Source organism: Roseibium sp. (assembly GCF_048260565.1).
Lineage (GTDB): Bacteria > Pseudomonadota > Alphaproteobacteria > Rhizobiales > Stappiaceae > Roseibium.
Map to the genome: position 1 here is coordinate 56,210 of NZ_JBLXGP010000014.1, position 54,895 is coordinate 111,104.

The window sequence follows — 54,895 nt, forward strand, 5'->3', positions numbered from 1 at the left end:
TTACCGCTTCGCGCTTTTATGAAGACCCGTAAGACGAATCCACATCATCAGTGCAAGGGGCCCCGCAGGCACAGCCGGGCGAGCCCCGGACTGGCGCTTATGCGCCGTCCGGCGAAATCTCAAAAAAGATGACGGCGGGCCGAAGCGCCCTATTCCAGCCCGATCTTCGACTTCAGCAGGTCGTTGACCGCCTGCGGATTGGCCTTGCCCTTGGAGGCTTTCATGACCTGGCCGACGAACCAGCCGAGCAGGCCCGGCTTTTCCTTGGCCTGTTCCACCTTCTCCGGGTTGGCGGCGATGATTTCGTCGACGATCGCCTCAATGGCGCCGAGATCCGTGACCTGCTTCATTCCGCGGGTCTCGACGATTTCCGCCGGGTCGCCGCCCTCGCTCCAGACGATCTCGAACAGATCCTTGGCGATCTTGCCCGAGATGGTGCCGGCCTTGATCAGATCGATGATCGCGCCGAGCTGGGCGGCAGAAACCGGGCTGTCATCAAGGTCGTGGCCTTCCTTGTTCAAGCGGCCGAACAGCTCGTTGATCACCCAGTTGGCGGCAAGCTTGGCATCACGCCCCTTGGCGACTTCCTCGAAGAAGTCGGCGGAGGCCTTTTCGACCACGAGAATGTCGGCGTCATAGGCGGACAGACCGTAATCGTTGACGAACCGGTCCTTCTTCTCATCGGGAAGTTCCGGAAGATCCTTGGCGAGGTCGTCCACATAGGCTTGCGTGAATTCCAGCGGCAGCAGGTCCGGGTCCGGGAAATAGCGGTAGTCATGCGCTTCTTCCTTGGAGCGCATGGAACGGGTCTCGCCCTTCACAGCGTCGAACAGGCGGGTTTCCTGATCTATCGAACCGCCGTCCTCCAGGATCGCCATCTGTCGGCGGGCCTCATATTCGATGGCCTGGCCAACGAAGCGGATGGAGTTGACGTTCTTGATTTCGCAGCGCGTGCCGAAGCCCTCGCCCGGACGGCGCACGGAGACGTTGACGTCTGCGCGCATGGAGCCCTGGTCCATGTTGCCGTCGCAGGTGCCCAGATAGCGCAGGATGGTGCGCAGCTTGGTCAGATAGGCCTTGGCCTCGTCCGACGACCGCAGGTCCGGCTTGGAGACGATCTCCATCAGCGCGACGCCGGAGCGGTTCAGGTCGACGAAGGACATGGTCGGGTGCTGGTCGTGCAGTGACTTGCCCGCGTCCTGTTCCAGGTGCAGGCGCTCCACGCCGATTTCCACCTGCTCGTCCGGCATGTCGAGCAGGATCCTGCCCTCGCCGACGATCGGCTGCTTGAACTGGGAAATCTGGTAGCCCTGCGGCAGGTCCGGATAGAAATAGTTTTTGCGGTCGAACACGGATTTCAGGTTGATCACAGCCTTGAGACCAACGCCGGTACGTATCGCCTGGCGCACGCATTCCTCGTTGATCACCGGCAGCATGCCCGGCATGGCCGCGTCCACGAGGCTCACATTGTCGTTCGGATCCTTGCCGAATTCGGTGGAAGCGCCGGAAAACAGCTTGGCCTCGGAGGTCACCTGGGCATGGACTTCCATGCCGATCACGATCTCCCAGTCGCCGGTGGCGCCCTTGAGGAATTTCTTGGGATCGGGTGTGCGTGCCTCGACAATCGTCATTGCGTGTCAAATCCTGTGTTTATCCTGCGCGGAACACGGCCGGGAGAAATACCGGCGGTCGCGCTGCAATCGTCGGAACCGATGCCTAATCGCGAATTGCCCTGCCCGCAAGGCCTTCCTGCCCACATGCGGCAATTCCCGGCATGAAAATGAGCCAGAAATGTTCGAAAACGGAGACGGCAATACAGTGCCTACCCGCGGAATACGAAAGCCGCACCGAGCGCGATCAGCGAAAATCCGATGGCATGGTTCCACGTGAGGCTTTCCTTCAGCCAGAAGACTGAAAAGCCGGCAAACACCAGGAGCGTGATCACCTCTTGGATGGTCTTCAACTGCGCGGTGGAGTAGACCGCGCTGCCCAGCCGGTTGGCGGGCACCGCAAGACAATATTCGAAGAAGGCGATACCCCAGCTCAGCGTAACAGCCAGGGCAATGGCCGTCCCCTTGTGCTTGAGATGCCCATACCAGGCGAAAGTCATGAAAATGTTGGAGGCGACCAGCATCAGGGGCGGCAGGACAAAGCTTATCGTCGTCGGCATGGAATTCTCCGGGATGGAAAAGGCGGATACGGTAGAGCCTTCCGCCGGCAGGAGAGAAATACGCCGTAAAGGCTCATTCGCCATACACCGGGTCCGCGCCGCCGCCAAGCCGTTCGAAGCCCAGCCAAACGCAGGACGACAACCGCAAATACCGCTCCCCCTACTCCGGCGGATTCTGGGCCTTGCCGTTGCGGATTATGTAGCCGATGAGGACGGCGACGGCCTGATAGAGTTCGGTGGGGATTTCCTGGTCGAGTTCGATCTGCGACAGGGCTTCGGCCATCATCGGATTATGCTCGATGGGCACGCCGCTTTCCCGCGCGATCTCCTCGATGCGTTCGGCGACATTGCCGGTTCCCTTGGCGGCAACGACGGGCGCGGAGCCGTCCTCGTAGGTGAGCGCGACAGCGACCTTTTCTCCCGGACGGACCGGCCTTTGCGGTTTGGATTTCTTCATATCCGTCTTCTCATGCCCGCCCCGTCCTCAAGACTGGCGATCCACCACGGCTCCGAACCGCGCTTCGGTCCTTTGCGGCAAGCCGCGCAGGAATCGCAGTTCCTTCAGGTCGATCCCCGCATGGGCGAAGCTTGCCTCCAGCGTGTCCTTGTCGGCTTTCAGCCTTTCCAGCGTCTCGCCCCGATCGACCCACAGGCTCACATAAGTGCCACCGCCGCGCAGACTGACGGCCGCTTCCATGGGGCCTGTTTCGGTCAGGTCGAGCGCGAAACGCAGCCGCCAGCCCGGTCCGTCTTCTTCATCGCCTTGCGTTCCTTCCGGATCCCGACCCACCTGCATCTGCACGATCGCCGTCTGACCGTTGACGGCAATCGGCAGATCCATGGTCATGTCCATGGCCCGGCCATGGTGAACATGTTCATCGCCTCCGAGCCCGCGGCTCACCATCTGCGACATTCGGATCCGCGCCAGGGCCGCATCGGTATCCCGCATCAGCCGGTTGAGTAAGGACTTCTCGTCACCGTCGGAAACCGCGGAGGATATGCTTGAAGGCCTGTCGCCCTGGGGCGAACGGCGCAGCGATGGCGCGGCAGGCTGAGTGAAGGGCCGGCCGGGTGCGGCCTGCGCACCGAGCCCCTGAAGCAGCGAGCGCAGGTTGACCAATAGCGATTTCAGGTCGCCGCCCAAAGCCCCCTGGCTCGCGCCTTGTAATATGCCCTGTGCCCCGGCCTGACCCGTTTGCCCTCCGCCAAGCGCCGCTTCACGGAACAGGCCGGAATTCTTGACCGCCGCCTCGACCGTTTTGCCGGAAAAGCCCGCCGCCTCCGGCTGCAGACGAAGCCCGAGGATCTGTTCCATCACCTGTTTGACCGACTGGGGTACGTTCGCCGCCGTCTTTCCGCCCGCCACCGCACTCAGCTGGGCGTAAAGCCCCGACAGGCTCGCCTGCTGCTCTGCGAGCTTCGGCAGAACGGTCTCGGATGCCTGCTTCAGTTCGGGCGTTACCGGCCGGTTCTGCGGTGACACCTGCGCCTGTCCCGCAGGCGAACGTCCGGATCCGGCATAGGCATTGCCCGGCAGTGTCGCATGGGCGCTTCCCGAACCTTCGGGAAGGGTATTCACGAAATGGGCGGTCGCACCGGACGTGGACACCGGCGTGAAGGACGCCTGAGAAGTAGCAGACGCCGGAGCACCGGGGCGCGGCGTCGAACCCGGCGGTGTTGCCGCCTGCGCGGTCGCTGCCGGGTTCACAGGCGTTGGAGTTGCCTGCGTCGCAGCGGCGGGCTGAGGACTTGCGGGACCCGTTTGAGGGAGCGTCGCCTGAGCACCTTGCGCCAGCGCCGGCTGTCCACCTGCCGGGGCTGGCGGCAAAACGGCCTGCCCGGCGCCGGACGACGCGGAGGCGGCCGCGCCTTGCCCGCCGGCAGGCACCGTTGCCGGGCCCTGAGCCGACGGATTGACCGGTTGCTGAACGGTCTGTGTGGCAGGTTGCCCCGCAGGAGACACGACGGCTGGAGCAACCGGCGCCTGTCCCGACCCGGGGACCGGGGCTTGAGGCTGCACCTGTGTCGTCGTGGGCGCTTGTGGATTGGAAACGATCTGAAGCTGCAGGTTCCCCGGAAGCGTGGGCGCCTGCGCACTGAGCGGAGAACCCGGCGGATTGCCTACCGACACCGAGGCCTGAACCGCGGCTTGCCCGCTGGCACCCACCGATAGCGGCGGCGCTGCATTTACCGCCTGCCCCGCAGGAGCACCCGTCGTCTGGGTCGCGGCCGGGCCGCCACCCGTCGTTGGCGCCGAGGTCAGTGTCTGAGTCCCTGTCTGGGCCGTCTGAGGGACGGTCTGGGTCACCGTCTGGCTTACGGTTTGTCTCACCGCCTGCGCGGCCGCATCGCTTGCCGCCTGCGACGAGGTGGCAGAGGTCGCGGGCGTACCGCTGGCCTGTCCTGCACCAGTCTGTCCCGCACCAGTTTGTCCCGGACCAGTCTGGCCCGTGTTCGCCTGACCTGTATTCGCCTGGGACCCGGTCGGTTGGGACCCGGTCGATTGGGCGGAACCTTGCGAGGCCTGCGTCTGCCCGGTCTGCACTTGCGTCGTTTGGGCTTGCGTTGTCTGGGCCTGCACCGCCTGGGCCTTGCCCGTCGCCGCGGCAGTCACCGCATCGGCCAGGGCGGATGTGGCGGACGATGAGGATGACGTGGCGGGAGCAGCCGGCAAGGCCGGCTTGGCCGCCACATGCACCAGCTTCTGCGCCGTCGCAGCGTCGGTGGAAGGCCCTTGCCCGGCAGATGCCTGCGTACCCCCTTTCCCGTCGGGAACAAGCTGGATCTGAGGTTTGCCCGGATCGCCGCTGACCTTGAGCGTCAGTTCCGTACCCGCGGGCAGCGCTGCGTTTGCGCGCACCTCAATGGTGGATTTGCCCACGGAAAGCCGCAGCACATTCCCGGGCAGGCTCGCTTCCACGCGCGCACGCGTCTCCGTTCCCGGTTCGAGGCGAACCTGGTTGGACGAAGTCCCGGAGGATAGCGACGCCTGCAGCGCCGCGATCGCACTCACCATTCAAAACGTCTCCGCTTGGGGCGTGAGTCTGTTTCCAAAAGCTTAGCAGAAAAGCATCGGAAGTGACCTTTCCCCTCTATTGACTCTGATCAAGGTGAAAACTTCGTGTCTTGCCTAGAGTCGTTTTCAGAGGGGCACGGTTACGTGCAAGGAGAGACTGAATGCGTTGGGTGGAAGAAATGAACGGGCGTGCGGGCCTGATGCGCCGCATGCTGGAAACAATCGGAGCCATGGACCAGATCCCGGAGGGCACATGTGTCGGCCAGGATATTCGGCAGGCCGTCGACCGCTGTATCTGCTGCGAAAAGGCGGAAAGCTGCCAACAGTGGCTTCAGGACCAATCAGGCAAGGGCATCGTTCGTCCGCCGGACATGTGCCCGAATGCGGGATTGTTCAACAAATGGCTGGACAACGCACCACAGGACGCAGACGCCTGAGGCAATGATCAAAAGAGGCGCAAACAGCCGAAAGGCCTCGCATCCGTGCGGGGCCTTTCTTGTTACTGGAAACGACTTTGGAAATCGGGCTGCCCATCCTCTATGCGCTCACTTCTCGTTCCCTGATGCCATTCCAGACAAGTGAGGCGAAGCCGAACGCCGATCTGGAAACCAGATATCAGCACGAGCGCCAGCAAGTTCTTCTCGAGAAGGAAGTTAGACGCGCTCCGCGCGGGTGAAGTCTGGATTCCGGATCAGCACGCAGCTTCACTGCGCTTGTCCGGAATGACGGGAAAGTCTTCCCTCAGGCCTTCTTCATCCGCTTTGCGATCATGAAAACAATCGCCGACGCCACCAGCCCACCCGCAAAGCGGAAGGGGAACATGGCGAGCGGGCCGGCATTGTGCTGGGACCAGACCGGCATGCCGGTAAAGCTGAGTGCGGTCTCGACCATGAGCGACAGGGCCGCGGCCGCAAAGGCGGCGATCCAGAGTTTCTTCGCCCGGTCTGCATACCAGCCCAGCGCGCCGCCGATGATCAGGGCGGTCGGATTGAGGAGCCCGGAAAGCCCGAACAGATCCATCCATGTGTCGGAAAGCGTCAACATGGCTTCGTCTTTAGCGGCAAGCGACGGGAAATGCGAGCCCCGTTTGAAAAATGCCGCACCCGGCATGCAACCCAAGCCTGCTTTCTCCCCGGCTGAATTCCCCCTAGGATGCATCTGCCTGATTTTTTATCAATTTGAGAGAAGCGACCGCGCAGGTGACCTTTTCCAGTAACGACGACACGCTGACCATCGAAAACTTACGAACCAAAGGCATGCGCCTCGGCGTCGTCTGCGGCCACTGCCACCGCTTCCGCTATCTGAACGAAAACCGCTTTGCGGATACCGATACCCTCGGCGATATCGCCAAAAAACTCACCTGCAACCGCTGCCGTTCCACCGATGTCGAGGCCGTCGCTGTCTCGAGAGACCCCAAGAACGGCTACTGGCCGGCGGAACGCAGTTAAGGCACCTGACCGGCCTTCCCGAAAACACGCTGCTGATGCCCCTCAAGATTAACCCAGAAACAGCGCATTCCTTCCCCGTAATCGGGCCTTTGGCAACCTTATCGTATCAATCCGGCGAGCCCCCGGCGAAGGTCGGTCATCGGTGAGTTCAATCGTCATCGGGCTTTCATTGTCGGGATCGATCCAACCGACCGCGGACAAGCCATCCGTTTCGATATCGACGCCTTCATTTGACATAAGGCATGAATAGTTTCGGTGGTGGAACCGTACGGACTGCCCCTTTGCCGATGCCCAGTCCGCAACAGAGGCCATCATGAGAAACGGTTCGGCGGGAGCGCCGAAGGTCACACCACCACGGGGCCCCCATTTATCCGACAAGTGGATCACGGCTTCGGCCATCATGAAAGGACATACGCCAGCAATACCGAATTCCGGGTGTTTGCGAGGACACAACTCGGCAATACTGCGGCCATTCACGAGAGCGAGATAGACGACCAGTTTCATCACTCCGCGCTGGAATCGTTCTTCCAGCCAGAACGCGGACCAAAGGCCGATCTCGGTATACGTTCTGCGGTAGCCAACCTCTCTCATCGTTTTTTTCAGGATGGCTTCGGCTTGCCGGCGCGGGAACTCAACGTCGTTCAAAACGCGCCCCATTCGTCTTCGTCTTCGTCTTGAAGTCCGACATCAGTATCCACGCAATCACGCAATAGGCTCCGACCAGAACCACAAGGCGAAGCAGTGACGGGGCCGCCATTTCACCTGCGAAATACCAGGATGCGAGCTTCAAAGCGCAAACATCGATCAACATGGCAAGAAAAGCGAAGCCGACGGTGATAACCGGCCGGCTCTCCGCTAATAACAACCGGAAGGTGATTGGCCCAGGTGCACCACCCAGACGGTCGTGAACGCGCCGCGAAAGGGCAACGCCAATCGCAAGAGCAAAAGCTATCATGTTCAATGCAAAGCCCGTTTGCTTCACGATTTTCTGAAATGACGCATCCCAACCGGCCAAGCGTATCGCAATAATGAACGTCACAACGCCAGCGCCTAATATAACGGCGTAGGATATGCCGAATATCGCAATTGTTTTCGCTCGCATTGCACATCCTCCATCCTACAGAGTGTCTAGTAGACAACCACTAACTCCCCATTAAACCCGCTCATCGCGCGCGCATTGGTACTGAAAGTAACCAACCCGCCCCTAGCCACATCTCAGGCCCGTTTCCGCTCCAGCAGCATCACGCCGGAAACCGCCAGCAGAAACGCGACACCGGATGTGATCGTCCGTATCTGGTTCCAGAACTGCCAGGGGTCCGAGTAGTCCTGCCAGATCGCGCGGGCGCTTTCCACGTCATCGGGCACGGTGATCAGCGCCAGCGCTTCGTTCATCGGTACGTTGATCCGCATCGTCAGCAGCAGCCCGAGGGCGAAATAGACGCCCGCGGCAAGGGCGAAGGCCGCGGCGCTGCGCCCATTGCCCTCTCTCATGAGCAGAAATGCCGTCAGCGCCAGTGCGACCGGCGTACCGAAAAAGGCCGGCGCGAAGACGAAGTTCCGGACAGAGGCGTTCATCGCCTGCATGGCCTGGATCGCGACCCGCGGATCGGCCGCATCCAGCCCCCACATGGTCGAACAGACCCAGGCGTAGAAAAAGCCGAAAATCGCCGCGCTCAGCGTCAATGAAACAAGGATCATGGCCTTCGTAGGATATCTCATTCTCGCCTCCAATAAACCGTACACATCTTTACGCCTTTACATAGGCGTATCAATCTGTACGGATCAAGTAAAGCGATTTCAGAGGGCTGAATGAACGAAGACGAAAGACAGGAACGCCACAGCGCGATCTCCCGGGCGGCCTATGCGCTGCTCGCCGAACATGGCTATGTCGGCGCCTCGATGCTGCGCATCGCCCGCGCGGCAAAGGCCTCGAACGAAACGCTTTACCGCTGGTACGGCAACAAGGACGGCCTGTTCCGCGCAATGGTGGAAGACAATGCCGCCGAAACCCGGCGCCTGCTCGAAGAAGCGCTCGAAGGGCAGGACGATCCGCGCACCACGCTGGAAAGGATCGCGCCCGTCTTTCTCGCCATGTTGCTCGGGGACAAGGCGGTCCTGCTCAACCGGGCGGCTGCGGCCGACCCGACCGGAAAACTGGGTGCCGCCATATCGGCCGGCGGACGCGGGCAGGTGATGCCTCTGCTGGACCGGCTCATGCAACACATCTGCGCCGGTTCAGACATCCCGCCCAGTGAAGCCACCGGCTGGTTCCTCGGCCTCCTCGTGGGCGACCTTCAGGTCAGGCGGATCATCCACGACTGCCCGGCACCTTCGCGGGAGGATATCAACGCCCGCTGCCGGAAGGCGCTTCAGGCCTTTGACCGGCTGATAGACGACAGAGCGCGGTGAGAGCGGGCATAGTTTCGCACTTTTGCGTTCACGACGGAAACCGGCCCTGTTCGTCAGGCTCGGTCCACAACTGATCGTCGGCACGAATGGCATCGACGACGGCTTGCGCCCGTTCGCGGGCGTCGTCACTATCCCTCAACGCCATATGAACCGTTTCGACCCGGACGAGTTCGGCCACAACATCGGCATCCGACGCATCCCGGCGCAACTGGCTGGCCGCGCCGATCAGATAGCGGTCGTATTCATCGGCAAAGGACCGACAGTCTTCGTCGTCCCAGCGCTGGTCCGGCCCGAGCAGGCCGATCGGATCCCACAGCGACCAGCCGATATCGCGCAATCTCGACAACTTGATCCTGAGCGGCGGCGTCAGCGGGGCCATGTCTGTTTTCCCGGATTTAAGATTTCGCTTTAGCCTACCCAAGAACTTGTTCCTCGCACAGTATCAGGCAACACCCACTATCCGGCTGGCGCTGTATCCCCTCACCCTACCCCTCTCCCCATGGGAGAGGGAATTTGGCAGTGCCGGGGAGTACCCTGCTACCTCTTCTCCAACACCGCCAGAATATCCTCAAGAACCGATTCCGTGTTCAGAAGCACATCAGAATTCCAGTAGCGAACAACCCGGTAGCCACAAGTTTCCAGTAAAAGAGTTCTGTGCTCGTCGTCTTCGCTGTGTTGCATATGCTGACTACCGTCCAGTTCGACAATAAGTCGCGCGTCCTCACAGACGAAATCCGCAATGAAGCGGTCAACCGGCACCTGCCTGCGAAACTTCCAGCCGTTGAGCTGCCGATTGCGCAGCCTATGCCAGAGGCGAAGTTCCGCATCCGTTGATGAGCGGCGCAGCTTCCGGGCTAACGCAATCCGCCGTTTCATCTTCGCCCCCAGGAGTTGCCCCCAAATAACCTCTCCCATTGGGAGAGGTCGGGCCAACGGCCCGGGTGAGGGGTTGCAAACGCTCCGTATCACTCTGACGCTCGCCCCCTACCCCTTCTGCTCCGCCACCGCTGCGTGGTAACGCTGGCGGATCGTGTCGATGTCGACGGTGGGCGGCGGAGCCTTGATGTGCATGTCGCTTAAGGTATCGCGGATGATGGAGGCGGCGGCCAGGTTTCGGAACCATTTGCGGTTGGACGGGATCACGTACCAGGGCGCATGCTTGGTGGAACACTTGGAAAGCATGTCTTCATAAGCCTCCGTATAAGCGTCCCAGTGCTCGCGCTCCGCATAGTCCGACATGCTGATCTTCCACTGCCGGTCCTTGTCCTCCAGCCGCTTGGCGAAGCGTTCCAGCTGTTCCTCCTTGGAGATGTAGAGGAAGAACTTGATGATATGGACGCCGTTGTTGGCCAGCAGTTCCTCGAACATGTTGATCGCCTCGTAGCGGCGGAACCAGACCTTCTTCGGCACCAGGTCGTGGACCCGAACCACCAGCACGTCCTCATAGTGGGACCGGTTGAAGACGGCCACGTGGCCCCTGCCCGGCGTTTTGGCGTGCACCCGCCACAGGAAATCGTGGGCAAGCTCCTCCGTCGAGGGCTGCTTGAAGCTGGAAACCGTGCAACCTTGCGGGTTCATGCCCGTGATCACGTGCCAGCAGATGCCGTCCTTGCCCGCGGAATCGATCCCCTGCAGCACGATCAGCAGCCCGTGCTTCTTTTCCGCATAAAGCTCCTCCTGCATCCGCGAAATATCGTCGAGGATCAGCTGCAGCTCCGGCTTGGATCGCGCCTTGTTCAGGTCCTTGTCATGATAGTCCGGATCGATATCGGCGAGCTTCACCTTGCTTCCCGGCTTGATGAGCAATTGGTCGCGATAGGACATAGAATTTCTCTCCCCAGGTCGTGAACTCATAAACAGGTGACCAGCGGCGGCGTCATATAGATGCCCCGCTGCGCTCGAACTTCCAATCTGCACCGAAACACTCGAAGGTTTCATCACGAAGATAGAAGAGGAAATGCCGCAGCCCTGATGTCAATGGCCCCAGCTTATGCCAATCGGCAGGCACGAGCCTCCGGTCATCTTCGCCCAGCAACTCGTAAAACTCACCCCACGCAGGAGCGGAAATGCTGTATCGGCACTGCCCAGCATACCACCCTTCGTCATTGGTTGGACCAAGGCGCCATAACGAGCAGTCCCGAAAAGCGAGCGTCCCTTTCTCGTTCTCGCGCGCCTCATAGGCCCAATGATTGAGATAAAAAGTCAATCTAACCTCAGCGCCGTTGACCACCACTTCCGGTTCGGGAACATTCGGGTCGGCATTCCAGCCATAGTTCAACTGCTTGAAATTTGGGTTCGACATAGCCGCATCATGATCAGGCGTTTCATCTCTTAAAATATGTAGTTCGCCTGCACGGGTTAGCGGGATTGCAGGCCGGCGTTGACGAGCCGCAGCGCGCGCGCCCATTTGCCCGTGCGGTGATCCAGGAACCGTTCCGTCAGAACGCGGACGACGCCGAGCACCACGAGCCAGGCGAGAAGATAGACCCAGACCCATGCAATCAGCGTCCAGGAAATCGCCGGCACGATCCAGCCGAAGCCGCACATGAGCACGGCAAGCAGCTGGGTCGCCACGATGGCGACAAACAACGGCGTGGCCGGGTACGGCGGCTTGAAGAACCAGTCCCGGGTGCGGGTGACCAGCAGAAGCAGGTGACCGCCGGCCACGAGCTGCAGGAACATCACCGTCTGCAGATGGGACTTGTCGGTCAACTGGAAGTACGCAGCCTCGGCCGGGTCGCTCAAGACTTCCATACCGATCAGCAACAGCCCGAAGGACTGCACCACAGAGGCAAGCCCCAGCACGGCGGACACACCGAGAAGCCTCGGCATCTGCCAGCGGATCGGCTTTTCCGCCACCGCCGTGTTGTCATAGGCAATCGTCATGATCGGCAGGTCGTCAAGCAGCGACATGATCACGATCATCACGGCGGTAAGCGGCTGGAACTCCAGGAACACGGTCGACAGCACCACCAGGAACATGATGTCCATGGTCAGCGCGATCCGGTAGACCGTGTAGGAGGTGATCCGCCCGAAGATGCGCCGCGCCTCGTCGATGGCGGCATTGATCACCGACAGGCCGGGCGCGGTCAGGATCAGGTCGGCCGCTCCGCGCGCCGCATCCGTCGCACCCGAAACCGCTGTACCGCAATCGGCCTGCTTCAGCGCCGGGGCATCGTTGACCCCGTCGCCGGTCATCGCCACCAGATGCCCGCGCTCCTGCAGCGCCTTGACGATGGCGTATTTATGCTCCGGAAACACCCGGGCGAACCCGTCGGCCCGCTCGATGGCGTCGGCGATGTGGTCCGGCACGTTGTCCGGATCCATGTCCTTGGGAAACGCATCGGCGGCGGCAACGATGTTGGTGCCTAGGCCGAGCTGGCGCGCGGTTTCGCGGGCAATCGCCGTGTCGTCGCCGGTGATCATCTTCACCGAAACGCCCTTGGCCTGCGCCAGGTCGATGGTCGCCTTGGAATCGTCCCGTGGCGGATCGAACATGGGCAGGATGCCGAGCAGGCTCCAGCTCTTGCCGCCGTCCTCGGAACGCGCCACCCCGAGCGCCCGGTAGCCCTTGGCGCCGAGATCGGCGACCGTCTGCGTGACCTTCTCGGCAATCTCCGCAGGCGGCTGCGCCAGATCGACAATCGCCTGGGGCGCACCCTTGGCGACGGTGATCTCCTTCTCAGAGCCGTCCACGAGTGTTGCCTGCGTACGCTTCGACACCGGGTCGAACGGCACGAATTTCTTCAACCTGTAGGCTTTCGGCGCATCGCGGTCTTTCAGGGCAGCAATGACCGCACTGTCGATGACGTCGTGGTCCTCCTCCTTGGAGGCAAGGACCGCAGCCAGCACCACCTCTTGGCCGTCCGTCGCCGCCAGCAGGATCGAATCGCCGATGGTCAACTGGTTCTTGGTCAGCGTACCGGTCTTGTCGGAACACAGGATATCGACGCCCGCCATCTCCTCGATCGCCGCCAGCCGTGAAACGATCGCCTTTTCCTTCGACAGCGCCAGCGCGCCGAGCGCCATGGTGATGGAAAACACCGCCGGCATAGCGACGGGGATCGAGGCGACCAGCAGGATCAGCACGAATTGCAGGATGTCGAGCGCATCCGCCACGCCCCAGGTGTCGGACAACACGATGTCGCGGTAGACCTGCACCGCCACCATGATCAGCGCCAGCACCACGGCGACGGCGATCAGGAAGTTGCCGATCTGGAACATGGCGCGCTGGGCATGGCCGACCGAGCCGGCCCCGGCCACCAGCTTGGCCGTGCGGCCGAAGAAGGTGTTGGACCCGGTGGCGATGACGACCCCAGTCATCTCGCCCTGTTTCACCACACTGCCGGAATAGGCCTCGTCGCCGGCCTTCTTGGTGGCCGGCAGGGATTCGCCGGTCAAGGCCGCCTGATCGATGGAAGCGAAATCGCCCGAGACCAGCCTCAAGTCCGCCGGCACGATGGCCCCGAGACGGATCTGCACCATGTCGCCGGGCACGAGCTCCGCCGCATCCACGGTCCGGAACGCCCCGCCCCTGAGCACGGTCGCCTGGGGAGCCAGGCTTTGCTTCAGGGCCGCCAGCGCGCTCGACGCCTTGCGGTCCTGCCACAGCTCCAGCGCGGCATTGAAGATCAGTAGCCCGAAGATAATGGCGAAATCGTCCCAGCGGCCGAGAAAGGCGGAGACGAGGGCCGCCGCCTCGATCATGAAGGCGATCGGGCCGATGAAATAATTCAGAACCTTGCGGGCGAAGGACTCGTGCTTTTCCGGCAGGGCATTCGGACCATAGGTGGCAAGCCGTGCCCTCGCCTCATCGTCGGATAGCCCCTTGTCCGGGTCCGTCTTCAGGCTGGAGAGAACCTCTTCAACCGGGAGTGTTTCGAGATCGGAGCCCACTGGGCCCCCATTTCCATTCCGCTTCGCCGCATCCGCCATGCCAGCCTCCGGGAATCGGTTGCATCATCCAAATCGTCATCCGCTTGAATTGTATAAAGAACGACACGTCCTAAAACCAGATTAAGACCGGCGCCGCAGTGCCGCAGGGGGTGAAAACGTCTGACCTTGCATCCCGTTGCATAGTATTGATGCCATTTCGGGCAATCTCCCCGCGCTCCTGTTGTCATCCCCGCGAAAGCGGGGACCCAGTATTCCGCGAGGATTGTTGGTTGAGCCGAAAGGACACGGGGTACTGGGTTCCCGATCGCGCTTCGCTTGTCGGGGATGACAATCCGGAGTTCTGGCAATCGCCCTGGCATACACGAAGCCAGTGGCAATCTGTCCGGGAAGTGCGTCGCGAACACCCCTTGCACTCCCCCCACCCACCTCCTAAATCAGCACCGAACATTTTGATGGAGACTTCATGTACGGACGCCGAGAGGCCCGTTAAGGCCCGGTCTCCCCGACCGGGCATCAGTGAGTAACACCGCTGCAAGCGACAGGCTGCGGCGCGTGATCGCTGATTTGCGCCTAACCGCGCATGACATGAAGACTTGAAAATCAATGGATATTTCAAAACCTGAGCAACGGGTCCTGCACCTGCTCGCTCAAGGCGGCCGCATTGTCGTGGAAAAGGACGACCATGGCCGCATCACCGACACCCGGACCATCACCCGCGACGGCTGGGCCTGGTCCGGCTGCCCGCTGGCGCTGTTTAAAAAACTCAAACGCCGCCGCTACATCGCCTCCAAGTCCGGAGGCCCCTACCTGATCACCCGCCTGGGCCTCCTGCGCGTCCGCGCGCAGCCCGACAACAGGTGATTGGAAAACGACCGCCGCCGGAAACCCGGCGGCGGTAATATAAAAGGCGAGCCCGCGAAGAAACCGGTTCTGATCAGCAGATTGCCGGAATTCAGTTTTCGGCCAATACACGGAAACCGACATCATCGTATTTGCCGGTAGTCACAGAACTAAGGCCAGTTAGTCCCTTGTTATCCCAACTAATTTCTTTGAAAGACCCCCCGATGAGGATCCGGCCGTCACAGTTGAGATTCTTCCCGCTGGAACAATCGGTGGTCCATTCGCTGACATTCCCGATCGTATCATGGAGATTGAAGCGATTGGGATCGAATTGTCCCACCTTGGCAAGTCCGGCTAACCCGTCTCGGCATTTGAGATAACCGCGATCGGTCAGCTGTTCGCCCATCGCACGGTCAGGAACGTTCCCGTAGTCACATGAACCCAGTATCCCGTCACCATAGAAATATTCGTCCGGAGAACCAGCCATATGGGCGAAATTCCATTCCTTTTTCGACGGCAGACGATAGGTACGTCCGGTAAATTCGGACAACCAGGATGTGTAAGCGTCCGCGCCTATCCACGACACATACGTCACCGGAAAGTCTTCGAAACCGGAAACCACCCTGTAGGCCCCGTCCTTAAAGATAATCTTGCTTTCGTTGTCTTTGCTCTGCTTATCGAACCAGTTGTCCTTGCCCTTTTTCGCAAGCCCTGAATTGTTCAAAAAGAAAACAAACTCAGCGTTCTTTATTTCATACTTCCCCATGGAAAAGCTGAACACTTCCCGCGATACGTTCGTCGCCCTGTTGCCAACCAGCAGCTGATACTTCGGACCTTCGATCTCAACCATTTCAGGGCAGTCATCACAGTCCCTGAACTCCCCGAGAACGCTGTGATTGGGGATCCCGATGCTGGTGCCCGCCAGAAAAATTCGTTGAATATCGAAAAACAGAACAGAGAAGAGAAGTGCGGAGGCCAGTCCGACCAGAAACACGGCAAACACATATGGAGATATTCTCTCGAGAATACCCTCTTTTTTCGGGATCCGCTCTGATTTCGTCGCCGCGACCTCGCGCAGGAAAATTTCTGAGTCCAGATGAAAGGACTTCGTGCTCAGCGCGGTCGTTTCACCTTTCGGAGACCAAGCCCAAATTTCGACCGGTTCCTCTATGTTTTTCAGTTCTCGAAGCCCAACGCATTCGAATGTGGAAGGAATTTTACCCTGAACCTGGCCATGGACGATTTGGGACACTGCCAGCCCACCTTTTGGCGATAGTCCTTCAAGCCGCGCAGCTACATTGACACCGTCCCCGAAAATGTCGCCATCTTCGACAATGATGTCCCCGATATTGATACCAATGCGAAGGCGAAAATCAGAAGCCGGATACCGTGCGATCATTCCGAGCTGCACAGCCAGCGCACATTTGACGGCTTCGACCGCGCTGGGAAACACGACCAAGGCACCGTCCCCCAGCCGTTTCGCGATATCTCCGGAATGAAATTTCACTGCCGGGTCGAACACATCCGCCCACATCGAGCGCATGAGGTCCATCGTTTCCTGTTCGTTTTCCCGCATCATCCGGCTGTAACCGACCACATCTGCCACAAGAACAGCCGCCAGTCTTCTTGAATATTCGGGAGTGTTCATTTTCTCTTTGGACGTTCGAATTGGAAACTTGGATCAAAAGTTATAAGCGTTGGAAATCAATTGCCACCGGTCGTTGAAATGATTCCTGAAAAAATTAGGCACAAAAATCTGCATCATTTCAATGACTGACAATGACATTTACAGACGCTGCGGCAAATCCGTCTGAAAATCCATGACAGACGTCAACGGAAACTGGCCGAAAGAGCCCGTCATTTGGGACATGTCTTGTCAGAATGGAAAGTAAATTTTCGGCAATTGATTGAAGCGATATTCGACGGATCGGTTACTGTCGCTGCATGTCGAAATTCGCAAGCAGGACCAGCCGGTTTGTACCAGATAATTCTGATCGTCTACCTTGTCGCCGGCATATCCGCCTGCGTGTTCATGAAAGCCCGACGAAGGCTTTTCTACGCGCTCTATTTCATTCTTCCCCTTGCCGGCTTCGCCTTTCTCGCAATGGCTCCCTTGGCCAGCCCCTCAATTTCCTACTCCACCCCAGCGGATGTCTTAAAGCTTGTCATCGGCATGTCGTTTTACGTGTCGGTCTTCCCGCTCCAGCTCGCGGCGGGCGTCTTTACGTTCCTGGTGATCGGTCCGAACAATATCGGCAAACCGTCCCGAACCACTCTTGGCGTCCTATGGACGGCCCTCTTCGTGTTCGGGTCCATTCTTGTCTTTCTCACCGGTGGTCAGTGACCAGGACATCAAACCTCGGAAACCTCATAGGTCCACACCCGGAACGCGTTCAGGATATGCGGACCGAAGGAGTTGATGAGCGGGATGTCGGCGGCGTCGCGGCCGCGGGCGATGACGATCCGGCCGATGCGCGGCATGTTGTTGCGCGGGTCGAACGTGTACCACCTGCCGCCGAGATAGACCTCCATCCATGCGGAGAAGTCCATCGGATCGACAACGGGCACGCCGATATCGCCGAGATGACCGTTGACGTAGCGGGCGGGAATATTGAGACAGCGGCACAGCGCCACCGCCAGATGGGCATAATCGCGGCAGACGCCGACCTGTTCGTTCAAGGCTTCGAAAGCACTGCGCGTCGCCCGCGCCTGCATGTAATCGAACCGGATGTGATCATGCACAAAGTCGCAAATCGCCTGGACCCGGTTCCAGCCCGGCGCCAGATTGCCGAACTTGTCCCACGCGAACTGGCTTAACCGGTCGGTTTCGCAGTAGCGGCTGCCCAGGAGATAGACGAGACAGTCGTCCGGCAGATCCTGAACGGGCACTTCCGCCGCATCGGGGACCACCGGGTCCGGGGCTTCGCTTTCCTCGATCGTCGCATCGCCCCAAAGCTTCAACTCACCGGCCGGAGCCACAAAGCGCCGGCAGCGGTTTCCGTAGATATCGTGGTAGGTGGTGCTCGGGATGTCCGGCATGAAATGAAGGTTTTCAGGTGCGCGGAGATCCGCCTTGCGGTCTTCATGCACCTCCAGCAGGCTCACCATGGCGGTGGGCTGGGTACATGCAAGCGTGATTTCGTAACCGTATCTGATCAGCATGGCGTGGGTGGTCCTTCACCTGTAATCGGTTTAGCTGGGCAATCAGTGCGCTCGGAGCACTTGCTGCGTTTCCAACGGGCCGCACGCTGGAGAGCAGCGATCCTGAACGGTCATTCCTGGACGATGCCGCTTCCCTGACAATACGCACAAAAAACCGCACGGCCGAATTTAATTCAGGCCACCGCCCCGGATCGCGCCCGTGGCACTTCTTGTCAGCGCTCGCTCAACGCCACCCGCATGTCCCTAATCAGCCGCACCCGCTCCACCTCGTAAGGCGTCAGCAGCAGTCCGGCCTGGCGGCTGAGCCGGCCGATTTCCGGCAGTGCCGTGACGTAGAGCAGGCCCGGCGCCAGTACCAGCGGCACCGAGACCGGGACGAGCCACCAGAACAGGTCCGGGGTCATTTCCCACGCAAAAACCAGCGCGGCAGCGCCTGCGAGGGCCATCCACCACGTGGCCTTGAGGCAGGCGATGAAGGGGAGCGAACCGTCGTCGCGGTCGGCGGCGGGCCAGCCGGAATCGCCGCCGGTCAGCACCTGGAACACGGACCGGCTCTGGAACATCATGTGCACCGGCGCCAGAACCGAGGTCATCAGAAGTTCCAGAACGACGCTCGCAACGAGGCGAGATCTGCCGCCGTAACGGCGGGCGTCGCCGTTGAGAAGCGCGCGAACAAGCAGCATCGCCTTGGGCAGGATCAGGAGGGCGCCGACGCCGAAGAGAAGCGCCAGCGCCACCGTCGTCTCCGGATGGGGAAAGACGGGAAAGAGCGACCGCCCGTCGAAATAGACCGGTTCGGGCGCAAACAGGGGCGCGGCAAGACTGGCGATCAGGAACAGGAGCCACACCGGCGAGGACAGATAGGCGAACAGCCCCTGAACGATGGCGATCCGGCTCCAGGCCTTGAGCCGCGGCGCGCCGAGCACGCGCGTGTGCTGCAGGTTGCCCTGGCACCAGCGCCGGTCGCGCTTGGCATAGTCGATCAGGTTCGCCGGCCCCTCCTCGAACGAGCCCTGCAGGTCCGGATCGACGCGCACCTGCCAGCCGTCGCGGGCAAGGAGCGCCGCTTCGATGGTGTCGTGGCTGAGGATATGCCCGCCGAAGGGCGGCTTGCCCTCCAGCGCCGCCATGCCGCAGGACTGGGCAAAGGCGCGCACGCGGATCAGCGCGTTGTGGCCCCAGAACGGGCCTTCCGCCCCCTGGAGCGCGGCCACGCCCCTGGTGAAGACGGGCGAGAAAAAGCCGGCGGAAAACTGCAGCATGCGGCCGAACAGGCTGGTGAGGCCGATCATCTGCGGCAGGGTCTGCAGCAGACCCAGCGTGGGAGCCGCTTCCATCCGGCGCACCATTTCCACGATCGTTTCGCCGTCCATCAGGCTGTCGGCGTCAAGCACCAGCATGAAGTCATAAGACCCGCCGGAACTGCGGATGAAATCGGCGATATTGCCCGCCTTGCGGCCGGTGTTCTTCTCCCGGTGGCGATAGTAAAGCCGCCCGCCGGCCTGCAGCCGGACAAGGCTCTGACGCCAGGCGCCGCCTTCGGCCTCGGCAATTGCCGCGTTGGTCGTATCCGACAGCACATGGAAATCGAACAGGGCCAGGTAGCCGGTGCGTTCCAGCGAGCGGTACATTGCCTCGATACGGGCAAATACGGCCGCGGTGTTTTCATTGTAAACCGGGATCAGCACCGCCGTTTTCGACCACGGGCCTTCCGCGTTTCGAGGAACCGCCGGCTGATCGAACAGAACCCCGAGGAGCGCCGTGCAGGCGCCCCAGGCGAGCCAGAAGCCGGAAACGGCGATCAGCAGGATCCGGATCACGTCGACCCAGTCGAACCCGTCCGCCTGGGCGACGGTGCCGAACATGGAGGCCGCGCCCAGGGTCAACGCGGCCGCCAGCAGGAACGCCCCGACCCTCCGGACAGGAACCGCCTGACGGTCCAACCTGACCAATGCGCCTTTCAGAACCGAGTTCAGGGCCGGCGATCCGGACATCTTAGCGTTTTCTCAAGAGCAGCGGCAGCAAGGCCGGACGCTTCTTCCAAAAGGCGACTGCGGTCCGGCCGGATTTTTCCGGAACGAGATCGTGTTCGGGCATGGCCATCGGATGGCGCGGCTGGGGCAGCGCCAGGCAGGCAACGGCAAGACGCAAGTCCGCATCTTCCGCCGGTCTTGCCAACAGGTCCTCCGCGCTGGCGGTCAGGCCGAGCCGTTCCACCGACTCGTCGAGGCAAGCAACCAGTTCCGCGTCGCTCAGGTCCGGCCGGTCCAGCCGGTTGCGGATGTCATCGAGTTTTTGTTCGGTATCGGTCATATCCATCGCTCCCCGTTTTGAACGCATACCGGATACGAAAGTTCCATTTTGACTTACATTCCCTTCGGATTCAGACCGTCCGGGCCCACTGGTACAGCCAGGTTTCCGTTACGGTCTTTCCGTCGTGTTTCAATGTCAGCGCCAGTTCCACCGGATTGCCGCTGTCATCCTGCTTGACGTCGAAGATCTGCCGCCAGACGCCGTTCTCCAGCGTTGCAAGCTGATGCGCCATCAATGTGGCATTGTTCACCTTCAGGTCGGCTTCCAGTTTCGCCTCGCTGCCCAGCTTGGCGAGCGGCCCGCCGGCGAACTCCACGGCGAACTTGCGCTTGCGCGGATCGGGTTCGGACGCCGCGGTGCCGCCCTGGCCGGTGCGCGTGGTGCGCACCTGGGCGAGCCCGGTGCCCGGCTCCGGCTGGCCGCCCCAGTGCATCCGGTAGCGGAACCGGTGTTCGGACCCGGCTTCCGCCTTTTTCTCCGGAACCCAGAAGGCGACGATGTTGTCGTGGATCTCCTTGTCGGACGGGATCTCCGCCAGCATGATCTGGCCCTTGCCCCATTCTCCGATCGGTTCGATCCACAGGGACGGCCGCTTCTCGTAATGGGCTTCCGTATCCTGGTAGCTATCGAAATGCCTGTCCCGCTGGATCAGGCCGAAGCCTTTCGGGCTGTCCTCGCCGAAGAAGGACAGCGCCAGTTGGTTCGGGTTGCGCAACGGCCGCCACAGGAGCTCACCGTCCTTGCGCAGGGTCAGCAGCCCGTCGCTGTCATGCACCTCCGGCCGGTAATCGTCGAAGCCGGTACGGTCGTTCTCTCCGTAAAGATACATGGAGGTCAGCGGCGCGACACCAAGGCGTTCCACGTCGCCGCGCAGATAGATGTTGGCATCCACATCCACTTCCGTGTTGATGCCGGGCGTGATGGTGAAGGCATAGGCCCCGGTCACCCGCGGGCTTTCCAGTTCCGCCCAGATGCGCATCCGGTTCTGCCCCGGCACCGGCCGCTCCAAATAGAACCGGGTGAAGTTCGGAAACTCCTCGTCCCGCCCGGCCGCGGTATCCACCGCAAGCCCCCTGGCGGACAGGCCATAGAGATTGTCCTTGCCCAATGCTCGGAAATAGCTGGCGCCCAGGAAGGTGATCAGCTCGTCGCGGTAGTCGGGCCGGTTCAGCGGATAATGCAGACGGAACCCGGCAATGCCGGGCAGTTCCATTCCGGTGAATTCCTCTGCCTTGAGAGGCTCCCGGTATTCGAAATCGGCACCGGTGAAATGCAGTTGCCAGGACCGGTCGCCGATCACCTCGTGCAGATCCACCGGATGCTTGAACAGCCAGCCGGGATGAAACGCCTGCAGCTCGAAATTCGACCCGCCGTCCTTCCACAGCGCGTGATCGGGCCGGAAGCGGATCGCCCGGTGCTGGTCATAGGTCAGATTAGCGAGTTTTTCCGGCAGATCGCCTGCGGGTTCCACGTAAGGCGTCTTCGCCTTCTCCCGCATCTTCGCCTTCAGGCTATCGAAGGAAAAATCCTCTGCCTCCCCGGCCGCATGCGCGCCGGAAACAAGAGCAACAGGCAGGCCGCAGGCACAACCCAATCCAAGAGACGCATTGAGAAGAAACGTCCGTCGATCAATCACTTAGAGACCCCACGCTTGCAGAGACGGTGCAGTGCAATACTACTTCCGCAATAAAAAGCAAGCTATGCGGCAACAATAAGAAAACACCGGGCCAATCCCGTGGCGGCGAAAGGCACGGAATCCGCCCGGTTTCATTGTGCAGCGCGTCAGAAAGCCTCGCTCATCGCGGCGGAATTGTGGCGGATGGAGAGCAATAGAAAGCTCCCATCCGTCATTCCAGACAAGTGAGGCGCAGCCGAACGCTGATCTGGAATGACGGGGAGAAGCAACGAGAGGTCGCTTGCGCCCTTCAAACCAACCGCTCCGCCACGAGCTCTCCGATAGCAAGCGACGAGGTGAGCCCCGGGGACTCTATGCCATAAAGCGCCACCAGGCCGGAGATGGCATGGGCCTCCGGCCCGTCGATACGGAAATCGGGAGCCGGTTCGCCGGGCGCGTGGATCTTCGGACGGATGCCGGAATAGTCGGCCTCCAGGGCGCCGTCCGGAAGCGTCGGCCAATACTGGCGGATGGCGTCGTAGAAGACCTCGGCGCGGGCCGGATCGACCCGGTAATCGATCTCCTCGACCCATTCCATATCCGGACCGAAGCGCACCCGGCCCTGCAGGTCGATGGTCACATGCACCCCGAGCGCGCCGGTCTTCGTCATCGGAACCGGATAGATCAGCCGGGAGAACGGCGCCTTGCCGTTGAGCTTGAAATAGCTGCCCTTTGCCAGATAGCCCTTCGGAGGATTGGCTTGCGGAAAGGCGGTCATCAATTCGGGCGCACAGCGACCCGCTGAGACGATCAATTCCTTCGCGGTGATGGTGTAACCGTCCTCGCCGTCGATGGTGACTGAAAAAAACCCGTCTGCCGTCCGGCCGATGGATCCCACGGCCGTATTCAGCACCACCTGCCCGCCATGGGCTTCCAGCTCGCCCTGCAGCGCAAGCATATAGCCGTGGCTGTCGATGATGCCGGTCGAAGGTGAAAGCAGCGCGCCTTCGCAGGCGAGTTCCGGCTCCATCTCCCGCGCCTCGTTCGCCGTCAGCCGGATCAGATCATCGACCCCGTTCGCCGCCGCCCGCTGGCGGATGTCTTCCAGCTTGTCCGCCTGTTCCGTATCCGCGGCGACGATCAGCTTGCCGGTGCGCTTGTGAGCCACGCCGTGGCTTGAGCAAAACGCATAGAGCAGGTGCTTGCCGTCCACGCAGCAACGCGCCTTCAGGCTGTCTTTCGGGTAATAAATCCCGGCGTGGATGACCTCCGAATTGCGCGAGCTCGTCTCCGACCCGATCAGCCCATGCCGCTCCAGCACCATGACCTCCCGGCCCGAAACCGCCAACGCCCGCGCAATCGCCAGCCCGACGGCACCTGCTCCGATGACGATGGTTTCAACGTCGGTCATTCCCTTGCCTTTCTGACAGTCGGTGCGCTCATCTCCCTCTTCGGGCCTCTGGCACATGATCCCAGCCCCAAGGTTCCCTCTCCCGTTGGGAGAGGGCTAGGGTGAGGGGTTACAACGCCTGTGGGATACGGACAGTTCGAAACCCCTCACCCGGACCTGCGGTCCGACCTCTCCCAATGGGAGAGGTAAGTTGAAGCCCTGCCCTCTTCCGCAATCCCGGATCCACAATGAGGTGAATTGCATCAACCGGGCGGCACCCGGTGACAATACCGTCCGGGAAAAGCCCTTACTTCCACCAGGTCTCCGCCTCGAACGATCCGGCAGCCTCTTCGATCACCGAGCCCACCTGGAACAGGGTCGCCTCGTCGAACGGCTTGCCGATGAGCTGGAGGCCGAGCGGCAGGCCGGACTTGTTGAGGCCGGCGGGGACGGAGATGCCCGGCAGGCCGGCCATGTTCACGGTCACGGTGAAGATGTCGTTCAGGTACATGGTCACCGGATCGGTGATCTCGCCCGGCGCGAAGGCGGCGTCCGGCGTGGTCGGGGTCAGAATGGCGTCGACGCCGTTTTCCCAGGCCAGATCGAAGTCGCGCTTGATCAGGGTGCGCACCTTCTGCGCCTTCAGGTAATAGGCATCGTAATAGCCGGCCGACAGCACATAGGTGCCGATCAGGATGCGTCGCTGCACCTCCGCGCCGAAGCCTTCCGCACGGGTGTTCTCATACATCTCCACGATGTCCTTGCCCGGCACGCGCAGGCCGTAGCGCACGCCGTCGTAGCGGGCGAGGTTGGACGAGGCTTCCGCGGGTGCGACGATGTAATAGGCCGGCAGGGCGTATTTGGTATGCGGCAGGGAAATGTCGACGATCTCCGCGCCCGCATCCTTCAGCCACTGGATGCCCTTCTGCCACAGCTCCTCGATCTCCGCCGGCATGCCGTCGACCCGGTATTCCTTCGGAATGCCGATCTTCAGGCCCTTCACCGACTTGCCGATGGCGGCTTCATAGTCCGGCACGTCGATTTCCACCGACGTGGTGTCCTTGGCGTCCACGGAGGCCATGGATTTCAGGAGGATGGCGCTGTCGCGCACGGTGTGGGCGATCGGGCCGGCCTGGTCGAGGGACGAGGCGAAGGCGACAATGCCCCAGCGCGAACAGCGGCCGTAGGTCGGCTTGATGCCGACGGTACCGGTCAGTGCGGCCGGCTGGCGGATCGAGCCGCCGGTGTCGGTGGCGGTCGCCCCCATGCACAGGCGCGCGGCGACGGCCGCAGCCGAGCCGCCGGACGAGCCGCCCGGCACCAGGGCCGCGTTGGACCCTTCCTTGCGCCAGGGGTTGACCACATTACCGTAATAGGAGGTCTCGTTGGACGAACCCATGGCGAACTCGTCCATGTTGAGCTTGCCCAGCATCACCGCGCCGTCGGCCCACAGGTTCGAGGTGACGGTGGATTCATAGACCGGCTTGAAACCGTCGAGAATGTGGCTGCAGGCCTGGGTATGCACGCCCTTGGTGGCGAACAAGTCCTTGATGCCGAGCGGAATGCCTTCCAGCGCCCCGCCCTCGCCCTTGGCGAGCTTCTCGTCGGACGCTTTCGCCATCTCGCGCGCCTTGTCGGCGGTGACCGCCACATAGGCGTTGAGCGACGGGTTCGCCGCTTCGATGTTCGTCAGGAACGCCTCGGTCAGCTCGCTCGAGGTGTAATCCTTGTTCTTCAGCCCTTCCCGGGCCTCGGCAATGGTCAGTCTGGTCAGGTCGGTCATGCAAATATCTTTGATTGGGCCTGATACGGCCTTGAACGGAAAACGGAAGCAGGCGGACGTTCGTCCTTACTCGACGACTTTCGGCACCATGAAGAAATTGTCTTCCGAGGCCGGCGCGTTGGCGATGATGTCATTGGCGTAGCCGCCGTCGGTGACCCCGTCCTGACGCTTCTTCATGGTCTGCTCGACCACGGAGGTCAGCGGCTCCACGCCGTCGATATTCACCTCGTCGAGCTGCTCCACGAAGCCCAGAATGGCGTTCAGTTCACCGGTCATGCGCTCCGCGTCCGCGTCGCTCACCTTGATCCGCGCCAGCCGCGCGACCTTTTTCACCGTTTGGGTATCGACGGACATGTCGTCTCCGTTCCTGTTGGATTGTTTTGAAGTCGAGCCCGGCCAAAAGGCCGGTGTTGGCTATGTCTTTCGGCAAAAAATCTGCTGACGGCAAGAGCCGGACTTGCTTTCGACATAAAAAATCCGATATTCCGGTACCAATAGTAACCGTAATTGAGAATCCCATGTCAAACCCGCTTCCCATGATGGCCATTGTCTATCTCGCCATCGAGCCAGCCTGGCTCGCCCTCACCCGTCCGGAACGGCGCGAATACGCCGCGGAAATCGGCGCCATTGTCGACAGGCACGAGAATGTCTCCTTCGAGTGGTTCGACGCCGATGCCTTGTCCGGCAAGCACACCGATTTTACCGTCTGCCGCTTCACCGACATGCGCGCCTATCACCACCTGTGGGAGGAACTGAGGGACACGGCGGTCTTCAGCAAACCCTTCGCCCGGATCACGGACGTGTCGCTTGGCATCGAAAACGGCTTCGTCGATTATGAAGAAGCCATTGCCTGAAAACGCGCCTGGAACTCCATCCGAAGCGGGCCGGCCACAGGAGGCGCGGGTTACCCGCGCCCTGCTTGAATCAGCCTTGCAGGAACTTTCGCTAAACGGTTACGAGGCCACGACGATTGCCCGTCTGGCGGCCCGGGCGAAGACCAGCAAGCAGGCGGTCTACCGGCGCTGGGCCGATAAGCCGGCGCTGATCGCAGACGCCATCCGGCACGCGCTTGCCGAGGCCAATCCCGCCCCGCCCCAGCGCGGCAGCGTCGCCCAGGATTTACGCATCTGCCTTGGCAACACCGTCTCCGCCCTGCAGGACACGCCGCTCGGCGATGCCATCCGCGCGCTGGTGCCTTTACGCAAGCATCCGGAACTGGACGCTGTTTTAACCGAAGCGGAAGACGCAAGACGGCTGATCCTGCGCCAGATCTTCATTGCCACGCCCTTCGAAGCCCATATGGAAACCCGGATCGATCTCCTGCTCGGGCTGATCTACTTCAAGCTCCACATCCGTGGGCAAAGGGTGACGGACGCCGACATCGAAACCGCCATCCAGCTCGTCCTCGGCCTCACCCCGCCTCGCGCGCCTGTGCCGGTTCCGTGAACACTCTTGATTGGCAATTTGCCTCCATGGATTGCATCTGTGGACAAGCAATCGCGGTTGATTGCAGGCCGTTTGACCGGGAAGTGATGACGAGGGAAGGACAAAGCCAGCCCCACCCTCCGTTGTCATCCCTGCGAAGGCAGGGATCCAGTAATCTGCGTCCTCCCGGCTCAAGCAACCGGCCTCTCGGAATACTGGATCCCGCGTCTCACTGACGTTCGCCCGGGATGACGCCGGAGGATGTGGCCTGGCTTTGCCAGACAGGTCCAAATCAACCACGATGAGCGCAACCGAAGGCGGCACCGTTTCCGTCGGCAGTTCAGGGAGAGACAGCAACATGTTCCATTCATTGAAGGCAAGCCTGGGCGCCTTGGCCCTGTCGATCACGGTGCTTGCGACCGCGGCCACCGCCGACGAGATCACCACTTACGTCGATCATGGTGCGGCCATCGGCGGCACCGACCCGGTCGCCTATTTCACCGAAGGAAAGCCGGTCAAGGGGTCCGACGAATTCACCACCACCTATGACGGCGTCACCTGGAAATTCGCCTCTGCCCACAACCGGGATCTCTTCGCTGCAGATCCTGCGAAATACGCCCCCCAGTACGGCGGTTTCTGCGCCTTCGGCGCCAGCAAGGGCTTCAAGGTGCCGGTCGTACCCGAGGCCTGGAAGATCGTCGACGGCAAGCTTTATCTGAACAACAGCAAGGCCGTGCAGAAACGCTTCGAAGCAGAAACGGAAGAAATCATCCACGATGCCACCCTCAACTGGGAAATCATCAAGGACAAGAAGCCGGAAGACCTGAAGGAACCGATCGTCCGCTAGGACGACGGCCTAACGCGATCTGCCCCTGCCTCGTACCGCACCATCAGCAACCGAGACAGGGGCACGACGAGCGAAAGATCCCGCTCAAGCGGAAATATAGAGCCAGAGCGGCAACAGGGACGTCAGGGCAACAGCAAACCACAGCAGCGCGCTCACACCCATGGCCCGCAGCCGTCTGCCCGAGGCTCCGCCGGCAAACACACCGTACAGGGCGCCGCTGAGCCCGCCGAAAAGCGGCAGCAGGCCCACCCCACCCAGATTGATCACCAGGGCAATGCCGAAGCCCAAGACCAGAGCCGCAAGAGTGCTGCCCACCCATCCGGCAACCGGCCTTCTCTGCAGCAGGACCAGGTGCACCAGCGCCAAGAGCAAACCGCCAGCCAACCCGCATTCGCCCCAGAACAACACGCCTGACGGGTCGATGCCGGTGATGAAGGCGTCGGACACAGATCCCGCGGACGGGCTGAAGGCGATCCCCGGCAGATGCACCCCGCGCATCAGGGCTCCACGATGAAGGATTTCGGCAAACAGGAGGCTTCCGGCCAAGCCTCCCCCAAGCCAGCCGGCCAGCCAGATGCCCAGGACCTCCAGGACCGACCGTCGACCATTGCCCGAAGGCCCTTTGGCAGTGGCGGTGTTCATGACGAAGCCTCCTGGATCATGGCCGTATCTCGATCTCTGTCCCGTTGGCGACTGCCCGCCAGATTTCGTCCATTTCCGTATCGGTTACCGCGATACAGCCGTTGGTCCAGTCGACCAGACGGTGCAGCGGACCGATCCAGCTATAACCGTTGCGCATGCCGTGGATCATGATGTCGCCGCCCGGCGATACGCCGGCATTGCGGGCACGGGCACGGTCCTTCGCATCCGGATAGGAAATATGCAGCGCCAGATGATAGCCGCTGGCCGGATTGCGGTAGTCGATCCGGTATCGGCCTTCCGGGGTCCGCCCGTCGCCCTCCCGCTGCTTCGCCCCGACCGGCTCCCGGCCGAGCGAGATCGTGTAACGCTTGAGCGTGACATCGCCGGCCATCAGCTCCAATACCCGTTCATTCTTGTAAACCACGATCCTGTCCGCCCGTGCGCCCGCCTTCAGGGCTGCCTCCGGCCAAATGCGATCACAGGCGGCCAGACCGAAGATCACGGCGACGACCGCCAAAACCAGTGTGACAAGTGTCTTCCCCATCGCCACCGAGCCCACTCCGGCATACACCTGCAAACAATTTACCGGTAAGCTGCGATTGGGCGAACTGCTTTGCGGTATGTCAAGGCCACCTGCCCACAAGCAGCTACTTTGAACCTGACAGCACAAGCTGGAGACCCCCATGAAAGGCAGCTCCTCCCGGACGGGACGCGCACACCGGTACCCCTCCCTCGCCGTAGCAGGCGTCCTGTTCACCTGCCTTTGGGCCGCTCCGCCCGCCGCCGCCAATGATTCGTCTGCATATCTTGCGGCCGGCGGGCTTGTGCTGGCACGCAACGACGCCATCGAAATGCGCTCCGAGGACTTGTATGTTTCGACTGCGGAAATCCGCGTCACCTATCATTTTCTGAACCGCTCCAAGGAAGACGTCACCACGCTGGTGGCCTTCCCGTTGCCTGACATTCGCGCACCGTCGGACGAGGATAATTTCGTTATTCCCGTACCTGGCGCAGATCGAAACTTTCTGGCTTTTGAGACGAAGGTGGACGGTCGGCCCGTCGCCATGCAGGTGGAACAGCGGGCAGAGACGCTGGGCGTCGACCGCACGGCCCTGCTCGAAAGCCTCGGCCTGCCGCTCGCCCCGCATGACCCGGCCCTGCCGGAGCTTCTGGCAAATCTGCCGGAGGAGACCCGGCGCGAGCTTTACGAAAACGGCATGATCGACGATCCGAACATCGGCCCCGCCCGGCCCTATAGTTCAGGAATCCAGCCACGCTGGACGGCCCGCACCACCTATTACTGGAAGCAGACCTTCCCGGCTGGTCGCGAGATCGTCATCGAACATCGCTACCAGCCATCGGTCGGAGGCTCGGCCCAGACCTCCATTGGCGAGTCCTTCGAAAGCACTGAAGAACAGCGCCGCTATGCCGAACGTTTCTGCGTGGACGACGGTTTCGTTCGGGCTGTGCAAAAGGCTCGTGCCCGCGCGGGATCGGACAATTTCATTTTCTCTGAAGCCCGCCTGGAATATGTGCTGACGACCGGCGCCAACTGGTCCGGCTTCATCCGCCATTTCACCCTCACCGTCGACAAGGGCGCGCCGGAAAACCTGACCAGTTTCTGCATGGACGGTGTGAAAAAGATCGCACCGACACAGTTCCGGGTGGAAAAGACCGACTTCTGGCCTGAGCGCAACCTGCAGATCCTGATCCTGGAGCCGCATTGGCTGCAGTAGTTGGTTGATAGATGGAAAAGACATTTCAGGAAGTCGGAAAAAGGTTCGAAGCGTTGATCAGCGAGCCTTGGGACTTTGAAGCCGAGGCCGGCCAGAATGTTCTGACCGGAATCATCACGGGCGCCGGCGACGTTGATGGACGCCCGACCCTCTTCGCGAAATGCAGCGAGTTTCTGTCGGGTACTGAAACAATAAACTCCGTCGCGATGCGCCCCAGATACAAAGAGGATTTCGGCGATCAGGATCGCGTCACGGTGTGTTTCTACTTCCTGAAAGACGGGTCCCGGATATCTCCGGACAATTTTCCGGAATGGCAAACGGGGCGGCTTGACGGGTTGATTGGCTCGATCATGCTTCGGGAGGGCGACTGAAGGCGAACGCACAGTGTAGCCTCACCCGTGGCTGTCATCCCGGTCGGAGCGCAAGCGGAGGGGGGGCCAGTACGCCGTGCCCCCTCCGCTCAAACGACCAGCCTTTCCGAATACCGGTTCCCGGGTCTCACCGACGTTCGTCCGGGATGAAAATCGAGGGAGGGCGCCGGCTTGAACGGCCTGCACATCGCCCCCGGAGCAGCCTCAATTCAGCGCATTCACCGTCTCCGCAAACGCCTTGGCCGCTGCCAGCGTCTGTTCCCGGCTGTGGCCGTAGTGGTTCGCCCGTAGCTCGATCACGATGGCCGTGTTCTCCTGGATGCGCAGGAGCTTCGCCAGCCGGTCGAAGTCGATGGCGCCGAAGCTGGGAGGGGCGTGCATGTCGCCGATGCCGAAGAACAGCCGTTCGCCTTCATCCTCCCAAAGGATCGTGGAAGGCACGCCGGTGGAATCGGAGAAGTGGATATGGCCGACGTGCGGCGCTAGTTGTTCCGCCTGTTCGTACATGTCGAACCCCTGGAGCCCCGCGCCCTGCTGGGCATGGCTGACGTCGAGACAGGCGACCAACGCCGGATGCCCTATGGCCGCGACCTGGTCGGCCAGGGCCACCAGATCGAGCGCGTAGGAGGTTTCCGTGCCCGCAATGATCCGCCGGTTCGGGCTCATGTTTTCATAGGCGATCTTCACGCCCAGCGCCTGGGCCCGGTCGGCGAGTTTGACAAGCGTCTCCCGCTCCCGCGCCAGCAGTCCGCGTGACTGGTCCACCCAGAGCGCCGGGTGTACCCGGCCCGGATGAAAGACGACGATGTTCGCCTGGCATTCCGAGGCCAGCTCCAGGGTGGCCTCGGCCGCGCGGACCTGCAGGTCGAGATGAGGTTCGTCCATCAGGTTGACCGCGATCGGCCCGTGCAGCGTGTAACGGAGGACATGGCGCGCGAGTACGGTCTTCAGCTCCGAAATCCGCTGCGGCATCAGCCGGCAGCCGGAAACCCCATCGAGCCGCACCGCGTTCAACTCACACACCTCCGCACCGAGCTCGACCTGCTCCGATAGGCGCCGGTCGAGTGCAGCAAGATCGCCATGCATACCGAAATGAGCGGCGTTGAAACCGGTATGGGTGACCCGCGACAGCATCACATCTTCTCCGGTGACTGGGCGGCCGCAAGCGCATCGTCGAGGGAAACGTCGCCGTTCCAATAGTCGGCGAAGATCTTTGCGGTGGCGGCGACCTTGTCTTCCACTTCCCGGTAGCGGCCGCGCAATTCGATCATCGCGTAGGTGCCTTTCCGGAAATCCATCTTCGGCAGCAGCTCGCGCCACGGGATCGTGCCCCAGCCCATGGGCAGGTGCAGATCGCCGATGCCCAGCGAAATGCGCGAGCCCTCGTCACCGTTGGTCTTGCGGTCCGGAATGCCGAAATTGTCGTGCAGGTGCAGGTGCCAGACCTGGCCGGAGAACTCGGCAATGGCCTCGACGAAATCGAAGCCGAGCACCGGCGCCGAAAGGAAGGCGTGACCGAAGTCGAGACAGCCGCCAATGGCCGGATGGTTGACGGCGGCGATCTGCTCGGCGAGCGGACGCGGATCGGCACCGGATTCGACCCGGTTGCCGCTCGGATCGGCGATCAGGTTCTCAACGGCAATCTGCACGCCGGCCCCGGCGGCAAGGTCGCCCAGGCGCTTCAGTTCCTCGCGCTCGATTTCGAGCAGCTTGTCGCGGGACTCGGCCCACACATCCTTCGGCGCATTGCCGGAATGCATCACCATGGAGGTCATGCCGTAACGGCGGCAAAGTTCCACGGAAGCAGCGGCGGTCGCGCGGTGCATTTCCAGGTCGGGCAGGTTCATGAGATTGATCGCGTGGTCCGCGTGGAGCACGTAGTTGATCTTGCGCCCGGCCAGCACGTCTTCTGCCGCCTTGGCCCGCTCCTCGATGATCCGGCCGCCCATGATCACGTCCAGCCGGCGGGAGGTGATCTCCACATGGCTCATGTCATAGGTCTCGTAAGTGTCCAGCACCTGGGCGAGCGCCGTCATGTCGCTGCCCGGCAGAAAGCTTGTGTTGAGGCCGGAGGCGATACAGGTTTTCGTCGTCATTTTGTTTTTCCTCTGGTGAAGAAGTTAGTCCTGAAGGGAGGGGTCGAAGCGGGTCCGCAGCCAGTCGCCGAAGATCGACATGGACAGGGTGGTGAGGAAGATCATGATCCCGGGAATGACCGCGAGCCACCAGGCGGAGACCAGGTAGTCCCGGCCGTCGCCGAGCATCTGCCCGAGCGAGGTCATCGGCGGGCGAATACCCAGGCCGAGGAATGACAGCGAGGTCTCGAACAGGATCGTTTCGGGAAAGCTGATGGTGAGCTGCACGATCAGCGGCGACAGGATATTGGGCAGGACGTGGCGCAGATAGATGGTCCAGGACCGGCCGCCGAGCGCGTGAACGGCGCGCGCATAGCCTTCCTCGCGGGCCGCAAGCACCAGTCCCCGGGTGATGCGGGCATAGCGCTCCCAGCCGTACATCCCGAGCAGGAACAGGAACACCACCATGGAATTGCCCATGAAGGCGAGCACGGCGAGCGCGATGATGAACCAGGGCATGGCGGCCTGGAAATCGACCAGGGTCGAAATCCCCTCGTCCACCCAGCGGCCGAAATGCGCGGCTACGAAGCCGAGGAAGGTGCCGATGACAGCGCCGATGATGGTGCCGAGCAGCGACAGCAGGATCGAGGTCTGGGTGGCGATCAGCAGCCTTGAGAGCACGTCGCGGCCGAGCTTGTCCGTGCCCAGCGGGTGGGCGAGCGTCGACCCTTCAAGCGGCATAGGAGGGGCAAGCCGGGCACGCAGGTCCATCTGGTCGAAGTCGTAAGGCAGGAGACCGCGAGCGAAGACGGTTACGATGGCGACCAGCGCCAGCACGGTGATGGCCACGATCACACTTCCTGGCACCTTGCGGAACCCCAAGAGGAAGCGCCCCGCGAAGCCCGCTTCCGGGCGAATGACGTCGGTGGTGGCGAGGGTCATTGCAGTCTCTCCCGCGCGGCTCCGACCCGGACCCGCGGATCGAGCCAGCCGTAGATCAGGTCGACGGTCAGGTTGGCGGTGACCATGGTGATTGCGATCATCATCAGGATGCATTGCACGACGGCGAGATCCCGCATGGCGACCGCATGGGTCAGAAGCCGGCCGATCCCTGGCCAGGCGAAGACGTTTTCCACCACCACGGCCCAGCCGATCAGCTCGCCGATCTTCAACCCGATGATTGTGATGATCGGGATCGACGCATTCGGCAGCGCGTGCAGGTAGAGCCGGCGGGTGGTGCCCGCCCCCTTGGATTCCGCCGTACGCATGTAGGGCTTGTTCATCACGTCGATCATGGCCGAACGCGTGTAGCGGGCGATCTGCGCGCCCATGGTGCTGCTCAGCGTCAGAGCGGGCATGATCAGGTGCAGCCAGGTATCGGAGCCAGAAGACGGCAGTACGCGCAGGTACAGCGAAAACCCAAGGATCAGCAGAATACCGAGGAAGAAATTCGGCATGGAAAAGCCGAAAACGGCAAAGCTCATGACGACCCGGTCGATCAGCGAGTCCTTCTTCAGCGCCGCGATGATGCCGAGCGGAAGGCCGAAGGCAATTGCGAAACCGAGCGCGGAAAAGCCGAGCAATGCGGTCTTCGGCAACCGGTCGAGCACCAGCCCCAGGGCATCCTGGTTGTCACGAAAGGAAATGCCCAGGTCACCGTGGAACAACGCCTCGAAATAGCGCCAGTACTGGACCAGGATCGGCTGGTCGAGGCCCCACAGGCGGCGGTAATAGTCGATGGTGTTCTGGTCGATGTCGTCCGGCAAAAGCTGGGCGACCGGATCGCCGGTCAGCCGCAGGACGAAGAAGACGAAGGTCACCACCAGCCACATGGTCAGCACGGCCCGCAGAACCTTCCACAGCGCATAGGTGAACGTCATGACCGATCCTCCGCGTGGTGACAGGCGACATGAACCGGACCGAAGATCCGCATCTCCGGCGTTTCTTTCCCGCAGCGCTCGGTAGCGATCGGGCAGCGGGTATGGAACCGACAGCCGGAAGGCGGCGCATGCGGGCTCGGCGGATCACCCATGAGAATCTGTTTTGCCCGCTTCACCGCCGGATCGGGGACCGGTACGGCGGCAAGCAGCGCCCTGGTGTAGGGATGCATCGGTGCGGAGAACAGCCGTTCGATCGGCCCCTCCTCCACGATCTGACCAAGATACATCACCGCCACCCGATCGGCGATCTGGCGCACCACGGCAAGGTCGTGGGAGATGAAGATCATGGTCAGGCCGAGCCGCGCGCGCATGTCGGCGAGCAGGGATATGATCTGCGCCTGGATCGACACGTCCAGAGCCGACACCGGTTCGTCGCAGATGAGAAGGCCCGGCTCCAGGATCAGGGCGCGGGCGATCACGACCCGCTGCTGCTGGCCGCCGGACAATTCGCCCGGAACCGCCTTCCAGAGATGCCGGCCGAGCTTGACCGCTCTCAGCATCTCCTCCGTCCTGCGACGGCGTTCCTCGCGGGTGCCGACATTGTGCAAGTCGAGCGGCTCGCGCACCTGAACCTCGACAGGCAGGCGCGGATCGAGCGAACCGGCCGCGTCCTGGAAAATGACCTGAACCCGGGTGCGGCTGTCCCGCCAACCGTCGGCGGAGAGGTCGCCGAAAGAGATGCCATCGAGATTGACGCGGCCTCCGGTCGGTCGCATCAGACCGGAGGCCAGTCGGCCGAGGGTCGATTTTCCGCAACCGGATTCGCCGACCACGGCCAGCGTCTCGCCTTTCTTCAGGGACAACGACACGCCGTCGACCGCATTGAAGCTCTTCGCCGGTCTGGTGAGCGTCGCACGACGGTAGACGAAGGCACGTTCCACCTTGTCCAACGTCAAAAAGGCTTCATGCGCGGGTTCGGGCTCAGGCGCCCGAGAAGGTGCCCGCGAAGGTGTTTGGGCAAGAACGGACAGGGTCATGCAACCGCCCTTTCGACAGGTTTGTGGCAGGCAAGCACGCGGGCTTGCGACGGTTCGATCGGGTGGGGTTCCAGAAGCGGGCGTTCGCTACGGCAGACTTCGCTGGCACGCGGACAGCGCGGGGCGAAGGAACACCCTTGCGGCATGGCGTTGATCGGCGGCACCTGGCCGGGGATCACCTGCAGTTCGCTGCGGCGCTCGTCCACCCTTGGCAGGGAGCCGAGCAGGCCGGCGGTATAGGGATGATCCGGCCGGGCGAAGAGATCGGCGACGGAGGCCGATTCCACCACCCTACCCGCGTACATCACCGCCACCTTGTCGGCCATTTCGGCGACCAGCCCCAGATCGTGGGTAACGAAGATCACCGCCATGCCGAACTCCCGGCGCAGGTCGTCGATCAGCGCCAGGATTTGCGCCTGGATGGTCACGTCCAATGCCGTGGTCGCCTCGTCGGCGATCAGCAGCCTCGGACTACCGGCAACCGCCAGCGCGATCATCGCGCGCTGGTTCATGCCGCCGGAAAGCTGATGGGGAAATTCTTTCGCCCGTGCCCTGGGGTCGGGCATGCCAACCCGGGCCAGCAGGTCGAGCGTGCGCTCGCGCGCAGCCTTGCGCGACGCGCCCTCGCGCAGCATCACCGCCTCGGCGATCTGCCAGCCGACGGTCTTCACCGGATTAAGCCCGTTGGTCGCGTCCTGAAAGACAAACGCGATCTTCTTGCGTCGCATCTCGCGCATGGCCTTCTGATCGAGGCCGGCAAGGTCGGTGCCGTCGAGCACGGCGGAGCCTGAGGACACCCGCCCGCGCTTCGGCAATAGGCCGGAGATTGCCAGGCAGGTCATGGATTTGCCGCAGCCGGATTCGCCGACCAGGGCCATCGTCTCCCCCGGCGCGATGGAAAACGTCGCCTCACGGACAGGCAGCACGGTACCGCCCTCACGGGTCTTGATGGAAACGGCCAGGCTGTCGACACTCAGAAGCGGGGCGGTCGGATGCGCTGCGGTCATGGGGTATATTTCGTTTGCATGAAAAAGAAGGGCCACGGCGGGGAGAACCCCGCCGTGGCCCGTCGGATCAGTTGGTCTTGCCGTCGATCGTCAGATTGTACGGACGGAAGTCCATGTAGTAGAGCGACACCGGCCGCCAGTGGACGCTCGCCTTCATGGCGTAGGTTTCCAGCGGGTTGTACAGCATGGTGCCCGGAGCCTCGTCCATCCAGATGTCCAGTGCCTTGCGGTAGGCATCCTGACGGACTTCCATGTCGGTGGCCGACACGATGGTGTCCTGCAGCTCGTTGAACTCGGCCGGCGCCTTCCAGGAGCGGGCTTCAACGTCCTTGTTGTTCTGGACTTCGGAGTCCTTGCCCCACTGCGGCACGAAGGAGCCGATCGGATCCGGCATGCGGTGTGTGTTGGACCACGGACGGATGTTCACCGTGCCGTTCTTGTCGGTCACCTGGCTCCAGTTTTCCACCGGCTCCAGCTTCACGTTCAGTCCGACGTCCTTCCACATCTGCTGCATGGCCTGTGCGGCTTCCATCGACAGCAGGTAGTAGTTGAGCGGCAGCTTGTAGACGATCTCCTCGCCGTTGTAGCCGGCCTCCTTGAGGAGTTCGCGGGCCTTGTCCGGATTGTATTCGAATTCCGGATAGTCCTTGATGTACATCACGTAGGACGGCAACTGATGGCCGTTCGGCGTGAAGTTCTTGTTCTCCCACAGGGCTTCGCGCAGCAGGGCGCGGTCGATGGAGAGCGACAGGGCCTGACGGACGCGCTTGTCCTTGAGCGGACCGTTGTTGAAGAACACCAGCATGTGGGTGTTGTCGAGAACGACCGACGACACCTTCACGTCCTTGTAGCCTTTCAGCACCGGAACCTGATCCGGCGGAACGTTGACGATGATGTCGTATTCGCCCGAAACGAGACCGGCGATACGGGCGGAGACTTCCGGAACCACCTTGAAGGTGATCGACTTGGCCGTCGGCTTGCCGCCGAAATAGTCGTCATGAGCGACGAGGCGGACATATTCGCCGTCGACCCATTCATCCATCTTGTAGGGACCCGTGCCGACCGGATGGCGCGCGAAATACTCCTTGCCCTTGAGCATGTATTCCTTGGCGTTGACGATCCACATGGCATAGCCGGCGAGACGCTGATCGAGCAGCACGTCCGGCTCCTTGGAGACGATGCGCACGGTGTATTTGTCGATCGGCTCGACATGGGACAGGGTCAGCATGAACCGGCGGGCGGCGCCGACCAGCGGGTTGTAACCGTGACCGCGGCCGGGATTGAGCGAGAAAACCACGTCGTCGGAGGTCAGTTCCTCACCGTTGTGGAACTTGATGCCTTCGCGGAGCTTCAGTTCCATGGTGCGGTCGTCGATCTTGGTCCAGCTCTCCGCGATGCTCGGCACCAGTTTGGACGAGGAGCCGCCGTCATTCGCGAGGAAGTCGCGACGGATCAGCGAATCGAACATGGAATAAGTGATGCGGACAGCCACGTTGCCCATCTCTTCGATGGATTCCAGGCTGCCCGGAAGGCCATTCACGGCCACGACGATGTCGGGACGGTCATCTGCGGCGAATGCCGGCGCTGCAAGCCCGAGGGCAATGGCAGCGGCCGCAAGCGCCTTTTTAAAAATGCGCATGGGAGGAATCCCCTGTTGCAAGGTAAAAGACCTGCACTGTCTAGGGACGATAATTGTCAAACAGATGTAACAGGCATGACAATTCCATAAATATAATATTTCATAAATATAACAGTTGTATTTTCTGGAAATACACCAATTTTAATTGCATAAATACAAATAACGGATCTGATTATTTTTCAGATCCGTTCTGCTTTTCTTATTTGGAGACAAGACACCCGGTCCGGTGTCACGGGATAGAGCTGAAATTGTGACGAGCCAATAAACACACCCGGATCGACGTCACATCCCGGTCCGGATCCAGGACAGGCTGTCCCCGGAGTATGACGGCGCGGTAACGGACAAAACCTGAAGTATCTCCGAACAAAACATTTTCTTTCATTCATCCGACTTCACGAGGAAACGGAAACCCGTCCGGCTCGTTGGAGCACCCGCAATTTTCTTTCCCGTCCTGCCAAGTTATAAAGTTGTCCGATCGGCGCGGCTGCACCGGGCCCGCCACAACGCCATGAGGTCGCCGTGACGTTTTCATTCATTGGGGTTTTGCTGCTCGTCCTGTCGGTCCCGCTCTGGACTTGTCGCCTTGTGCTGTACCTTGGGCTGAACCCGCGAAGCAGAGGCATCCTGAGGCGGGTGCGCAGGTATGGCGGAAGCGCAATACGATTTGCGGTTCGCACCTTCGGCGTGACGCTCGCGGCCTTTGGGGTGATTTTCACCCTGCTCATTGTCTTCCGCTTCCTTAAATACGGCGATACGCACCTCAGCAGCTTGAGTGATATCTTCCGCAACCGGTTCTATGTCGGCCACGAAGGGATCGACAGCCATGTGGACACGCTGGTCTACGATCAGGTCCTGCCCGTTGGTTTGATCCTCTTCTGTCTCATTTTCAGCTCCGGTCTCGCTTTGGTTGCATCCGCTTTGCGCGACATTTTCCTGATCCGGAAGCTGAAGCGGCGAATTGGCAGGCTGGAGCGCACGGGAAAGCGGCAAGACACGCCCAGCGCCGTTTAGAGAGCCGCCACAACCGACCAAGCATTAACCTGCATTTCATGGTTGTGCCTGTAATATTTTACAGGGATGTCGTGGAGGATAGGGCGTTGCAAGAGCTGATGGTTGCGGGAGCGCAGACGGACGCAGCACCTGCGCTGGTGGTCGATCTGGACAAGCTGTCCTGCGTCGAGGCGAAAGTCTACGGGCTGACCGAAAAAGGCTGCACGGTCGTTTGCGAACAGGTGCATCTGCTCAAGGATGAAATCGGCCTTCGTCTGAATGACGTCAAGACGATGCTGCGCGGAAAGATCGTCTCGCATTCGGGAAACGAGGCACAGGTATCGTTTTCTTCCGAAAAGAGTGAGCCGGTCGAAAAACGCAGGGAGCCCCGGCGCCGGGTCCTGATCACCGCCGTGGTCTGCAGCCGTGTCGGCCGGGAAACCCTGCGTTGCCACATTGTCGATGCCAGCAAGTCCGGCTGCCGGCTTGAGAGTGACCAGCTCCATAAACTGCCGGATGAAATCGAAATCTCGATTCCGAAACTGGACATGCCTCTTGTCGGAACCATCGTCTGGCGTTCAGGTGAATTCGCCGGTGTCAGCCTGAACTGGCCATTTTCCGAGAATCCTGAGTCCAAAGCCCCGAACGAGCGCATAAAGCCCGAGGATCAGGCCGCAGAAATGGCGCGCAGAAGGGGAAGAGGCGGCGCATTCGGCGTCCGCTAAGGCGGAAACTTTTACCCTCCTGGCCGCCCCGATGCTCATTCCGATCAAGGTCGATCCTGCCGGCAGCAACGCCGCCGACAAGATCTCTTTCCTGATATCTGCCCCTAGCCTCCCACGTAAACAGGCTTGCGACGGGCGATCCATGCATCAAGCCCTTCGCGCACGTCCTGTGTGGCACACATGCGGGCAAACTGTTCGCGTTCGATGAGCAACCCTTCTTCAATCGTGGTGTTGATGCCGCGTGTAACGGCCGTGATGATACGGGCCGCCGCCAGCGGCGAGTGACGAAGGATACGGTCCGCCAGCTCAAACGCTGCAGGCATGAGCTGGTCGCTCGGGACGACCTTGTTCACCAATCCCAGCTCATAGGCCCGCTCCGGACCAAATGTGTCGCCCGTCAACAAGAGCTCCAGCGCGCGTTTTCTGCCCGCAAGGCGTGGAAGGCGCTGCGTCCCGCCAAAAGTTGGCGGAATTCCGATGTTGATCTCAGGTTTGGCAAAAATCGCGCTTTCGGACGCCACGGCCAGATGCGCCGCCTCGGTGATCTCGCACCCGCCTCCGAAGGCAATGCCGTTGACGGCCACGATGACCGGTTTCCCGAAGGCTTCGATGCGCGCCGTCATCCGCTGCCCGCGGCGGCAGAACTCGCGCACCGCCTCTTCCGTTCCCCGTTTTATGCTTTCCGTGAATTCATGGATATCGCCGCCTGCCGAAAAGGCGCGGTCCCCGGCGCCGGTCAGAACAACGGCGCCGATCGCGTCATCAGCCTCGATTTCGTCCAGCAGCTCCAGCAACCGGTCGTTCGTTGCATAGTCAAGGGCGTTCAGTTTCTGAGGCCGGTTGAGCGTCAGAACCGCAATTCGTTCGTTCCGCTCGATCAACACATTGTCTTTCATCTCAGGTCTCCTGTTTGGTTGACAGGAACGCTAGCCGAAGACAGGATCGAACCAAACTGACTGGTCAGTATACATACACGGACGCCTGGACCATGACCGTTGCCAAAAAGCCTGCCAGAGAGAAGATTGTCGATGCCGCGAGCCGGCTGTTCTACGGCGAGGGAATTCGCGCTGTCAGCGTGGATGCGATTGCCGAAAAGGCGGGCGTCACCAAGAACACCCTCTATTATCATTTCAAGAGCAAGGACGACCTCGTCGCCGAATACCTGACATCCCGGGATCAGCCGAACCTGAAGCTCTACGAAAAATGGTTCGGGGCCGCGGTTGGAAGTGTGGCAGACAAGACGGAATCGATTTTCCTGCAAGTCGCCAATTCAGCCCGCCATCCCAAGTGGAAAGGCTGCGGTTTTCTGCGCACGGCCGGGGAACTCGCCAATTTGCCTGGTCACCCGGCCATGAAAATCGGTGCGGATCACAAGAAGCGGTTCGAGAGCTGGCTTGCCGGTCAATACGCGCAAGTGGACATCGGGGATCCGGAAAGTCTCGCCCGACAGGTGGTATTGCTGATGGATGGCGCATTCTCGACCATGCTCGTTCACCGTGATCCGGCTTACGCCGAAGAAGCCGGCCGTGCGGCAAAGGCGCTCGTTGCCGCGAAGCTCATGGAGCAACGGCAACCATCGCCGGATTGATGGACCGGGCAAAGTCTGAATCGGGTTCCGGGCAGGTCTTCGCCGCTGTTCGCTCGAACGATCGCTCCAGCCACCAGCAACCTCCCCCGTCGTGTCGAGGCCATCGTTGCCGGTGCGTCTGACGGCTTATTTCAAAAGCTGCTGCGCACCTTCAGGTGGGTGTGTTCGTGGGGCGGCCCTTCGTTGTGGACGTGGGTGACCTTGTCTTCGGCCACGGGGATCAGGCCGAGAGAGCCGTGCATCACGCCGCGTTCCAGAAAAAGCGCCTCCGCAAAGGAGGTGACATCGGACACCCGCCCGCGCATCACCGTCACATCGACGGACGTGGAATGATCGATCGGAACGGAAAGGGCCGCGACCGTCTGGTCGTGCCGGTCGAGTCGGCTTTGCGGCACTCGGGCGGCGAGGTTGCGCACCGACTGGTCGATGGCACAGCTGATGACACCGAAACAACCGGCGTCTTCCGTTTCCTGCGGAATGGTCGCCAAACCACGCCGCACAAGGTCGCGGATCGCCTCCGACCGGCCCGATGCGCCGATGGCGGACATGTGGGCATCGAGTTCGGCGGCAAGCTCGTCGTCGATCGTGATCGTGATCCGTTGCATGCATCCTCCTGACCTGCGAACAGGGTAACGCCGGGGTACACGATTGAAAAGTGGAATGAATTCGAAATACCGGTTGCACCGCACCATTGAGTATGATTTTTTACAATGAAATTCATACTATGAGGAGTCATCCATGCGTTCCGCCCGCCTGCCGGCAGCCGTTATTGCATCTCTCACCGCCCTCGCCGCTCCGGCTATGGCGCACTTTCAGGAGATCATCCCCTCGGCGAACGTCCTGCCGGAAGGCGGCAAGGTGACGCTCGATTTCGTTTTCACCCATCCGTTCGAAGGCGGCCCGGTGATGGAGATGAAAAAACCGGCGAAGATGGGCGTCCTGAGCGGCGGCAAGACGGTCGACCTGCTGCCGGCCCTCACCGAACAGCCGATTGACGGCAAGAGCACCTGGACCGTGGATTACGAACTCGCCGAACCGGGCGCCGCAATCTTCTACGTCGAGCCGCAGCCCTATTGGGAGCCGGCGGAAGGCAAATACATTGTCCATTATTCCAAGGTGGTCGTCGACAGCTACGCCTCGGGCGAAGGCTGGGACGAGCTGGTCGGGCTGCCGGTGGAAATCCGGCCGCTGACCCGGCCCACCGGCATCTGGACCGGCAACGTCTTTTCCGGCGTCGTGCTGAAGGACGGCAAGCCCACGCCCTTCGCCGAAATTGAAGTGGAATTCGTCAATGACGGCTCGGTGAAAGCCCCCAACGACGCCTTCATCACCCAGGTGATCAAGGCCGATGCAAACGGCACCTTCACCTATGCCATGCCGCGCGCGGGCTGGTGGGGCTTCGCAGCCTTGCTAGAAGGCGACGAGACCATGACCTCTCCGGACGGCAAGGACGTACCGGTGGAACTCGGCGCCCTCATGTGGGTCAAAACCACCTCGATGGCCGGGAACTGACCCCCATGGCGCATATTCCCGACGGTATCCTGTCCGCGCCGGTCCTGATCGGCGGCGCGGTTCTGGCAGTTGGGGGTGTGGCCCTGGGGCTGCGCCGCCTTACGGACCAAGCGATCCCGAAGACGGCGATCCTCTCCGCCGCCTTTTTCGCCGGTTCGCTGATCGCGATCCCGGTCGGCCCGTCCAGCGTGCATCTGTTGCTCTCCGGCCTGATGGGACTGATGCTCGGCTTCGGCGCCTTTCCCGCCGTGGCCGTGGCGCTGATGCTGCAGGCCCTGCTGTTCGGTTTCGGCGGCCTGACAACCCTTGGCGTCAACACGTTCAATATAGCCCTGCCCGGCGTTCTGCTCGCTCTGGCATTCGGACCCGCCATCCGCTCCGCCCGCTCTCCGGCAACTCGCATGGCAATGGCCGCCTCGGTCGGCGCCCTGGCGGTTCTGGGCACGGGCGGGCTTGTGGCGGTTTCCCTTGCCCTATCCTCCAGCGACTACACCCCCGTCGCAAGCGTTCTGCTCGCCACCTACCTTCCGCTCGCCATCGGCGAAGCCTTCGTGACCGCCGCCGTGGTCGGTTTTCTCGCTCGCGTTCGTCCGGAAGCCTTGAGCCCCGCCCTGTCATGATCCGGTTTCTTCTGCTTTCCCTCCTCCTGCTCCCCGCCCTCGCCGCCTCCGCCGAAGCGCACAAGCTCAAGGTGTTCGCGGCCGTCGAAGGCGACGCCGTTGCAGGCTATGCCTTCTTCATCGGCGGCGGCCGGGCCATGGGCACGCCATGGACCGCGAAGGATGCAGCGGGGACCGTCATCGCCGAAGGCAAGACCGATGATGAGGGCCGTTACCGCTTCACCCCGCCGCAGCCGGTGACTTCCGACATCACCATCACCGTCAACACCCGGGAAGGCCATATCGCCTTCGCCGTCATTCCCCCTTCCCGCTTCGGCGGGTTAGTTGCGGCCAGCCCGGTTGCCACAGCCCCCGCGACCGCCCCGGTTGCGGCCGGCCCAGATCCGACCGTCAGCCCATCGCAGAACAGCAACCGACAAATCTCGGACGAACAAGTCGCCGCGCTGGTCGAAAGCGCCGTTCAGCGTCAGGTCGAACCGCTGCTGGAACGGATCGAGCAGATGGACAACCGCCTGCGCTTCACCGACATCATGTCTGGCATCTTCCTGATTATCGGCCTCGCCGGGATCGGCCTTTGGGCTCGAGGTCGGAAATGAGGTGGCCGCTGCTGCCTCAGGACCTGCGTCTGCGCCTTGTGGCTGCCTTTGTCATCGTCGCCGCCCTGTCCCAGCTTCATGATCTTGCAACCGCCGCCATCGCACTGGCCGGCGTCGGCCTGATCGCGTTCGCCACCGGTGTCGAGCGCAGCCTGTGGCGACGGCTGCTGCATGTGGAGAGTTTCGTTCTGCTGCTCTTTCTCACGCTGCCGTTCACGGTGCCGGGCAATCCCGTTCTCACCTTGGGACCGCTGAGCGCCAGCGGAGAAGGCGTCGCGCGGGCGGCCTTGATCGCCTGCAAGGTATCGACCTCCGTCCTGGTGCTCATGACCGTTCTGGGCAGCGTCGAGCCCACCCGGCTTGGAGCGGCCTTGCACGACCTGCATGTGCCGGAGACGATCGTGAAACTGTTCGTCATGACCGTGCGCTACCTGTCGCTGATCCGTGGCGAGGCGCGCCGGCTGCATGAGGCGATGCGTGCCCGGGCCTTCAGGGCCGGCTCCAACCGGCATACCTGGCGCAGCTACGGCTACCTGATCGGCATGTTGCTGGTGCGCGCACTGGAGCGGGCTCAACGCGTGGAGGAGGCCATGCTCTGCCGCGGTTACAGCGGACGCTTTCCCCATGCCGCCCTTCCCGCCCCCGGCATACGGGACTGGGCTGCCTTTGCCGGGCTGTCTGGCCTTGCCGTGGCAACTCTGCTAGTCGACCGGATATGAGCGCATTGCTGAGCCTGACCGATGTCACCGTGAGCCGCGATGGCCAACCCGTCCTCTGCGGGCTGTCCCTCGACCTGTCCCCCGGCGAGCGCTTTGCCATCGTCGGGCCGAACGGCGCGGGCAAGACGACCCTCCTGCGGACCATTGTCGGGCTCGAACGCGCCGATAAGGGCACCGTGCGCCTGTTCGGTGCCGACTGCGCGAGCGAAAAGCAGTTCCGCGCCCAGCGCCCGAAGATCGGCTTTCTGTTCCAGGACAGCGACGATCAGTTGTTTTGTCCGACCGTGATCGAGGACGTTGCCTTCGGCCCGCTCAACATCGGCTGTACTGAGGCGGAAGCAACCGCGCGCGCCCGGGAGGTGCTGGACGGCCTTGGCATCGGCCATCTGGCCGATCGGATCAGCCACAAGCTGTCAGGGGGAGAGAAACGGCTGGTGTGCCTTGCCGGCCTGTTCGCCATGGGGCCCGACGTGCTGCTTCTGGACGAGCCCACCAACGGGGTCGACGACGAAAACGGCCGACGCCTGCGCGCGGCGCTGAACGGTTTCGCCGGCGCGATGATCCTGGTCTCTCATGACAGCGCCTTCGTCGCCGAACTGGCGACCCGGGCGATGATCCTGAAAAGCGGCAGCCTCGCCCCGGCGCAGATCCACAGCCATGCCCATGTCCACACCCACCCCCATGTCCATCCGGACGCGGTCGGGCACAGGCATGTGGGCGAAGACCGGGAATAACTCCTGTTTCCCGGCCTTCCGGCGCCTACTCGCTGGAGCTGTTGTTGCGCATGGCAGCTTGCAGCTTTGCGATGTCGGCGTCGGACAGCTGCGGCCGGTCCACGGTGATGGTCAGCTTGTCGAGCTTCGCGGTCAGCGGGAACGGCGGCTTGTAATCGGCGTCGTTCACACCGGTGAGCGTGTCCGAACCGACATCGAAGGATTCGTCCCACTGCAGGATGAACGGCATGGTGTGTTCCATCTTGGCCGTCTGGACCGCCTTGCCGTCGACCATCAGCGTTCCCGTGCCGGACCGTCCCAGCCCGCTCGAGCTGTTGTAGGCGAGCGTGCCGATCCCCAGTCCGTCGTATTTGAAGTCGAAGGCCACCGTGTGCTTGCCCGGGGATAACGCCTCATCGCCGGCCCACTTGATCCGTTGCAGGTCCATCAGGTTCCACAGGAACACCGGCTTGCCCTCCACCAGGTAGAAGCCGTAGCCGCCGAACCGGCCGCCGGAGGTCAGGATCATGCCTTCCGCACCGCCTTCGGGCACGTCGATGTCGGCCGTAATCGTATAGGAGGTGTTGAGCAGCGAGGGCGAATCCCCTTGCGGCAGCCCTGTCATCGGCCGCGTATAGGTGAAATCCTTGCGGCCGGCGGTAATGTTCGGCCTGGGGGCGATGATACGGGCGGCCACCGACGCGTCCATCGGGAACACCTGGTATTTCTTCGCCTCCTCGATGAACATCTTCTTCAGCTCTGCCACCTTTTCGGGATGTGCCTCCGCCACATTCGCAGTCTGGCTGAAATCGGAATTCAGGTTGAAGAGTTCCAGCACCTGATTGTTGAGCGGATCCGGATTGGCCTTGCCATAGGCCTCCCACGGCGCGCGGTTGACCTTGGTCGAAAGGAACCAGCCGTCGTGATAAAGCGCCCACTGCCCCATCATCTCGAAGTACTGGGTCTTGTGGCGGGACGGCTCGTTCGCATTCTTCGTATCGAACGTATAGGCGAAACTCGTGCCCTCGATCGGCTTTTGCGGAATCCCGTCGACCGTCTCGGGCGCCTTGATCCCTGCGACTTCAAGGATGGTCGGCACGACATCGATCATATGCACGAACTGGCCACGCAGGCCGCCCTTGTCCTTGATCCCCGCCGGCCAGGACACCACCATGTTCTGGTTGATACCGCCCAGCTGCGACGCATTCTGCTTGAACCAGGGGAACGGGGTATCAAACGCCCAGGACCAGCCGGCCGACATGTGGTTGTAGGTCTGTTCGGTGCCCCACACATCGTACCACTTCATCTGTTCCTTCACGGGCATCATGTTGATGCCGTTGAAGAACGCGACTTCATTGGGGGTACCCAGGGGCCCGCCTTCGGCGCTGGTGCCATTATCACCGTTGATATAGATGATCAGCGTATTGTCCCGTTCGCCGATATCCTCGACCGCCTGGATGACCCGGCCGATCTCGTGGTCGTTGTAGGCGGCATAGGCCGCGAACACCTCGACCTGGCGCAGGAACAGTTTCTTCTCCTCATCGCTCAGATCGGCCCATTCCTTCAGGGCCTCCTTCGGCCAGTCCGACAGCTTCGCGTCCTGCGGTACAACGCCGAGACGCTTCTGGTTTTCCAGGATGGTCTCGCGCAGCTTGTTCCAGCCGTCGTCGAACAGATGCATGTTGTGGATCTTCTCCACCCACTCCTTCGTCGGATGGTGCGGGGCATGCGTGGCCCCTGGAGCGTATTTGATGAAGAACGGCTTGCTCGGATCGGTCTGGTGCATCCGCGTCATCCAGTCGATCGCCTCGTCCGCCATGGCCGTAACCAGGTTCCACGTCCCTGCCGGCTTGCCCTTGAACGGATAGATCTGGGTGGTGTTGCGGAAGAGGTTGGGCTCCCACTGGTTGGCGTCGCCACCGACGAAGCCGTAGAAGTACTCAAAGCCCATGCCGGTCGGCCACTGGTCGAACGGGCCCGACTGGCTGGCCTGGAAGGCGGGCGTGTTGTGATCCTTGCCGAACCAGGACGTGTTGTAGCCGTTGTCCAGCAGGATCCGGCCGATGGTCGCCTTGTCCCTGGGGATAATGCTGTTGTAACCGGGAAAGCCGGTGGACTGCTCGGAAATCACTCCGAAACCGACCGAATGATGATTGCGACCCGTGATCAGCGCCGCGCGCGTCGGCGAACACAGCGCGGTGGAGAACACCCTGGTGTAGCGCAATCCGTCTGCCGCGAGTTCGTCCATCGCCGGTGTCGGAATGACGCCGCCGAACGTGCTTGGCACGGCGAAGCCGGCATCGTCCGTGATGATCAGCAGGACGTTGGGCGCCTGCTGGGGCGGGACAACGGTCGCCGGCCACCAGGTTTTCGACTGAAGCGCGTCCATCTTGATCTCGCCGCCGAAGGACTGGTCGGGCGGCGGCAGCTGCTTGCCGTCGAGCACCCTTTTCGCCATGGGAGAGCCCGGCGTGCCGATGATCTCATCCGCCCCGGCGACGCCGGAGGTCACGATCGCGGCTGTAAGCGTAAGCGCCACTACGGACGCGACTGACAGAGCGGTCCGAACAAACTTCGACCTCATGCAATCCTCCCTCAATTTTCTTCCAATATGAACGAGGCAGCCTGTGGCGCCTCAAAACCTGGAGCCGAGGCCCGGAACAACCTGCAGCAAGCAATTCGGAACGCAAAAAAATGCGGAAATCGCTTTCATATCGCAATTTCCGCATAGTTTTTTCCGGTTAGCAATGGAAAAATCCTATGTAAATTTCCGGAGAGCCCTCAATTTATAAGAGAGACAGAGGGTTTTGTTTATTTTAAACACCAAAATTACTTATACCACCACACAGAACAACCGGGCCGCGAATGCGACCCGGTCTATCTTCGATCAGTTGCCGCGCCGGGGGACGCACGCGAACTTGTGCGCGCCGAGTTTCTTCGCGACCTGGTTACCGCTGCACCGGCACCGGCCGCCTTTGACAGCCCCGCCCCGGCAGATCACGCTCTGCTTCTTCGGCTTGGAATTGACCCGGACCGGGTTGGTCCTTTTCGCCGGCCCCGCGCTGGCCACGCACTGGAATTTCCGGTTCCCGATCTTTTTGCGGGTCTTGTTCCTGCCGCAGGTGCACTCTCCCCTGGAAACCTTGCCGCCATAACAGGCAACCCGGGGTTTCTTAAGTTGGGGATTGACCCGCACCGGCTTTTTCGTCTCCGGCGGCCTGGCCGTGGCGATACACTGGTACTGCCCGGCACCGATCTTCCGCCGGATCTTGTTCCGCCCGCAATAGCACTTGCCCTTGGAGACCTGACCGCCGTTGCAGACGAGACGTGGTGCCGGTGGTGTCGGGTTCGTACGTACCGGATCGACCGGTTTGACCGGCGCGACGATCCGGTCGCGCTGACAAACATACTCGGAGCGGCTGATCTTCTTCAGCGTTGTCCCTTGGGGACAGAGGCAGGCACCGTAGCGGATTTTGCCGCCTCTGCAGACCTGCGGCAGGATCGCGGGCGTGCCGGAGGATGCGCCCTGCCCTGACGGCGCCGGACTGGGGCCCGTGTCCGGAGATGTCAGGCCGCCGGCATCACTGCTGTGGCCTGCCGTCTTCACACACTGGAATGTGTGTTCGCCGGTGGCGCGGTCGCGCGGCGGTCCCGGAGAGACCGTCCGCAGGATACAGGTGTCCGACACGGTTTGCGTGATCGGCAGCGACACCAGTGACGCTGCGGTGTAGAAGCCGTCCTCCTGCTTTTCCGGCTGGACCACGCCCGAGTGACTGCCCATCTGCTGGCAGTCCAGCGAGAAGTGAATGTTCTTGTCGACTTTGTTCTTGAACCACACGAGCGCCTTCGCCTCGCGCGGACACGCGTCCCGATCCGCGGCGTCGCTGTTGTCGATGAACTGGAAGTTCCCGATGAACACCGACTGCGGCGTGTTCGGTCCCGGACCCGAGTCCGGATCGTCGACGGTCAGCTCGCCGCCCGCATCGCCGGGTGGCGGCAACTCCGGACGCACGGTTGCGCAGATCCCGTCATAGCTCTCCACCGCGACCAGCTGTTCCGGCTCACCGTTCTGGTGCGTGACCGTCATGGCGCAGGTGACGGTTCCCTCTTCCGTCAGTTGCGCGGTGTCATTGATGTAGGTGGTATAGGTCTTATGCCCCTGGGCATCGGAGGTTGCAACGAGGGGAGTATGCGCATCGAGGCGATCGAAACCTCCCGTACAGACGAGCCGGGACACGAAATGCCCGGGGCGATTGGTCCGCACCGTTGTCCGCACATCCAGCGGACGGGGGCATCCGGGGAAAGCCTGGCCGTCCTGGTCGCTGGTGATCGTCATATCCGCGGAAACCTGGAATGGCAGAAGGTCACCCTGCAGGCCGCCGGTTCCGCCCGATCCCTCGCATTGCAGGGTCAGTTCGGCATGATCGGTGGTCTCGGGCGTTTGCTCGGCCGCATCCGCGCTCGAATTCACCCAGGCCTCGACTTTGGCCGTGTCGTCGACGCTGATCCATTCCTCGTGGAAGGCAACGTTCTTTCCGTCGATGAACTGGGTCTGCATGTTCAGACTGTCCGAGCTGTAGTCGAGACCGACCTTCCGCAGCAGATTGACCGGATAGGTCCCCGCCAGGCTGGCTTCGGCGGTAACCGTCATCAGGGCCTTCTTGCAGACGGTTCCCGGATTGGGCGAGGTCGTGTTCTCCGGCGTTTGGTTCTGAAAGGTCTTCAACGAAACGTCGAGCTTGGTGATCTTCCCGAGATCCGGATCCAGCGACAGCTCGCCTTGCCCGCCCACCAGGGACTCCCGGTATCGGACGCAGTGAAGCCGGACCGGATATCTGATGGTTTTCGAGTGGAACGCGTCACCGTACGCGGCTGCGAAGTTAGAGCCCGGCTCGTAGCCGTCTGTTCCCGCAGCTAGGGTAATGGGCATATCGGTACCGAGAAACCGGTCTACGTTCGGTGCTGGAGCCGCTGCGTTGCAGGCATTGATCCATACGTCGGCAACAGGAAACCTCGCGACCCCCTCATCCGTCGAAATCGGCAAATTCGCCGGAAAGAAATTCTGCTCGATCGTCCGGCTGATCGATCTCTTGTCAACATAATTATCTTTGTAGAAGAGGTTCGGTCCTGCGATGGTCGATGTCGTAGGGCCGTTCGCGGTCGGGATCTCCCAGTAACATTCGATCTTGTAACAATCTCCGATAACGATCCGGGCAGAAGTGATACGGGCCCAGCTCTTCGTTACGATCTTGAATTTTACGGAAAGCAGCTGCCCCAGGGGACTTGCCGCCCTGATGCTGTCCCATCGCGTACCATCGCTCGAGACCACCAGGATCTCAGGTATGCCGTCAACACCGCTCGACGTCGTTTTGGCGACGGAAAATTCCTTGAGGCGGTTACCGGCATCGGCTGCGGCAGGGGATGCAAACCAAAGCATCAGAATCGCGGCAGGCGCGGCGAGTAAAGCCAAAATGGAAAAGGACCGGCGGGAAACCGGGCTTTCCGGAAATATTCCAGACTTCAGCATTATTCCATTCCTTTCAAAATCCCCGCTGGTGAAAATCGTCGAACGGAAGGCCCCGTTTTGCCCTTCCGTCCGCGCCCTGCGTTGAACCCTGCCTGGAAAAGTCCGCCCTGCTTCAAACGGGCTCTTGAGCCCGAAGCTCCTGTCTGACGCGCATGAGAATTTGACCGAGCCTGTTCTTTCCGGTGCCGTCCGGACCGCAGCCCCAATAGGCGTCCATCGGGGCGTTTTCGACGAGCGTTTCGGTTCCCGTCGACAGAAGCAGCCTGCGAGGCTCCGGGTGCGTTTCGAATTTCCGGCTTACGGCGCGGTACATGACCTCGTCCTTGACCGCTTCCCAATCCGCTCTCAACGGAAACGCACGGGTTCTCCCAAGGGCGCTGGCATCTTTCGGTTTCCGCGCCCGGCGAATTTGGTCCCGATAGGCTTCGTCTTCGAATTTCTGGGCCTGGAAATAATGTTCGACCGTCGGCCACCACGTGTCATCGAAGGACACGCCATAGGGTGCGAAATTTGAAAACTCGGAATAAGGATCTGTTTGCGCATAAAAATAAATTGTCATTCTCCCGACCAGTTCATTTCCTGCGGCCCGGTGCACGGCGCAATTGCCGTCAATATCGGGACGCCCTCTGATCATGGGAAAATGCTAGCAATCACACGCATCCCGCGCATGAGTGCCCATACTCATTTTTTACAGGGACAATACCTAATTTTCGGGAGAGGCCCCAGACGGCGGCATGGACGGCAACATGGACGGCTCGTTCTGCGCCCTCAGGATCACGTCCAGCCGGCTCTTCGCCTGCAACTTGGACAGGATCGCTGCGACGTGGTTTTCCACAGTCCGGCGCGATCGCGAGAGTTCGTCTGCAATCGCCGCATTGCTCTTGCCGTCGACAAGCAGGCGCAGCACGGCCTGCTCCTTTGCGGTCAATCCATAGGGATGTTGCTTCGCCGCGCTGTACTGTCCGCGTTCAAGCTTCGGCAATTCATCTTTCCCGGACACCACGCCCACGCTGGTCCGCAAGCTCTTGCGGGCGGACTGCGCCCCGATATCGCGGAAGATGCCGTCGGCCTCCTGAAGGAGCGAACCGTCCCTTGAGGAAACAAGACTCCACGCGGCCAGGTATCTGGATGCTTCTGCCTCGAATGCGTCACACGCGCCCCTGATATCGCCGTCCAGCAGCAGGCGAAATGCCGGCGGGACCGAACGGTCGCGCCACCGGTCGACGGGCAACCCGGCCATGGCGCACCAGAACAGGAACTCTCCGCATTTTCGCGGACTCAAGAGATCCGGATCCAGGCCGCTTAGCCTTTCAAACGCCGCTTCCGCGCCCTGCTTGTTGGCGCTCAGCACCGCCTGCTCCAGCTCCGCGATCCAGACCGCCACCAGATACTGCGGTTCCCCTATTTTTTCGGCAGCATCGCGGGCGCGCGCCAGGGCTTCCGGTGCATCGCCGTCCCCCAGGCGCAACAGGGATCTGGCCAGGATCAGCATGGCCGGCATCTGCATCAGCAGCGTCTGGTTTTCCCGGCTCAGGACATCCCGGGCAATGGCGACGGCCTCGTCATAACGGTCCTGCTCGAAGCGGAGCTGCGCCTTGCGGCCGATAAGGTAATAGGTCCAGGAATCCAGGTCGTGTTCGGTATCGAAGGCGATGCCTTCCAACAGCAACCGCTCGGCACCGTCCAGATCCCTGAGTTCGATCAGGCACTCCGACAGATTGGTGTAAACGCGGGCCGCTTGCTCATGGAAACGCCCCTCAAGGGAGATCCTCAGGCTTTCACGCAGGTATGTCTCGCCTTCACGGTCGCCCCGAAAAAGCTTTGCGGACCCGACGCTGTTCAGGGCGTGGGCGCGGGTTTCCGGATCACTGAAGCGCTGCTCCACCTCAAGCGCTTTAAGGCCCCATTCGACCGCCTCCGCCATACTGTCCTGAAGCATGAAAAACTGGGCGCGCAAGGCATAGGCCTTGGCCGTTTCCGAGGACGGGGCCTCATTCTCCAGCACGGCGATCGCCTGCTGAATATAGTTTTGAGCCTTTTCCGCCTCCCCCAGATACCAGGTGAAGCGCGATAGCCATCTCAGGTTCTCCCCCACCCGGTCCGGTCGCCCGATCTTCCGCCAGATCGCCAACGCGGTTTCCTGTGCTTCGATGACATTGCCATCGATGGACCGCGACAGGCCCTCTTCATAGGCCCAGCGCTCGAGAATATCGGCAGCCTGTTCGTCAGGGGCCTTGTGAATGAGCTGCTTTACGTACCCCAGGTAAAGCGCAGCTTCGCGATGCGCCCCGTATTCCGCGGCTTTCTCGGCGGCCAATGGCGCATAGCGAAGCAGAACTTCATCATTCTGCGCTCCATACGCATGATAGACCACCAGATCCAGCGGCGGCTCAGCCCCCTCTTCCAGCAGGAAGTTCAGAAACAACCCGTGTGCTTCAGACTTCTGATGCGGCAGCAATCTCCCATAGGCCGCATGGCGCATCAGTTCGTGGCGGAACTTGAACCCACCCTCCACTTCGATCAGAAACCGGCGCCGGAACGCGGCCTCCATTCCGGCCTCCACCACATCTGCGGGCAGCACCCGGAGAGATCGGCTCGGGATCAGGCCGGGCCAGCAGGACAAGATTTCGATGAAGTGGACCGCCGGATCGGTCAGCTGGTTCAAACGGGCATTCAACGCATCGGCGACCGAATTCGGAATTTGTCCGGCATCAAGCGTTTCGGCGGCAATTTCCGTCAGGAAGAACGGATTACCGCCGGTTATTTCGAGGATCTTTTCCGCTGCCAGTCCGTTATCGGCCCCGAACTGGCGAACCGCATCGAGGGAAAGCGGCGAAAGCGGGATCTGGACCTTGCTCGCGGCGGGGATATGCCCCATTGCCGACCGCAGGGAATGACCGGCGTCCACTTCATCGTCGCGATAACTGCAAATCATGAGGACCGGCAAAGCCGCGAGACGCCGGCCGATGAACTTCAGCCAGTCAAGCGTCCTGTCGTCAACCCAGTGAAGGTCCTCCATTACGAGCACGGCCGGAGTACCAAACGCTTCCAGTTTCTGCGCAAAACCGTCGAAGTAAGCGTCTTCCCGAGCCGCGGCTTCGTTGGTATCGAACAATTGAAACGCCAGATCCTGCACGGGACCGAGCGGTCGCGGCGTATGCAGGGGATCGCACAATCCGACCGCCCTGCGGCGATCCGGTTCGAGGCCGGAGAGAAAATGATCGATAAGCGTCGTTTTTCCGATTCCGGCTTCGCCGCTGATAAAAACGATCTTTCCACCTGAGCCGCAAACAGAGCTGTCCAGCTCATGGAGTTTTTTGAGGATTGCTTCGCGTTCGAGGAACACTGGGCGATTTCCCTGTTAAACGATGCCACTCCGGGATTTCCGCAGGAGGCCAGCAGGACAAGCAGGCATTCCGGACGAAGCAATCGAATGAGGTCAATGGGTCAACGAAATGCAAGCACAACAGTCAGCCTGACCCTCGGCTTGGCATTGCGGGAATGACCATATCCCTCCGGAACAGCTGGCGTGTCGTTGGTTTAACGAACAGGCTTCGAGATGCGAAGGCAAGCGTATTCATGCCTGAACAGCCGACGGATTCCCCGGAATCCCCACGGAAACTGCCGAAATTAGTTGGAAAGGGCTCTATCGGCCGCTTCTGGACATCCAATACCGGGCGATCACTTGGTCACGCTCTTGCGGCCGAGCGTCTGCGGATCGACGCAGACGGCGTAGGTCCACTCGGTATCGGTGACGCCGAGCCGGTTGCACAGGGCCGCCGACGAGACATTGTCCTGGCGCACGCCGGTCATGAAGCCGCGCGCGCCTTCCTGCTCCCACATGTGGACGATTGCCTGCGCCCCGAGGATGAGTGCGATCTTCTGCCCGCGCCGGTCCGGCCGTGTGGCGAGCATACCCCAGAAAACGGTCTTGGCGTGCGGACCACCGGCCGGGTGCATGAAGATCGACGTGGCAACGGCAACCGGCTTGTCGTCCCCATCCGTGGCCACAAGGCAGAGCCCCCGTCCCTGCCGCCCCCTGAGGTAGGCCGCGGGAACAGGCATCACCCCGCAGGATTCCATCAGGGCGACAGCATCTGCCACGAAACGTCCAGGCGTCGCATCATCCAACCGCTGTACGCTGAGATCCGATGGCAGGCTGTAATCCGACAGGACGCCCTTCGCGGCAGTATAGGCCGTTTCG

General features: G+C 61.5%; 55 protein-coding genes and 1 pseudogene (1 of these 56 only partly in view). 18 read left to right on the forward strand and 38 right to left on the reverse strand.

The window, feature by feature from the left end; genetic code table 11:
* Positions 1-149 precede the first annotated feature (149 nt).
* The 4 genes from gatB to ACN0SO_RS22585 all read right to left on the reverse strand — a co-directional run bounded on the left by gatB (position 150) and on the right by ACN0SO_RS22585 (position 5,186).
* Positions 150-1,631: an Asp-tRNA(Asn)/Glu-tRNA(Gln) amidotransferase subunit GatB gene (gene gatB, locus ACN0SO_RS22570; RefSeq protein ID WP_417681344.1), complete on the reverse strand. Its 1,482-nt coding sequence runs from the start codon at positions 1,629-1,631 to the stop codon at positions 150-152.
* A 191-nt stretch (positions 1,632-1,822) separates the two neighbouring features.
* Entirely contained in the window at positions 1,823-2,170 is a 348-nt protein-coding gene (locus ACN0SO_RS22575) for a DMT family protein (protein ID WP_417681346.1), read from the reverse strand.
* Positions 2,171-2,330: 160 nt separating this feature from the next.
* A complete protein-coding gene (locus ACN0SO_RS22580) occupies positions 2,331-2,627 on the reverse strand; it encodes an EscU/YscU/HrcU family type III secretion system export apparatus switch protein (protein WP_417681348.1) in 297 nt (98 codons plus the stop codon).
* Positions 2,628-2,654: 27 nt separating this feature from the next.
* Positions 2,655-5,186, reverse strand: a complete 2,532-nt coding sequence (locus tag ACN0SO_RS22585; protein ID WP_417681350.1) for a flagellar hook-length control protein FliK — start codon at positions 5,184-5,186, stop codon at positions 2,655-2,657.
* A gap of 161 nt (positions 5,187-5,347) precedes the next feature.
* On the opposite strand from ACN0SO_RS22585, the gene ACN0SO_RS22590 reads away from it, so the two are divergent.
* Positions 5,348-5,623 (forward strand): DUF6455 family protein, encoded by a 276-nt coding sequence (locus ACN0SO_RS22590; RefSeq protein WP_417681352.1) that lies wholly within the window; start codon positions 5,348-5,350, stop codon positions 5,621-5,623.
* 304 nt (positions 5,624-5,927) lie between these two features.
* Here the strand turns inward: ACN0SO_RS22590 and ACN0SO_RS22595 are convergent, their stop codons facing one another.
* Positions 5,928-6,230 (reverse strand): phosphatidylglycerophosphatase, encoded by a 303-nt coding sequence (locus ACN0SO_RS22595; RefSeq protein WP_417681354.1) that lies wholly within the window; start codon positions 6,228-6,230, stop codon positions 5,928-5,930.
* A 155-nt stretch (positions 6,231-6,385) separates the two neighbouring features.
* Here ACN0SO_RS22595 and ACN0SO_RS22600 point away from each other — a divergent pair, with 155 nt between their 5' ends.
* Positions 6,386-6,634, forward strand: coding sequence for a hypothetical protein (locus ACN0SO_RS22600; protein ID WP_417681356.1), 249 nt, complete (start codon positions 6,386-6,388; stop codon positions 6,632-6,634).
* Positions 6,635-6,682: 48 nt separating this feature from the next.
* On the opposite strand, the gene ACN0SO_RS22605 is transcribed toward ACN0SO_RS22600, so the two are convergent.
* The 3 genes from ACN0SO_RS22605 to ACN0SO_RS22615 form a co-directional block, all read right to left on the reverse strand.
* Entirely contained in the window at positions 6,683-7,279 is a 597-nt protein-coding gene (locus ACN0SO_RS22605; protein ID WP_417681358.1) for a hypothetical protein, read from the reverse strand.
* Positions 7,266-7,736 (reverse strand): hypothetical protein, encoded by a 471-nt coding sequence (locus ACN0SO_RS22610; protein WP_417681360.1) that lies wholly within the window; start codon positions 7,734-7,736, stop codon positions 7,266-7,268. Before ACN0SO_RS22610 ends, ACN0SO_RS22605 begins: the two co-directional genes overlap by 14 nt.
* 113 nt (positions 7,737-7,849) lie before the next feature.
* Positions 7,850-8,353: a DUF1772 domain-containing protein gene (locus ACN0SO_RS22615; protein ID WP_417681362.1), complete on the reverse strand. Its 504-nt coding sequence runs from the start codon at positions 8,351-8,353 to the stop codon at positions 7,850-7,852.
* A 90-nt stretch (positions 8,354-8,443) separates the two neighbouring features.
* Between ACN0SO_RS22615 and ACN0SO_RS22620 the strand changes: the two genes are divergently transcribed.
* Complete coding sequence (locus ACN0SO_RS22620) at positions 8,444-9,043, forward strand: TetR/AcrR family transcriptional regulator (protein ID WP_417681364.1); 600 nt, start codon at positions 8,444-8,446, stop codon at positions 9,041-9,043.
* 28 nt (positions 9,044-9,071) lie between these two features.
* Here the strand turns inward: ACN0SO_RS22620 and ACN0SO_RS22625 are convergent, their stop codons facing one another.
* The 5 genes from ACN0SO_RS22625 to ACN0SO_RS22645 form a co-directional block, all read right to left on the reverse strand.
* Entirely contained in the window at positions 9,072-9,422 is a 351-nt protein-coding gene (locus ACN0SO_RS22625) for a hypothetical protein (protein ID WP_417681366.1), read from the reverse strand.
* Between the two features lie 158 nt (positions 9,423-9,580).
* Positions 9,581-9,919: an endonuclease domain-containing protein gene (locus tag ACN0SO_RS22630; protein ID WP_417681368.1), complete on the reverse strand. Its 339-nt coding sequence runs from the start codon at positions 9,917-9,919 to the stop codon at positions 9,581-9,583.
* 108 nt (positions 9,920-10,027) lie between these two features.
* Positions 10,028-10,867, reverse strand: coding sequence for a polyphosphate kinase 2 family protein (locus ACN0SO_RS22635; RefSeq protein ID WP_417681370.1), 840 nt, complete (start codon positions 10,865-10,867; stop codon positions 10,028-10,030).
* Positions 10,868-10,919: 52 nt separating this feature from the next.
* Positions 10,920-11,450, reverse strand: coding sequence for a hypothetical protein (locus tag ACN0SO_RS22640; RefSeq protein ID WP_417681371.1), 531 nt, complete (start codon positions 11,448-11,450; stop codon positions 10,920-10,922).
* Positions 11,402-13,978, reverse strand: coding sequence for a plasma-membrane proton-efflux P-type ATPase (locus ACN0SO_RS22645; protein ID WP_417681372.1), 2,577 nt, complete (start codon positions 13,976-13,978; stop codon positions 11,402-11,404). Before ACN0SO_RS22645 ends, ACN0SO_RS22640 begins: the two co-directional genes overlap by 49 nt.
* A gap of 564 nt (positions 13,979-14,542) precedes the next feature.
* Here ACN0SO_RS22645 and ACN0SO_RS22650 point away from each other — a divergent pair.
* Entirely contained in the window at positions 14,543-14,800 is a 258-nt protein-coding gene (locus tag ACN0SO_RS22650) for a YjhX family toxin (RefSeq protein WP_417681374.1), read from the forward strand.
* Between the two features lie 91 nt (positions 14,801-14,891).
* Here ACN0SO_RS22650 and ACN0SO_RS22655 read toward each other — a convergent pair whose 3' ends face one another.
* Entirely contained in the window at positions 14,892-16,427 is a 1,536-nt protein-coding gene (locus tag ACN0SO_RS22655) for an SUMF1/EgtB/PvdO family nonheme iron enzyme (protein WP_417681376.1), read from the reverse strand.
* Positions 16,428-16,754: 327 nt separating this feature from the next.
* Between ACN0SO_RS22655 and ACN0SO_RS22660 the strand changes: the two genes are divergently transcribed.
* Entirely contained in the window at positions 16,755-17,123 is a 369-nt protein-coding gene (locus ACN0SO_RS22660) for a hypothetical protein (RefSeq protein WP_417681378.1), read from the forward strand.
* An 8-nt stretch (positions 17,124-17,131) separates the two neighbouring features.
* Here ACN0SO_RS22660 and ACN0SO_RS22665 read toward each other — a convergent pair whose 3' ends face one another.
* The 7 genes from ACN0SO_RS22665 to gatC all read right to left on the reverse strand — a co-directional run bounded on the left by ACN0SO_RS22665 (position 17,132) and on the right by gatC (position 25,396).
* Positions 17,132-17,941 carry a transglutaminase-like domain-containing protein gene (locus ACN0SO_RS22665; protein WP_417681380.1) on the reverse strand — a complete coding sequence of 270 codons (810 nt, stop codon included), beginning with the start codon at positions 17,939-17,941 and terminating at the stop codon, positions 17,132-17,134.
* Positions 17,942-18,153: 212 nt separating this feature from the next.
* Entirely contained in the window at positions 18,154-19,935 is a 1,782-nt protein-coding gene (gene mdoH / locus ACN0SO_RS22670; RefSeq protein WP_417681382.1) for a glucans biosynthesis glucosyltransferase MdoH, read from the reverse strand.
* A gap of 1 nt (position 19,936) precedes the next feature.
* Positions 19,937-20,254: a hypothetical protein gene (locus tag ACN0SO_RS22675; protein ID WP_417681384.1), complete on the reverse strand. Its 318-nt coding sequence runs from the start codon at positions 20,252-20,254 to the stop codon at positions 19,937-19,939.
* A 70-nt stretch (positions 20,255-20,324) separates the two neighbouring features.
* On the reverse strand, positions 20,325-21,890 hold the full coding sequence (locus ACN0SO_RS22680) for a glucan biosynthesis protein (RefSeq protein ID WP_417681385.1): 1,566 nt from the start codon (positions 21,888-21,890) through the stop codon (positions 20,325-20,327).
* Positions 21,891-22,179: 289 nt separating this feature from the next.
* Complete coding sequence (locus tag ACN0SO_RS22685; RefSeq protein ID WP_417681387.1) at positions 22,180-23,280, reverse strand: NAD(P)/FAD-dependent oxidoreductase; 1,101 nt, start codon at positions 23,278-23,280, stop codon at positions 22,180-22,182.
* Positions 23,281-23,566: 286 nt separating this feature from the next.
* Complete coding sequence (gene gatA / locus ACN0SO_RS22690; RefSeq protein WP_417681389.1) at positions 23,567-25,042, reverse strand: Asp-tRNA(Asn)/Glu-tRNA(Gln) amidotransferase subunit GatA; 1,476 nt, start codon at positions 25,040-25,042, stop codon at positions 23,567-23,569.
* 66 nt (positions 25,043-25,108) lie between these two features.
* Positions 25,109-25,396: an Asp-tRNA(Asn)/Glu-tRNA(Gln) amidotransferase subunit GatC gene (gene gatC / locus ACN0SO_RS22695; protein ID WP_417681391.1), complete on the reverse strand. Its 288-nt coding sequence runs from the start codon at positions 25,394-25,396 to the stop codon at positions 25,109-25,111.
* A 164-nt stretch (positions 25,397-25,560) separates the two neighbouring features.
* Between gatC and ACN0SO_RS22700 the strand changes: the two genes are divergently transcribed.
* From ACN0SO_RS22700 to ACN0SO_RS22710, 3 genes are all read left to right on the forward strand, one after another.
* A complete protein-coding gene (locus ACN0SO_RS22700) occupies positions 25,561-25,896 on the forward strand; it encodes a darcynin family protein (protein ID WP_417681393.1) in 336 nt (111 codons plus the stop codon).
* Entirely contained in the window at positions 25,889-26,488 is a 600-nt protein-coding gene (locus ACN0SO_RS22705; protein WP_417681395.1) for a TetR/AcrR family transcriptional regulator, read from the forward strand. The genes ACN0SO_RS22700 and ACN0SO_RS22705 overlap by 8 nt, the downstream gene beginning before the upstream one ends.
* 337 nt (positions 26,489-26,825) lie before the next feature.
* Positions 26,826-27,314 (forward strand): YHS domain-containing (seleno)protein, encoded by a 489-nt coding sequence (locus ACN0SO_RS22710; RefSeq protein WP_417681397.1) that lies wholly within the window; start codon positions 26,826-26,828, stop codon positions 27,312-27,314.
* An 84-nt stretch (positions 27,315-27,398) separates the two neighbouring features.
* Here the strand turns inward: ACN0SO_RS22710 and ACN0SO_RS22715 are convergent, their stop codons facing one another.
* Positions 27,399-27,956: a hypothetical protein gene (locus ACN0SO_RS22715; RefSeq protein WP_417681399.1), complete on the reverse strand. Its 558-nt coding sequence runs from the start codon at positions 27,954-27,956 to the stop codon at positions 27,399-27,401.
* A 16-nt stretch (positions 27,957-27,972) separates the two neighbouring features.
* On the reverse strand, positions 27,973-28,500 hold the full coding sequence (locus ACN0SO_RS22720) for a L,D-transpeptidase family protein (RefSeq protein ID WP_417681401.1): 528 nt from the start codon (positions 28,498-28,500) through the stop codon (positions 27,973-27,975).
* Between the two features lie 139 nt (positions 28,501-28,639).
* Between ACN0SO_RS22720 and ACN0SO_RS22725 the strand changes: the two genes are divergently transcribed.
* Positions 28,640-29,692, forward strand: a complete 1,053-nt coding sequence (locus ACN0SO_RS22725) for a DUF4424 domain-containing protein (RefSeq protein WP_417681403.1) — start codon at positions 28,640-28,642, stop codon at positions 29,690-29,692.
* Positions 29,693-29,703: 11 nt separating this feature from the next.
* Positions 29,704-30,063, forward strand: coding sequence for a hypothetical protein (locus tag ACN0SO_RS22730; protein ID WP_417681405.1), 360 nt, complete (start codon positions 29,704-29,706; stop codon positions 30,061-30,063).
* Positions 30,064-30,267: 204 nt separating this feature from the next.
* Here ACN0SO_RS22730 and ACN0SO_RS22735 read toward each other — a convergent pair whose 3' ends face one another.
* The 7 genes from ACN0SO_RS22735 to ACN0SO_RS22765 form a co-directional block, all read right to left on the reverse strand.
* Positions 30,268-31,197, reverse strand: coding sequence for a sugar phosphate isomerase/epimerase family protein (locus ACN0SO_RS22735; RefSeq protein WP_417681407.1), 930 nt, complete (start codon positions 31,195-31,197; stop codon positions 30,268-30,270).
* Positions 31,197-32,159 carry a sugar phosphate isomerase/epimerase family protein gene (locus ACN0SO_RS22740; RefSeq protein WP_417681409.1) on the reverse strand — a complete coding sequence of 321 codons (963 nt, stop codon included), beginning with the start codon at positions 32,157-32,159 and terminating at the stop codon, positions 31,197-31,199. Before ACN0SO_RS22740 ends, ACN0SO_RS22735 begins: the two co-directional genes overlap by 1 nt.
* A 24-nt stretch (positions 32,160-32,183) precedes the next feature.
* The gene (locus ACN0SO_RS22745; protein ID WP_417681411.1) at positions 32,184-33,080 is read right to left on the reverse strand and encodes an ABC transporter permease; all 897 of its coding nucleotides are present in this window, start codon (positions 33,078-33,080) and stop codon (positions 32,184-32,186) included.
* A complete protein-coding gene (locus tag ACN0SO_RS22750) occupies positions 33,077-34,018 on the reverse strand; it encodes an ABC transporter permease (protein ID WP_417681413.1) in 942 nt (313 codons plus the stop codon). Before ACN0SO_RS22750 ends, ACN0SO_RS22745 begins: the two co-directional genes overlap by 4 nt.
* Positions 34,015-34,974: an ABC transporter ATP-binding protein gene (locus tag ACN0SO_RS22755; protein ID WP_417681415.1), complete on the reverse strand. Its 960-nt coding sequence runs from the start codon at positions 34,972-34,974 to the stop codon at positions 34,015-34,017. The genes ACN0SO_RS22750 and ACN0SO_RS22755 overlap by 4 nt, the downstream gene beginning before the upstream one ends.
* A 77-nt stretch (positions 34,975-35,051) precedes the next feature.
* On the reverse strand, positions 35,052-36,062 hold the full coding sequence (locus ACN0SO_RS22760) for an ABC transporter ATP-binding protein (RefSeq protein ID WP_417681417.1): 1,011 nt from the start codon (positions 36,060-36,062) through the stop codon (positions 35,052-35,054).
* A gap of 67 nt (positions 36,063-36,129) precedes the next feature.
* Positions 36,130-37,701 carry an ABC transporter substrate-binding protein gene (locus tag ACN0SO_RS22765; protein ID WP_417681419.1) on the reverse strand — a complete coding sequence of 524 codons (1,572 nt, stop codon included), beginning with the start codon at positions 37,699-37,701 and terminating at the stop codon, positions 36,130-36,132.
* Positions 37,702-38,385: 684 nt separating this feature from the next.
* Here ACN0SO_RS22765 and ACN0SO_RS22770 point away from each other — a divergent pair.
* Positions 38,386-38,712, forward strand: coding sequence for a hypothetical protein (locus tag ACN0SO_RS22770; protein ID WP_417681421.1), 327 nt, complete (start codon positions 38,386-38,388; stop codon positions 38,710-38,712).
* A gap of 86 nt (positions 38,713-38,798) precedes the next feature.
* A complete protein-coding gene (locus ACN0SO_RS22775) occupies positions 38,799-39,416 on the forward strand; it encodes a PilZ domain-containing protein (protein WP_417681423.1) in 618 nt (205 codons plus the stop codon).
* Positions 39,417-39,520: 104 nt separating this feature from the next.
* On the opposite strand, the gene ACN0SO_RS22780 is transcribed toward ACN0SO_RS22775, so the two are convergent.
* Complete coding sequence (locus ACN0SO_RS22780) at positions 39,521-40,312, reverse strand: crotonase/enoyl-CoA hydratase family protein (RefSeq protein WP_417681425.1); 792 nt, start codon at positions 40,310-40,312, stop codon at positions 39,521-39,523.
* Between the two features lie 92 nt (positions 40,313-40,404).
* Here ACN0SO_RS22780 and ACN0SO_RS22785 point away from each other — a divergent pair, with 92 nt between their 5' ends.
* Positions 40,405-41,004 carry a TetR/AcrR family transcriptional regulator gene (locus ACN0SO_RS22785; RefSeq protein ID WP_417681427.1) on the forward strand — a complete coding sequence of 200 codons (600 nt, stop codon included), beginning with the start codon at positions 40,405-40,407 and terminating at the stop codon, positions 41,002-41,004.
* A gap of 131 nt (positions 41,005-41,135) precedes the next feature.
* Here the strand turns inward: ACN0SO_RS22785 and nikR are convergent, their stop codons facing one another.
* Positions 41,136-41,609 (reverse strand): nickel-responsive transcriptional regulator NikR, encoded by a 474-nt coding sequence (gene nikR, locus ACN0SO_RS22790; RefSeq protein WP_417681429.1) that lies wholly within the window; start codon positions 41,607-41,609, stop codon positions 41,136-41,138.
* Positions 41,610-41,742: 133 nt separating this feature from the next.
* Between nikR and ACN0SO_RS22795 the strand changes: the two genes are divergently transcribed.
* The 5 genes from ACN0SO_RS22795 to ACN0SO_RS22815 are packed head-to-tail and all read left to right on the forward strand — an operon-like array spanning position 41,743 to position 45,185.
* Positions 41,743-42,516: a DUF4198 domain-containing protein gene (locus ACN0SO_RS22795; RefSeq protein ID WP_417681431.1), complete on the forward strand. Its 774-nt coding sequence runs from the start codon at positions 41,743-41,745 to the stop codon at positions 42,514-42,516.
* A gap of 5 nt (positions 42,517-42,521) precedes the next feature.
* The gene (cbiM, locus tag ACN0SO_RS22800) at positions 42,522-43,136 is read left to right on the forward strand and encodes a cobalt transporter CbiM (RefSeq protein ID WP_417681433.1); all 615 of its coding nucleotides are present in this window, start codon (positions 42,522-42,524) and stop codon (positions 43,134-43,136) included.
* Entirely contained in the window at positions 43,133-43,732 is a 600-nt protein-coding gene (locus tag ACN0SO_RS22805; RefSeq protein ID WP_417681435.1) for a cobalamin biosynthesis protein CbiL, read from the forward strand. Before cbiM ends, ACN0SO_RS22805 begins: the two co-directional genes overlap by 4 nt.
* A complete protein-coding gene (cbiQ, locus tag ACN0SO_RS22810) occupies positions 43,729-44,451 on the forward strand; it encodes a cobalt ECF transporter T component CbiQ (protein ID WP_417681437.1) in 723 nt (240 codons plus the stop codon). Before ACN0SO_RS22805 ends, cbiQ begins: the two co-directional genes overlap by 4 nt.
* Entirely contained in the window at positions 44,448-45,185 is a 738-nt protein-coding gene (locus ACN0SO_RS22815; RefSeq protein WP_417681439.1) for an energy-coupling factor ABC transporter ATP-binding protein, read from the forward strand. Before cbiQ ends, ACN0SO_RS22815 begins: the two co-directional genes overlap by 4 nt.
* A 25-nt stretch (positions 45,186-45,210) precedes the next feature.
* On the opposite strand, the gene ACN0SO_RS22820 is transcribed toward ACN0SO_RS22815, so the two are convergent.
* From ACN0SO_RS22820 to ACN0SO_RS22845, 6 genes and pseudogenes are all read right to left on the reverse strand, one after another.
* Positions 45,211-47,748 (reverse strand): arylsulfatase, encoded by a 2,538-nt coding sequence (locus ACN0SO_RS22820; protein WP_417681441.1) that lies wholly within the window; start codon positions 47,746-47,748, stop codon positions 45,211-45,213.
* Positions 47,749-48,051: 303 nt separating this feature from the next.
* Positions 48,052-50,601, reverse strand: coding sequence for a hypothetical protein (locus ACN0SO_RS22825; RefSeq protein ID WP_417681443.1), 2,550 nt, complete (start codon positions 50,599-50,601; stop codon positions 48,052-48,054).
* A 202-nt stretch (positions 50,602-50,803) separates the two neighbouring features.
* Positions 50,804-51,250 carry an NADAR family protein gene (locus ACN0SO_RS22830; RefSeq protein WP_417681445.1) on the reverse strand — a complete coding sequence of 149 codons (447 nt, stop codon included), beginning with the start codon at positions 51,248-51,250 and terminating at the stop codon, positions 50,804-50,806.
* Positions 51,251-51,394: 144 nt separating this feature from the next.
* The gene (locus ACN0SO_RS22835; protein ID WP_417681567.1) at positions 51,395-53,569 is read right to left on the reverse strand and encodes a LuxR C-terminal-related transcriptional regulator; all 2,175 of its coding nucleotides are present in this window, start codon (positions 53,567-53,569) and stop codon (positions 51,395-51,397) included.
* Positions 53,570-53,680: 111 nt separating this feature from the next.
* A pseudogene (locus ACN0SO_RS22840) lies at positions 53,681-54,037 on the reverse strand (AAA family ATPase); the annotation flags it as partial.
* Positions 54,038-54,372: 335 nt separating this feature from the next.
* Positions 54,373-54,895, reverse strand: the 3' portion of a protein-coding gene (locus ACN0SO_RS22845) for a GNAT family N-acetyltransferase (protein WP_417681447.1). It continues 287 nt past the right edge of the window; 523 of the gene's 810 nt are visible here — the last part of the coding sequence; its start codon lies off the right edge, out of view; its stop codon occupies positions 54,373-54,375.

Bases quoted from the DNA above. Each gene is read 5' to 3' on its own strand.
- ACN0SO_RS22785 (WP_417681427.1), top strand. From the start codon at position 40,405: ATGACCGTTGCCAAAAAGCCTGCCAGAGAGAAGATTGTCGATGCCGCG.
- ACN0SO_RS22625 (WP_417681366.1), bottom strand. From the start codon at position 9,422: ATGGCCCCGCTGACGCCGCCGCTCAGGATCAAGTTGTCGAGATTGCGC.
- ACN0SO_RS22615 (WP_417681362.1), bottom strand. From the start codon at position 8,353: ATGAGATATCCTACGAAGGCCATGATCCTTGTTTCATTGACGCTGAGC.
- nikR (WP_417681429.1), bottom strand. From the start codon at position 41,609: ATGCAACGGATCACGATCACGATCGACGACGAGCTTGCCGCCGAACTC.
- ACN0SO_RS22740 (WP_417681409.1), bottom strand. From the start codon at position 32,159: ATGACGACGAAAACCTGTATCGCCTCCGGCCTCAACACAAGCTTTCTG.
- ACN0SO_RS22620 (WP_417681364.1), top strand. From the start codon at position 8,444: ATGAACGAAGACGAAAGACAGGAACGCCACAGCGCGATCTCCCGGGCG.
- ACN0SO_RS22645 (WP_417681372.1), bottom strand. From the start codon at position 13,978: ATGGCGGATGCGGCGAAGCGGAATGGAAATGGGGGCCCAGTGGGCTCC.
- ACN0SO_RS22835 (WP_417681567.1), bottom strand. From the start codon at position 53,569: ATGGGGCATATCCCCGCCGCGAGCAAGGTCCAGATCCCGCTTTCGCCG.
- ACN0SO_RS22830 (WP_417681445.1), bottom strand. From the start codon at position 51,250: ATGACAATTTATTTTTATGCGCAAACAGATCCTTATTCCGAGTTTTCA.
- ACN0SO_RS22640 (WP_417681371.1), bottom strand. From the start codon at position 11,450: ATGGGCGCGCGCGCTGCGGCTCGTCAACGCCGGCCTGCAATCCCGCTA.
- ACN0SO_RS22745 (WP_417681411.1), bottom strand. From the start codon at position 33,080: ATGACCCTCGCCACCACCGACGTCATTCGCCCGGAAGCGGGCTTCGCG.
- gatC (WP_417681391.1), bottom strand. From the start codon at position 25,396: ATGTCCGTCGATACCCAAACGGTGAAAAAGGTCGCGCGGCTGGCGCGG.
- ACN0SO_RS22730 (WP_417681405.1), top strand. From the start codon at position 29,704: ATGGAAAAGACATTTCAGGAAGTCGGAAAAAGGTTCGAAGCGTTGATC.
- ACN0SO_RS22725 (WP_417681403.1), top strand. From the start codon at position 28,640: ATGAAAGGCAGCTCCTCCCGGACGGGACGCGCACACCGGTACCCCTCC.
- ACN0SO_RS22765 (WP_417681419.1), bottom strand. From the start codon at position 37,701: ATGCGCATTTTTAAAAAGGCGCTTGCGGCCGCTGCCATTGCCCTCGGG.
- ACN0SO_RS22610 (WP_417681360.1), bottom strand. From the start codon at position 7,736: ATGCGAGCGAAAACAATTGCGATATTCGGCATATCCTACGCCGTTATA.
- ACN0SO_RS22700 (WP_417681393.1), top strand. From the start codon at position 25,561: ATGTCAAACCCGCTTCCCATGATGGCCATTGTCTATCTCGCCATCGAG.
- ACN0SO_RS22715 (WP_417681399.1), bottom strand. From the start codon at position 27,956: ATGAACACCGCCACTGCCAAAGGGCCTTCGGGCAATGGTCGACGGTCG.
- ACN0SO_RS22795 (WP_417681431.1), top strand. From the start codon at position 41,743: ATGCGTTCCGCCCGCCTGCCGGCAGCCGTTATTGCATCTCTCACCGCC.
- ACN0SO_RS22820 (WP_417681441.1), bottom strand. From the start codon at position 47,748: ATGAGGTCGAAGTTTGTTCGGACCGCTCTGTCAGTCGCGTCCGTAGTG.
- ACN0SO_RS22590 (WP_417681352.1), top strand. From the start codon at position 5,348: ATGCGTTGGGTGGAAGAAATGAACGGGCGTGCGGGCCTGATGCGCCGC.
- gatB (WP_417681344.1), bottom strand. From the start codon at position 1,631: ATGACGATTGTCGAGGCACGCACACCCGATCCCAAGAAATTCCTCAAG.
- ACN0SO_RS22750 (WP_417681413.1), bottom strand. From the start codon at position 34,018: ATGACGTTCACCTATGCGCTGTGGAAGGTTCTGCGGGCCGTGCTGACC.
- mdoH (WP_417681382.1), bottom strand. From the start codon at position 19,935: ATGTCCGGATCGCCGGCCCTGAACTCGGTTCTGAAAGGCGCATTGGTC.
- ACN0SO_RS22650 (WP_417681374.1), top strand. From the start codon at position 14,543: ATGGATATTTCAAAACCTGAGCAACGGGTCCTGCACCTGCTCGCTCAA.
- ACN0SO_RS22675 (WP_417681384.1), bottom strand. From the start codon at position 20,254: ATGACCGATACCGAACAAAAACTCGATGACATCCGCAACCGGCTGGAC.
- ACN0SO_RS22805 (WP_417681435.1), top strand. From the start codon at position 43,133: ATGATCCGGTTTCTTCTGCTTTCCCTCCTCCTGCTCCCCGCCCTCGCC.
- cbiM (WP_417681433.1), top strand. From the start codon at position 42,522: ATGGCGCATATTCCCGACGGTATCCTGTCCGCGCCGGTCCTGATCGGC.
- ACN0SO_RS22825 (WP_417681443.1), bottom strand. From the start codon at position 50,601: ATGCTTTGGTTTGCATCCCCTGCCGCAGCCGATGCCGGTAACCGCCTC.
- ACN0SO_RS22630 (WP_417681368.1), bottom strand. From the start codon at position 9,919: ATGAAACGGCGGATTGCGTTAGCCCGGAAGCTGCGCCGCTCATCAACG.
- ACN0SO_RS22685 (WP_417681387.1), bottom strand. From the start codon at position 23,280: ATGACCGACGTTGAAACCATCGTCATCGGAGCAGGTGCCGTCGGGCTG.
- ACN0SO_RS22575 (WP_417681346.1), bottom strand. From the start codon at position 2,170: ATGCCGACGACGATAAGCTTTGTCCTGCCGCCCCTGATGCTGGTCGCC.
- ACN0SO_RS22760 (WP_417681417.1), bottom strand. From the start codon at position 36,062: ATGACCGCAGCGCATCCGACCGCCCCGCTTCTGAGTGTCGACAGCCTG.
- ACN0SO_RS22655 (WP_417681376.1), bottom strand. From the start codon at position 16,427: ATGAACACTCCCGAATATTCAAGAAGACTGGCGGCTGTTCTTGTGGCA.
- ACN0SO_RS22665 (WP_417681380.1), bottom strand. From the start codon at position 17,941: ATGCTGATCAGATACGGTTACGAAATCACGCTTGCATGTACCCAGCCC.
- ACN0SO_RS22780 (WP_417681425.1), bottom strand. From the start codon at position 40,312: ATGAAAGACAATGTGTTGATCGAGCGGAACGAACGAATTGCGGTTCTG.
- ACN0SO_RS22720 (WP_417681401.1), bottom strand. From the start codon at position 28,500: ATGGGGAAGACACTTGTCACACTGGTTTTGGCGGTCGTCGCCGTGATC.
- ACN0SO_RS22580 (WP_417681348.1), bottom strand. From the start codon at position 2,627: ATGAAGAAATCCAAACCGCAAAGGCCGGTCCGTCCGGGAGAAAAGGTC.
- cbiQ (WP_417681437.1), top strand. From the start codon at position 43,729: ATGAGGTGGCCGCTGCTGCCTCAGGACCTGCGTCTGCGCCTTGTGGCT.
- ACN0SO_RS22635 (WP_417681370.1), bottom strand. From the start codon at position 10,867: ATGTCCTATCGCGACCAATTGCTCATCAAGCCGGGAAGCAAGGTGAAG.
- ACN0SO_RS22595 (WP_417681354.1), bottom strand. From the start codon at position 6,230: ATGTTGACGCTTTCCGACACATGGATGGATCTGTTCGGGCTTTCCGGG.
- ACN0SO_RS22735 (WP_417681407.1), bottom strand. From the start codon at position 31,197: ATGCTGTCGCGGGTCACCCATACCGGTTTCAACGCCGCTCATTTCGGT.
- ACN0SO_RS22585 (WP_417681350.1), bottom strand. From the start codon at position 5,186: ATGGTGAGTGCGATCGCGGCGCTGCAGGCGTCGCTATCCTCCGGGACT.
- ACN0SO_RS22815 (WP_417681439.1), top strand. From the start codon at position 44,448: ATGAGCGCATTGCTGAGCCTGACCGATGTCACCGTGAGCCGCGATGGC.
- ACN0SO_RS22710 (WP_417681397.1), top strand. From the start codon at position 26,826: ATGTTCCATTCATTGAAGGCAAGCCTGGGCGCCTTGGCCCTGTCGATC.
- gatA (WP_417681389.1), bottom strand. From the start codon at position 25,042: ATGACCGACCTGACCAGACTGACCATTGCCGAGGCCCGGGAAGGGCTG.